This window comes from [Clostridium] polysaccharolyticum (genome assembly GCF_900111595.1).
Lineage (GTDB): Bacteria > Bacillota > Clostridia > Lachnospirales > Lachnospiraceae > Clostridium_AI > Clostridium_AI polysaccharolyticum.
Map to the genome: position 1 here is coordinate 1 of NZ_FOHN01000005.1, position 57671 is coordinate 57671.

The 57671-nt window shown below is 37.3% G+C and carries 49 protein-coding genes, 1 tRNA gene, 2 pseudogenes and 1 riboswitch (1 of these 53 running past the window's edge); of the genes and pseudogenes, 9 read left to right on the forward strand and 43 right to left on the reverse strand.

Translation table 11 applies throughout. From position 1 onward, the window contains the following. A pseudogene (locus tag BMY85_RS04310) lies at nucleotides 1-230 on the forward strand (ISNCY family transposase); the annotation flags it as partial. Between the two features lie 571 nt (nucleotides 231-801). Here the strand turns inward: BMY85_RS04310 and BMY85_RS15510 are convergent. Next, nucleotides 802-951, reverse strand: a complete 150-nt coding sequence (locus BMY85_RS15510) for a hypothetical protein (RefSeq protein WP_177180626.1) — start codon at nucleotides 949-951, stop codon at nucleotides 802-804. Nucleotides 952-1231: 280 nt separating this feature from the next. Between BMY85_RS15510 and BMY85_RS15515 the strand changes: the two genes are divergently transcribed. Both BMY85_RS15515 and BMY85_RS04315 read left to right on the forward strand, forming a co-directional pair. Beyond that, nucleotides 1232-1405 carry a hypothetical protein gene (locus BMY85_RS15515; protein ID WP_177180627.1) on the forward strand — a complete coding sequence of 58 codons (174 nt, stop codon included), beginning with the start codon at nucleotides 1232-1234 and terminating at the stop codon, nucleotides 1403-1405. Nucleotides 1406-1437: 32 nt separating this feature from the next. Next, nucleotides 1438-1710 (forward strand): annotated as a pseudogene (locus tag BMY85_RS04315) (ATP-binding protein); the annotation flags it as partial. 56 nt (nucleotides 1711-1766) lie between these two features. Here BMY85_RS04315 and mmsB read toward each other — a convergent pair. The 9 genes from mmsB to BMY85_RS04360 all read right to left on the reverse strand — a co-directional run bounded on the left by mmsB (nucleotide 1767) and on the right by BMY85_RS04360 (nucleotide 13696). Further along, the gene (gene mmsB / locus BMY85_RS04320) at nucleotides 1767-2942 is read right to left on the reverse strand and encodes a multiple monosaccharide ABC transporter permease (protein ID WP_092476843.1); all 1176 of its coding nucleotides are present in this window, start codon (nucleotides 2940-2942) and stop codon (nucleotides 1767-1769) included. Between the two features lie 21 nt (nucleotides 2943-2963). Further along, on the reverse strand, nucleotides 2964-4496 hold the full coding sequence (gene mmsA, locus BMY85_RS04325; RefSeq protein WP_092476845.1) for a multiple monosaccharide ABC transporter ATP-binding protein: 1533 nt from the start codon (nucleotides 4494-4496) through the stop codon (nucleotides 2964-2966). Between the two features lie 69 nt (nucleotides 4497-4565). Then, complete coding sequence (chvE, locus tag BMY85_RS04330) at nucleotides 4566-5675, reverse strand: multiple monosaccharide ABC transporter substrate-binding protein (RefSeq protein WP_092476847.1); 1110 nt, start codon at nucleotides 5673-5675, stop codon at nucleotides 4566-4568. Between the two features lie 223 nt (nucleotides 5676-5898). After that, nucleotides 5899-6915 (reverse strand): ABC transporter permease subunit, encoded by a 1017-nt coding sequence (locus BMY85_RS04335; RefSeq protein WP_177180629.1) that lies wholly within the window; start codon nucleotides 6913-6915, stop codon nucleotides 5899-5901. Then, a complete protein-coding gene (locus BMY85_RS04340; protein WP_092476849.1) occupies nucleotides 6912-7988 on the reverse strand; it encodes an ABC transporter permease in 1077 nt (358 codons plus the stop codon). Before BMY85_RS04340 ends, BMY85_RS04335 begins: the two co-directional genes overlap by 4 nt. Next, on the reverse strand, nucleotides 7981-9507 hold the full coding sequence (locus BMY85_RS04345) for a sugar ABC transporter ATP-binding protein (protein ID WP_092476851.1): 1527 nt from the start codon (nucleotides 9505-9507) through the stop codon (nucleotides 7981-7983). The genes BMY85_RS04340 and BMY85_RS04345 overlap by 8 nt, the downstream gene beginning before the upstream one ends. 39 nt (nucleotides 9508-9546) lie before the next feature. Next, nucleotides 9547-10545 (reverse strand): ABC transporter substrate-binding protein, encoded by a 999-nt coding sequence (locus BMY85_RS04350; RefSeq protein WP_092476853.1) that lies wholly within the window; start codon nucleotides 10543-10545, stop codon nucleotides 9547-9549. 129 nt (nucleotides 10546-10674) lie between these two features. Further along, nucleotides 10675-12093: a sensor histidine kinase gene (locus tag BMY85_RS04355; RefSeq protein WP_177180630.1), complete on the reverse strand. Its 1419-nt coding sequence runs from the start codon at nucleotides 12091-12093 to the stop codon at nucleotides 10675-10677. Further along, nucleotides 12080-13696, reverse strand: a complete 1617-nt coding sequence (locus BMY85_RS04360) for a response regulator (RefSeq protein ID WP_092476857.1) — start codon at nucleotides 13694-13696, stop codon at nucleotides 12080-12082. The genes BMY85_RS04355 and BMY85_RS04360 overlap by 14 nt, the downstream gene beginning before the upstream one ends. A 422-nt stretch (nucleotides 13697-14118) precedes the next feature. Between BMY85_RS04360 and BMY85_RS04365 the strand changes: the two genes are divergently transcribed. Next, nucleotides 14119-15105 carry an Ig-like domain-containing protein gene (locus tag BMY85_RS04365; protein WP_092476859.1) on the forward strand — a complete coding sequence of 329 codons (987 nt, stop codon included), beginning with the start codon at nucleotides 14119-14121 and terminating at the stop codon, nucleotides 15103-15105. Between the two features lie 86 nt (nucleotides 15106-15191). Here BMY85_RS04365 and BMY85_RS04370 read toward each other — a convergent pair whose 3' ends face one another. The 3 genes from BMY85_RS04370 to yneA form a co-directional block, all read right to left on the reverse strand. After that, complete coding sequence (locus BMY85_RS04370; RefSeq protein WP_092476861.1) at nucleotides 15192-16469, reverse strand: glycoside hydrolase family 10 protein; 1278 nt, start codon at nucleotides 16467-16469, stop codon at nucleotides 15192-15194. An 11-nt stretch (nucleotides 16470-16480) separates the two neighbouring features. After that, complete coding sequence (locus BMY85_RS04375) at nucleotides 16481-18658, reverse strand: N-acetylmuramoyl-L-alanine amidase (RefSeq protein WP_092476863.1); 2178 nt, start codon at nucleotides 18656-18658, stop codon at nucleotides 16481-16483. A 98-nt stretch (nucleotides 18659-18756) separates the two neighbouring features. After that, nucleotides 18757-19056 carry a cell division suppressor protein YneA gene (gene yneA, locus BMY85_RS04380; protein ID WP_177180631.1) on the reverse strand — a complete coding sequence of 100 codons (300 nt, stop codon included), beginning with the start codon at nucleotides 19054-19056 and terminating at the stop codon, nucleotides 18757-18759. 224 nt (nucleotides 19057-19280) lie between these two features. Between yneA and lexA the strand changes: the two genes are divergently transcribed. Continuing rightward, a complete protein-coding gene (gene lexA, locus BMY85_RS04385) occupies nucleotides 19281-19898 on the forward strand; it encodes a transcriptional repressor LexA (protein ID WP_092476867.1) in 618 nt (205 codons plus the stop codon). A 259-nt stretch (nucleotides 19899-20157) separates the two neighbouring features. Here the strand turns inward: lexA and BMY85_RS04390 are convergent, their stop codons facing one another. From BMY85_RS04390 to BMY85_RS04450, 13 genes are all read right to left on the reverse strand, one after another. After that, nucleotides 20158-21558: a family 43 glycosylhydrolase gene (locus tag BMY85_RS04390; protein WP_092476869.1), complete on the reverse strand. Its 1401-nt coding sequence runs from the start codon at nucleotides 21556-21558 to the stop codon at nucleotides 20158-20160. A 72-nt stretch (nucleotides 21559-21630) separates the two neighbouring features. Beyond that, entirely contained in the window at nucleotides 21631-23226 is a 1596-nt protein-coding gene (locus BMY85_RS04395; protein WP_092476871.1) for a class I adenylate-forming enzyme family protein, read from the reverse strand. A gap of 16 nt (nucleotides 23227-23242) precedes the next feature. Next, a complete protein-coding gene (locus tag BMY85_RS04400; RefSeq protein ID WP_092476873.1) occupies nucleotides 23243-23953 on the reverse strand; it encodes a thioesterase II family protein in 711 nt (236 codons plus the stop codon). Next, the gene (locus tag BMY85_RS04405; protein WP_092476875.1) at nucleotides 23940-24197 is read right to left on the reverse strand and encodes an acyl carrier protein; all 258 of its coding nucleotides are present in this window, start codon (nucleotides 24195-24197) and stop codon (nucleotides 23940-23942) included. Before BMY85_RS04405 ends, BMY85_RS04400 begins: the two co-directional genes overlap by 14 nt. 27 nt (nucleotides 24198-24224) lie before the next feature. Beyond that, nucleotides 24225-25763, reverse strand: a complete 1539-nt coding sequence (locus BMY85_RS04410; RefSeq protein WP_092476877.1) for a class I adenylate-forming enzyme family protein — start codon at nucleotides 25761-25763, stop codon at nucleotides 24225-24227. A gap of 15 nt (nucleotides 25764-25778) precedes the next feature. Continuing rightward, entirely contained in the window at nucleotides 25779-26909 is a 1131-nt protein-coding gene (locus BMY85_RS04415; RefSeq protein ID WP_092476879.1) for an alpha/beta hydrolase, read from the reverse strand. 202 nt (nucleotides 26910-27111) lie between these two features. Then, a complete protein-coding gene (locus BMY85_RS04420; protein WP_092476881.1) occupies nucleotides 27112-28035 on the reverse strand; it encodes an energy-coupling factor transporter transmembrane component T in 924 nt (307 codons plus the stop codon). Continuing rightward, nucleotides 28025-29713, reverse strand: coding sequence for an ABC transporter ATP-binding protein (locus tag BMY85_RS04425; RefSeq protein WP_092476883.1), 1689 nt, complete (start codon nucleotides 29711-29713; stop codon nucleotides 28025-28027). The genes BMY85_RS04420 and BMY85_RS04425 overlap by 11 nt, the downstream gene beginning before the upstream one ends. A gap of 15 nt (nucleotides 29714-29728) precedes the next feature. Continuing rightward, a complete protein-coding gene (locus tag BMY85_RS15850) occupies nucleotides 29729-31210 on the reverse strand; it encodes a DUF4430 domain-containing protein (protein WP_242939672.1) in 1482 nt (493 codons plus the stop codon). After that, nucleotides 31191-34490 (reverse strand): hypothetical protein, encoded by a 3300-nt coding sequence (locus BMY85_RS04435; RefSeq protein WP_092476885.1) that lies wholly within the window; start codon nucleotides 34488-34490, stop codon nucleotides 31191-31193. Before BMY85_RS04435 ends, BMY85_RS15850 begins: the two co-directional genes overlap by 20 nt. Before the next feature lie 324 nt (nucleotides 34491-34814). Beyond that, nucleotides 34815-35681, reverse strand: coding sequence for a hypothetical protein (locus BMY85_RS04440; protein ID WP_092476887.1), 867 nt, complete (start codon nucleotides 35679-35681; stop codon nucleotides 34815-34817). Nucleotides 35682-35793: 112 nt separating this feature from the next. Further along, nucleotides 35794-35968: riboswitch (cobalamin riboswitch) on the reverse strand. Between the two features lie 68 nt (nucleotides 35969-36036). Continuing rightward, the gene (locus BMY85_RS04445; protein ID WP_092476889.1) at nucleotides 36037-36456 is read right to left on the reverse strand and encodes a DUF3237 domain-containing protein; all 420 of its coding nucleotides are present in this window, start codon (nucleotides 36454-36456) and stop codon (nucleotides 36037-36039) included. A 101-nt stretch (nucleotides 36457-36557) separates the two neighbouring features. Beyond that, entirely contained in the window at nucleotides 36558-37205 is a 648-nt protein-coding gene (locus BMY85_RS04450; RefSeq protein ID WP_092476891.1) for an HAD family hydrolase, read from the reverse strand. A gap of 261 nt (nucleotides 37206-37466) precedes the next feature. On the opposite strand from BMY85_RS04450, the gene BMY85_RS04455 reads away from it, so the two are divergent. Next, entirely contained in the window at nucleotides 37467-38405 is a 939-nt protein-coding gene (locus tag BMY85_RS04455) for a GH25 family lysozyme (protein WP_177180632.1), read from the forward strand. Nucleotides 38406-38621: 216 nt separating this feature from the next. Here the strand turns inward: BMY85_RS04455 and BMY85_RS04460 are convergent, their stop codons facing one another. Then, nucleotides 38622-38861, reverse strand: a complete 240-nt coding sequence (locus tag BMY85_RS04460; RefSeq protein WP_092476895.1) for a BhlA/UviB family holin-like peptide — start codon at nucleotides 38859-38861, stop codon at nucleotides 38622-38624. A gap of 185 nt (nucleotides 38862-39046) precedes the next feature. Between BMY85_RS04460 and BMY85_RS04465 the strand changes: the two genes are divergently transcribed. Then, complete coding sequence (locus BMY85_RS04465) at nucleotides 39047-39568, forward strand: RNA polymerase sigma factor (RefSeq protein ID WP_092476897.1); 522 nt, start codon at nucleotides 39047-39049, stop codon at nucleotides 39566-39568. A gap of 112 nt (nucleotides 39569-39680) precedes the next feature. On the opposite strand, the gene BMY85_RS04470 is transcribed toward BMY85_RS04465, so the two are convergent. From BMY85_RS04470 to BMY85_RS04480, 3 genes are all read right to left on the reverse strand, one after another. Then, nucleotides 39681-40985, reverse strand: a complete 1305-nt coding sequence (locus tag BMY85_RS04470) for a D-alanyl-D-alanine carboxypeptidase family protein (protein ID WP_408643089.1) — start codon at nucleotides 40983-40985, stop codon at nucleotides 39681-39683. Nucleotides 40986-41074: 89 nt separating this feature from the next. Further along, the gene (locus tag BMY85_RS04475; RefSeq protein WP_092476900.1) at nucleotides 41075-42373 is read right to left on the reverse strand and encodes a uracil-xanthine permease family protein; all 1299 of its coding nucleotides are present in this window, start codon (nucleotides 42371-42373) and stop codon (nucleotides 41075-41077) included. Nucleotides 42374-42438: 65 nt separating this feature from the next. Next, nucleotides 42439-43017 carry a xanthine phosphoribosyltransferase gene (locus BMY85_RS04480; RefSeq protein WP_092476903.1) on the reverse strand — a complete coding sequence of 193 codons (579 nt, stop codon included), beginning with the start codon at nucleotides 43015-43017 and terminating at the stop codon, nucleotides 42439-42441. A 212-nt stretch (nucleotides 43018-43229) separates the two neighbouring features. Between BMY85_RS04480 and BMY85_RS04485 the strand changes: the two genes are divergently transcribed. Next, nucleotides 43230-45698: an alpha-amylase family glycosyl hydrolase gene (locus tag BMY85_RS04485; protein WP_092476905.1), complete on the forward strand. Its 2469-nt coding sequence runs from the start codon at nucleotides 43230-43232 to the stop codon at nucleotides 45696-45698. Between the two features lie 454 nt (nucleotides 45699-46152). Then, the gene (bglS, locus tag BMY85_RS04490) at nucleotides 46153-46905 is read left to right on the forward strand and encodes a beta-glucanase (protein WP_242939674.1); all 753 of its coding nucleotides are present in this window, start codon (nucleotides 46153-46155) and stop codon (nucleotides 46903-46905) included. A 93-nt stretch (nucleotides 46906-46998) separates the two neighbouring features. Here the strand turns inward: bglS and BMY85_RS04495 are convergent, their stop codons facing one another. The 13 genes from BMY85_RS04495 to BMY85_RS04555 all read right to left on the reverse strand — a co-directional run. Beyond that, nucleotides 46999-47418 carry a NifB/NifX family molybdenum-iron cluster-binding protein gene (locus tag BMY85_RS04495; protein WP_177180633.1) on the reverse strand — a complete coding sequence of 140 codons (420 nt, stop codon included), beginning with the start codon at nucleotides 47416-47418 and terminating at the stop codon, nucleotides 46999-47001. A 51-nt stretch (nucleotides 47419-47469) separates the two neighbouring features. Beyond that, the gene (locus BMY85_RS04500) at nucleotides 47470-48768 is read right to left on the reverse strand and encodes a nitrogenase component 1 (RefSeq protein ID WP_092476909.1); all 1299 of its coding nucleotides are present in this window, start codon (nucleotides 48766-48768) and stop codon (nucleotides 47470-47472) included. Then, nucleotides 48768-50234: a nitrogenase component 1 gene (locus BMY85_RS04505; RefSeq protein ID WP_092476911.1), complete on the reverse strand. Its 1467-nt coding sequence runs from the start codon at nucleotides 50232-50234 to the stop codon at nucleotides 48768-48770. The genes BMY85_RS04500 and BMY85_RS04505 overlap by 1 nt, the downstream gene beginning before the upstream one ends. 10 nt (nucleotides 50235-50244) lie before the next feature. After that, nucleotides 50245-51243 carry a PLP-dependent cysteine synthase family protein gene (locus tag BMY85_RS04510; RefSeq protein ID WP_092476913.1) on the reverse strand — a complete coding sequence of 333 codons (999 nt, stop codon included), beginning with the start codon at nucleotides 51241-51243 and terminating at the stop codon, nucleotides 50245-50247. A 17-nt stretch (nucleotides 51244-51260) separates the two neighbouring features. Beyond that, entirely contained in the window at nucleotides 51261-52100 is an 840-nt protein-coding gene (nifH, locus tag BMY85_RS04515; RefSeq protein ID WP_334292353.1) for a nitrogenase iron protein, read from the reverse strand. A 24-nt stretch (nucleotides 52101-52124) separates the two neighbouring features. After that, entirely contained in the window at nucleotides 52125-52490 is a 366-nt protein-coding gene (locus BMY85_RS04520) for a NifB/NifX family molybdenum-iron cluster-binding protein (protein ID WP_092476917.1), read from the reverse strand. Next, a complete protein-coding gene (locus BMY85_RS04525; RefSeq protein ID WP_092476919.1) occupies nucleotides 52483-53355 on the reverse strand; it encodes a radical SAM protein in 873 nt (290 codons plus the stop codon). The genes BMY85_RS04520 and BMY85_RS04525 overlap by 8 nt, the downstream gene beginning before the upstream one ends. A gap of 52 nt (nucleotides 53356-53407) precedes the next feature. Beyond that, a tRNA-Cys gene (locus BMY85_RS04530) sits at nucleotides 53408-53477 on the reverse strand. A 65-nt stretch (nucleotides 53478-53542) separates the two neighbouring features. Continuing rightward, complete coding sequence (gene cysK / locus BMY85_RS04535; RefSeq protein WP_092476921.1) at nucleotides 53543-54478, reverse strand: cysteine synthase A; 936 nt, start codon at nucleotides 54476-54478, stop codon at nucleotides 53543-53545. 370 nt (nucleotides 54479-54848) lie between these two features. Continuing rightward, nucleotides 54849-55505: an ABC transporter ATP-binding protein gene (locus BMY85_RS04540; RefSeq protein WP_092476924.1), complete on the reverse strand. Its 657-nt coding sequence runs from the start codon at nucleotides 55503-55505 to the stop codon at nucleotides 54849-54851. Beyond that, nucleotides 55505-56701 carry an ABC transporter permease gene (locus BMY85_RS04545; RefSeq protein WP_092476926.1) on the reverse strand — a complete coding sequence of 399 codons (1197 nt, stop codon included), beginning with the start codon at nucleotides 56699-56701 and terminating at the stop codon, nucleotides 55505-55507. Before BMY85_RS04545 ends, BMY85_RS04540 begins: the two co-directional genes overlap by 1 nt. After that, on the reverse strand, nucleotides 56685-57107 hold the full coding sequence (locus tag BMY85_RS04550) for a DUF4418 family protein (RefSeq protein ID WP_092476928.1): 423 nt from the start codon (nucleotides 57105-57107) through the stop codon (nucleotides 56685-56687). The genes BMY85_RS04545 and BMY85_RS04550 overlap by 17 nt, the downstream gene beginning before the upstream one ends. 43 nt (nucleotides 57108-57150) lie before the next feature. Beyond that, nucleotides 57151-57671, reverse strand: partial view of an ABC transporter substrate-binding protein gene (locus BMY85_RS04555; protein WP_092476930.1) — the final stretch only. 541 nt of this gene lie beyond the right edge of the window; only the last 521 of its 1062 coding nucleotides appear in the window; the start codon falls outside the window, past its right edge — the gene reads right to left on this strand; the stop codon is at nucleotides 57151-57153.

The following is a 57671-nucleotide window of genomic DNA, read 5'->3' on the forward strand; positions in this document are numbered from 1 at the left end:
CCAGAGGCACAGAAGAATGGGATACCACCTATAAAGTAAGAGTGAATGTTGAAAAGTCCATCAATCATTTCAAAGACAGCTTTTGTGTTGCTGGCCGCAAAACACAGAATGAAAAAACAGTACACGCTGACCTTCTTCTTGCTGGAATTACCCAGCTCGTTACTGTTTTAGTTGCAGATAAGCTTCACAAACACGAATACATACGGAGCCTAAAGCCTTTGATTGCATAAGGATTTCATTCATATTTTTTATGACGGGTAAAGCAGCCGTCTTTTTGTTGTATCAATTTATAACTGTAAATTGATATTTTTAGTTTTACTGATATTTAATCTTGCTACAGACAAGATTTTAAGGTAGTTTCGCAATTACCTAATTTTTTCAGTTAGTTAATTGCGAAATTCTTCACCCCCGCATTTTTACATTGCTTCCCCACCAGATAATCGAATGCTAAATGCACCCAAACTTCTTGCCTCGTCAATCAATTCAAACACCTATTCCAAAATACCTTTTATCTAGATAGCAATGTTTACAATTCCAATTGCATTGATTAATTAACTCTATCGTAATCGACTCAAGAGCTCTTTTTTCATCATAGATTTTTCAATATTCATATTTTCCACATCTTATCCCTACCATCCTCTCATAATATTTTTTTACACCACCTGTCCAGTGACAGGAAACCGTTTTATGTCCAACTTAATTCTGCGCCCAGGAGTATGCTTGAATAGTCTTCTTTTTTAAAACCTGCTTTGCACCACTGACACGGCAAGGGCATGACACGCAAAGCCATCCAAGCTTATGTCACCCAAGCAGAATTAAGACGATTTCTGGCATCCAGAATACCATTTTCCAAATTTTTGGAATCATGTTTTCTTTGGGCAAGAGCACTCCATTTTCGCACGATAGTTCTATCCTTTTATTAATTGTATGCATATTTGTTGCAATATTCATTCACATTCTCCCTTACACACGATCTATTCCAAACCTTATCCGTTTTCCTATGCTTTTCTTCCGTTCTCTGCTTATTCCACTCTATCCGTTCCTTCATAGACAGTTTACTGTAACTTTTGTCATTATCTTAAACAATATCCTGAATTCGATTCTTATTTTGGAAAAAGCAGACCATCTAACACGGACCAAGAAGCTATACGATATGAGACAAATATGGGGAAACAGGCTCAGTTAGACTGGAAAGAATCAATTCCTTTTATCTTATCTTCAGGAGAAAAAATTGATAGGACATACTTTTTTTTTATTTCTTGATGATACATTTGAAGCTTTTGCTGGTGTTCCAAATGAGATTGTTACAGATAACATGAAAACAGTCATGGATGAAGCCAGAACAGAGTATTTTGCAGATAAGATAAACATAAATTCAGACTATCCTTCACGGAAGGATTATTAAAACTAAGTAATTATGAAGTTGATTTTAAAGAACAGAATGCCTCACGGTCAATGATAAAGGCTACAGCATTTCCTTTTGCAAAAGAACTTAAGGATTATGGCTTTGCTTTTCAACCAATTGTAAATAAACAGGAAATGAGAGAACTTGCAAGTCTGGGTTTTCTTGAAAAGAACGAAAACATCGTATTTCTAGGACCAAGCAGAGTCGGAAAGCCCCATCTGGGAACTGCCATAGGTATTGCAGCTGCAAAAAAGAGGGTGAGCACGTATTTTATAATGTGCCTAGAAAAAAGAAGTGCCGTTTAGCAATTTTTCAAATTGCTAAAACGACACTCCCTTTTTTATGTATTGAAGATCAATTCCTAAGCTTTTTTTCTCTTTGATACAACATCAAAAATAACAGCTGCCAAAAGAACAAGTCCTTTTACTACTTTCTGATAGTTCGCATCAACACTCATAATAGTCATGCCAAGATTAATGACACCCATTAACAATGCTCCGATAATCACTCCTGGAATCGTTCCTGTTCCACCATAAGCGGATGCTCCACCAATGAAGCATGCACCGATAGCATCCATTTCGTAGTTTACACCATAGGTTGGCTGTGCTGATTTCATACGTGCAATCGTAAGCATGCCTGCTAAAGCAGAAATCAGTCCCATATTTGTATAAGCTAAGAAATACACCTTGTTGGTATTGATACCAGATAATTTAGATGCTTTTTCATTTCCTCCTATTGCATAAAAATAACGTCCAGTAGTTGTTTTAGAAGTTATGTACCCATAAATCATAATAATAATGGCAACCCAGATTAAGGATGTTGGAATCCCTTTATGTTTAGAAAGCTTATAGAAAAACCAGATTGCAACCGCACAGATAATAGCCAGTTTCGCAATTAAAGCAGGAAGTGCTTCTGTTGCATATCCTTTTCTTGCTTTATCCTGCCTGCTATGAATCTGTAAAATTACAAAGATAACACATGCAAGTATACCTGCCGCCATACAGGTAATGTTCATATCTTTTCCACCGAAAAAGTCACGAATATAACAGTCTGCTCCACCACCAAATACTTTTACATAGGTTTCGGATTTTAAAGAAACTGTCATGCCATCTAATACTACATTAGACAATCCACGGAAAACAAGCATGCCAGCTAACGTAACGATAAATGGCGGTATGCGGACATAGGCAATCCAGAAACCTTGCCATGCTCCAATCAAAAGACCGATAATCAGCATCATAATGGATGCTGCCCATATGTTCCAGCCCTTATTAGACATTAAAGTAGCACCTACTGCTCCTACGAAACATACAACAGAACCAACAGAAAGATCGATATTTCCTCCTGTTAAAATACACAACAACATGCCACATGCCAAAACAAATACATACGCATTCTGTGCAATTAAGTTGTTAATATTATGTGGCAGCAGAATCTTGCCACCTGTTTTAAATGAGAAAAATACAAGAACCAGCAGCAACGCAATGATCATTGTATATTTCTTTAAGATATCCAATGATTTCTCTTTACTCATAATCTATTCCCCTTTGCAAATTTATTATTTGTCTGCTTTCAAAATAATAGACATAACATCTTCCTGAGTGGCTCCCTTAGCAGATAATTCACCAGCTATTCTTCCTTCATTCATAACATAAATCCTGTCACTCATGCCTAATATTTCTGGCAGTTCCGATGAAATGATAATAACAGATTTCCCAAGTTTTACCAAATCATTTATGATACAATAGATTTCATACTTGGCACCAACATCAATTCCCCTCGTAGGTTCATCTAGAATCAGAATTTCTGGATCTGCAAACATCCATTTTGCAAGAAGGACTTTCTGCTGGTTTCCACCACTAAGATTTCCCACATTCTGTTCCACACTAGGACATTTTGTTCTTAACTTCTGACGATACTCGTCTGCAACAGAATATTCTTTATCTTTATCAATTACACCGTGCTTCGAAATACTAGCTAAATTTGCAAGTGTCGTATTGATTTTTATAGAATCGGACAAGATCAATCCATTGTCCTTTCTGTCTTCCGTTACATAGGCAAGTTTATGCTCAATCGCTTCACGTACTGTATGTAAATTTACCTGTCTTCCATAAAGAGAAAGGCTTCCTGAAATACTGGTACCATAACTCTTTCCGAAAATACTCATAGCAAGTTCTGTACGTCCAGCTCCCATTAATCCATAAAATCCAACTACTTCTCCTTTTTTCACATGGAATGAAACATCTTTTACTACTTGCTGTTCCGTATAAATTGGATGATGTACCACCCAGTTTTTTACTTCCATACATACATCACCAAGTTTGCTTTCAGGTCTCTTTGGAAACCTGTCTGCTAACTCACGTCCAACCATTCCTTTAATGATACGGTCTTCTGAAATCTGCTCATTTTTAGAAACTAAAGTTTCAATGGTTGCACCATCTCGAATAATGGTAATTTTATCTGCAACGTATGTTACCTCATTTAACTTATGGGAAATGATAATAATAGTCATTCCCTCTTTTTTAAACTGCAAAAGAAGATCCAGCAACGCTTTTGAATCCGATTCATTTAAGGATGAAGTCGGCTCATCTAGAATCAGCAGTTTTGCATGTTTTGCAAGTGCTTTTGCTATCTCAACAAGCTGCTGTTTTCCGACTCCAATATCTTTAATCAATGTTCTTGGAGACTCCGTAAGTCCTACTATTTTTAAATATTCTTCTGCCTTTCCATAAGTTTCCGTCCAGTCAATCGCAAACTTCCGTCCACGTTCATTTCCTAAAAATAAATTTTCACCAATTGTCATATAAGGAATCAGTGCCAGTTCCTGATGAATAATTACAATTCCTTCTTTTTCACTGTCCTTGATTTTCCCAAACTTACAAAGTTCCCCCTGGTAACGAATTTCCCCTTCGTAAGTTCCATACGGATACACTCCACTTAATACGTTCATTAACGTGGATTTTCCTGCTCCATTTTCTCCAACTAAAGCATGGATTTCTCCCTCTTCCACTTCCAGATTCACATCATCTAGTGCCTTTACTCCAGGAAATGTCTTGGTGATATGTTTCATTTCTAAAAGCATTTTAGCCAAAAAAATACCTCCATTTCCAATAGATAGCAGGTGGAAAAAACCACCTGCTATCTGTTTTACTATCTGTTTTTACTGTAAATCACTTTCTTTATAATAACCGGAATCAATTAATAACTTTTTATAATTATTTAAATCTGCATAAACTGGATCACATAAGTAAGTAGAAATTACGCCTGTTCCATTGTTGTATGTTTTTGTATCATTTACAGGTGCTTCTCCACCACTCATTACAGCCTTTACCATTTCTACTGTTTTCTTAGCTAATTCACGAGTATCTTTAAAGATAGACATGGACTGTTTTCCAGCAATCATGTTCTTTACATTGGCAATATCACAATCCTGGCCTGTAATAATTGGCCAGTCACCTGTATAGTTTGCTTCTAAGGCATTTGTTACGCCAAGAGCTGTTGAATCGTTGGAACAAAGAACAACATCTAATTTTTTCCCATCTGCATAGAAAGAAGAAAGAATGTTTTCCATTCTGGCTTGTGCCGTTTCAGTTGCCCAGTTAGGTGTTGCAACTTCTGCAAATTCTTTCTGGCCAGACTGAATCGTTAATTTTCCTTCTTCAATATATGGTTTTAATACATCCATTGCACCATTGTAGAAGAACTGTGCATTGTTATCGCCTGGATCTCCAGTAACAACTTCTAAGTTAAATGGACCTTCTGCATTTTTTAAATCTAGGGAATCTTCTATGTACTGGCCTTGTACAGTACCAACTTTATAGTTATCAAATGTTGCATAATAAGATACCGCATCTGAATTCATAATCAGACGGTCATATGCAATTACTGGAATATCAGCTTCTTTTGCCTGCTCTAAAACAGTTCCTAAAGAATCTCCATCAATTGATGCTATAACCAAAAGATTACAGCCATTTGAGATCATGGTCTCGATCTGTGATACCTGAGTTGCAATGTCGTTACTAGCATATTGTAAATCTACTTCATAACCCGCTGCTTCTAACTCTGATTTCATGTTCGCACCATCCTGGTTCCATCTTTGCAAGTCCTTAGTAGGCATTGCTACACCAACTAAATTGCCATCAGCTGCACTTTTTGCAGCTTCTTCTGTTGCTTTTGGTGAGGATGTATCATCTGAACTATCTGTACATCCAGTCAACATACTAAGTGCTAAAGATAAACCTAATACAACTCCTAAAAATTTTTTTCTCATAAAGAGACCTCCCTTATTATATTTTCTTTATGTAAGCATATTCATTATGCTCTTACAGTATCATACAAATTTAAATTTGTTTTGTCAACTATCTGGGAATTACCCAAAAAACAAAAAATTGTTATTTTTTATAAAGAATAAAAAAACCCTACGCTATCAGACTTTTCCCTTTTGGTCTCAAAAGCATAGGGCATGGGTATATTAAAAATAAGATTACCAGTAATTAAGCTTTTTTCTTCTTCTGTATCGCAATGATACTTTGCAGAACGATAAACAAGCACAATAAGGCACTTAAAGCAATTCGAACCCACCAGCTTGATAAGGTTCCCTGTGTCGTAATCAGACTGGAAATAGTTCCTTTAATCAATACACCGAACAGGGTACCAATAGGATTTCCTACACCGCCTGACAGTAAAGTTCCTCCAATAACGGCTGATGAAATGGCATCCATTTCAAGCCCCTTTGCCTGTTCTACGAAACCTGCACAGCTGTTTAAACAGAATAAGAAACCACCTAAACCAGCAAGAAAGCCATCAAGTACATAAGCCGCAAACTTTGTCCGTTTTACATTTAACCCCATCATTAAAGCACTTTGTTCACTGCCACCAATTGCATAAAGCTTCCTGCCGAATTTGGTAAACTTTAAAATAATAAATACAATCAGTACCACTAATAACGCAATAATAACGGTTGGATATATGTACGCTGGCTGATAGATTCCCCTACGGTTCCTCGTTCCGAAAGGCATATAAATCTTATAATTAGCCCAGGCTAAAAATGTTTTATTTTTAATTGAAATCATTTCCGTACTAATAACGGCTGTCATACCTCTTGCGAAGAACAGTCCTGCTAAAGATACGATAAATGGCTGAATATCTAAGTATGCTACCAGAAATCCCTGAACAACGCCAAACACAATTCCTAGTGCTAGAGCCAGAATAACTGTCACAGCAGCAGATACTCCTTTTTTCTCCATTTCATATGCGGAAAGCATACATACAAGAGCTGTTACAGAACCTACGGAAATATCAATTCCACCCGTAATCATAACAATAGTCATGCCACTGGCAATTACAATTAATCCTGCATTGGAAATGAATAAATTCAGAAACATCTGAGGCTTAGCAAATCCTTGTTCTTTAAATATAATCATTCCTGCAATATACATTGCAAAGAATAAAGTGATTGTAATAATAAGCAGGAAAGTTGTTCCCGAAAGCTTTTTTCTTCCTTTTATCATACTGGAGTTGCCTCCTTTCCGATAGTAGAATGTTTCTTTCGTCCAATTTTAGTAAGCAGTTTTTTCCCTGCTGGACTTTGCAATACAACAATAATAATAACTACGATTGCTTTGTATACTGGAAGCTGGTCTGCTGAAACATGCATAGCATATAATGTTGTTACTAGTGCCTGAATGGTGTAAGCACCAATGACGGAACCTGCTAAGCTGAATTTGCCTCCACCTAATGCATTTCCACCAATTGCAACTGCAAGAATGGCATCCATTTCCATATTCAAGCCTATATTATTGGCATCTGCTGAGTAAATACGGCTTGATGCAACAATACCTGCTACACCTGCTAATAACCCACAGATAACATATGTAATCCACTTAATGCGAGTCGCATTAAAACCAACTAATCTAGAAGCATTTCCGTTAATACCAACACTTTCGATATATAATCCTAAAGCTGTTTTCTTTAAAAGCAATGAAATAAACAGTACAATGGCAATTGCAAAAAATACTGGAGTAGGAACTGGACATCCTTTCATGTAACCTCCTGCAACTTTAAATGCACCCACACGTACATATGTAATCTGTCCCTTTGTAACAAGCTGTGCAATACCACGGCCTGCTGTAAACAGAATTAAAGTTGCAACCATTGGCTGAATGTTCATTTTTGCTACTAAGAACCCGTTAAAAGCACCACATAATGCGGAAGCTGCCAAACCAGCAATTACAGCTAGAATTAAGGAATTCTGAAACTCTGTAACCGAAACCTGGCCACCAGACAGGATCTGACAGCATACTGCTCCAGCCACCGCCATAACAGCACCAACGCTAATATCCTGACCACCAGACGCAGCCGTTACTAAAGTCATTCCAACCGCTAAGATAACCAGTTCGGAAGCACGATTGATTACATCTACAATGTAACCATAAAGCACTCCATTATTGATGGAAACTTTGAAAAAGTCTGGTGTACGGATTACATTTACTAAAAGAACCACTATCAGACAGACAATGGGCAAAAACAGATGATGACTCATGATTCGCTTTCTTAAAGATAACGTATTTTCCTTCTTATTCATGTTTCTCATCACCTCCTGCAATGGTATTCATAATTTTCTGCTGTGTTAAGTCGTCGCCTTCTAATTCGCCAACTTTTGCACCATCACGAAGTACAGCCATTCTAGAACAGGTACGAAGCATTTCCTCAATTTCTGAAGAAATAAATGCCACGCTCATTCCTTTGTCAGCCAGTTCTAAAACTAGTTTCTGAATTTCTGTTTTGGTACCAATGTCGATTCCTCTCGTTGGCTCATCTAGAATTAAGAATTTCGGATCGGTTAATAACCATCTTCCAATAATTACTTTCTGCTGGTTACCACCTGACAAGCTCTTTATTGGAGTCTCACGGCTTGCCGTCTTAATCTTGAGAAGGTCGATATATTTATCTGCATACTCCTCCATTTTTTTACGGCTAATTGGATGGAACATGCCTAATCTTGCCTGAAGTGCAAGAATAATGTTTTCTCTGACCGATAAGTCTGCCACAATACCATCACGTTTTCGGTTTTCTGGCAAATATGCCATTCCGAGTTTTATTGCATCAAGAGGTGAATTAATTTTAACCTCTTTTCCTTCTACTTTTAATTTACCTGAATCCGGTTTATCAGCACCATATATACTACGGACTAATTCACTACGGCCACTTCCAAGCAATCCTGTAAAACCAATTACTTCTCCTTTGTTTATAGTCAAATCATATGGTCTGATTGTTCCAGTATGACCAAGCTGTTCTGCTTCAATCATAGGCACTTTCTTTTCATTTGGATCTTTTTGATGTGCACTTTTAATATCTGCTAAATCATCAAAATCTTTTCCCATCATTTTCGCTACTAGCTGCACTCTTGGCAAATCGCTTGTTTTATATTCCCCAACCAGTTCTCCATTCCGAAGAACAGTAATTCTGTCACACACTTCATAAACTTGCTCTAAAAAATGCGTAACAAATATAATTCCAACGCCATCTGCTTTTAAGCGGCGCATTAATCCAAACAGTTTTGAAACTTCTTCATCATCTAACGAAGAAGTCGGTTCATCTAAAATTAATACTCTGCAGTTGGTATCAACGGCTCTCGCAATGGCAATCATCTGCTGTACGGCAATGGAACAGTCATCCAACTGTACGGCTGGATCTACTTGAATATCCAAATGGTCTAATAATTCTTTTGACTTCTTATTCATAGTTTTCCAGTCAATCAATCCAAATCGGCGTGGTTCTCTTCCGATAAAAAGATTTTCAGCGACTGAAAGATTCGGACATAAGGTAATTTCCTGATAAACCGTACTAATTCCATTTTTCTGTGCCTCCTGTGGGCTACGGTTTACAACTGGTGTCTGGGATTCCCCTATCAAAATTTTACCGGAATCTAATTCATAGACTCCGGTAAGAACTTTAATCAATGTAGATTTTCCTGCTCCATTTTCACCCATAAGAGCATGAATCTCTCCACTGCGCAATGTAAAATTCACATTCTGCAATGCTTTCACACCTAGAAATTCCTTGCCGATTCCTTGCATAGACAGTACTACCTGTTCTTTCATTTCGTTACACCTGCTTTCAAGAATTCGGTTTTTCAGATTTTAGTATGCTCTCTTGTCTAACTCCTCTTGTGTAAATGTAGCTGCATCAAATGCTTCTTCCTCTACATAAGCCAATTTGTCTGGAGTTTCGCCTTTTTCAAGCGTTTCAATGATGTTTTGTACACGTGGTCCATGTAATGGATTACATTCTACATCATAGCTGATTTTGCCTGACAAAGTTTCTGTTAAACCAGCTTTCGTTGCATCGAAGGAAATAACTGTGATTCCATCTTCACCACATTTTTTGCCTGCTGCTTCAATTGCATCAATTGCACCGAAGGCTTCATTGTCGTTTTCACAATATACAACATCAATGTCACTGTTTTGTTTCAGCACACTTTCCATAACTTCCTGGCCTTTTGCCTGTGTAAACTCACCTGTCTGCTGAGCAACAATGTTCCAGTTTGCGTGAGCATCTACGCCAGCTTCTAAGCCTTCTGTACGGCCAATCTGTGCGGAAGAACCAATAGTACCTTGGATATGTACGATATTTAAATCTTTATCAGCGAATTTTGTATTCATCCATTCAACAGCTTTGTCACCTTCTGCACGGAAGTCAGAACCTACCCAGGCTGTATATAAACTGTCATCTGACACATCAATCATACGGTCTACGATAATTACTGGAATGCCTGCATCTTTTGCTTCTTTTAATACAGTATCCCAGCCAGTTTCCGTGACAGGTGCTAATACGATATAATCAACTTCCTGCTGAATAAAATTACGAATTGCTGTAATCTGGTTTTCCTGTTTCTGCTGAGCATCATCAAAAATCAGTTTGTATCCATTTGCTTCAGTAAATGTAGATTTCATACTTTCTGTATTAGCAGTACGCCAGTCGCTTTCTGCACCTACCTGTGAAAATCCTACTACGATTTCGCTTGCACTTCCTCCATCTTTTTTAGAATCATCTGTACTTGCTGTCTTACTTGAGCCGCATGCTACAAGTGCCATACTAAGTGTTGCAGCTGATAAAAGAGCAATCATCTTTTTTCTCATCATAAAACCTCCTAAGTTTTTTTTCCTATAAACATTATAAACTGTTACTATATGAAAACCCATTCACATTATTGTGACATAGTTTCAAATATTTTATATAACCAAACATTAGTATAATTTCTTATGATTTTAGTTATTTATCTTTGGAATTTTTACACAAACCGTGGTCCCTTCTCCTGGAGAACTTTCAAACGTCAGACCATAATCTGCACCATAATACAAATTCAGACGTTTATGGACATTTACAAGTCCTAGCCCTGTATGCCTGTCTTCATAAACTCCAGCACGAAGCTCCTCAAGCTGTTCCTTTGTCATTCCTGCACCATCATCTATTACTTTTAAAACAATTCCATCTTCTTCCATCCCCTGTACCCAAATATGTCCAACACCTCTTTTGTTTTTCACACCATGATACAATGCATTCTCAACCAATGGCTGTAAAGTCAACTTTGGAATATCATATTGTAAAATAGAATCTTCAATCTGTATAGAGTAAGCTAAAATATCTGAATACCTGATTTTCTGTATCTGCAAATAACTTTCCACCTGCTGTTTTTCCACTGCTAATGTAATAATATCTTTCCCCTTGCTAAGGGATGTCCTAAAAAATGTAGACAGGCAGGAAGTCATCTCAATAACTTCTTTATCCTGGTGAGATTCTGCTAACCAGATAATAGAATCCAGTGCATTATATAGAAAATGCGGATTTATCTGGGCTTGCAGAAGTTCCAGTTCTGCTTTATGCAGCGCTGCCTGATTTTCCTTTTCCCTCTCCATTAACCGGTTAATATGATATGCCATATCATTAAATCCAACTTCCAGTGTATTTAATTCTATGTTGTTTGTTTCAATGGGAACAACATGAAAATCTCCCTGTCCTAAATGCTCAACCTTTTTACATAATTGAGAAACAGGTTCGGTAATCTGCTTGGAAACCAGTCTGGAATACCACAACATAAAAGCAAAAATAAGTCCGCTCAAAATCCCCATATAACCGATAGTCATGGTTACCCTATGGGTTACTTCTTTCTGCATCAGACTCAGTTCCTTCACCTCATAATAGATGTAATCTCTCATATAGGTCTGAATCAGACCCGTAAGTACATAAATATCATGGTCTAACATCTCCATCTTGTCATCATAGTTCTTATTTTTTTCGATATTAATCATACACTCAGACAAGCGGTTACAAAGCCTGAGAAGACTTTTTACACGCCAGATATTTTCCTTGCTTGTAGTCGTAAGCTTTAAGCGGTTTATAACCTGCCTTGCATTTTCCACCTCTTCTAACGGAAGATGGTCACTGCTTTTACTTCCTACCACATAATAATACATATCCAAATCCAGATTATCCTTAAAATCAAAGTTAAATTCACTTGCTGCCGTTGCATTCTGCAGAGTTGTTGCATATTGCTGGTTAAATGAAATAACCATGTAAAACGTATTAGATATCATTAATACGAAAGGAACAATAATGGCAACCGTCAAATTACGCATCTGGGACTTTAAGGATTTCTTTTTTCCGTTTTTTATTTTAGATTTTATCATGCTTACCTCCTGCACGATAATCTCTTGGAGAACAGCCATTTACTTTTTTAAACAAAAAACTGAAATAGTGGGAGTCTTTATAACCCACTTCATAAGCAATTTCTCCTGAACTTTTATCCGTACAGCGCAGCAATTCCCTAGCATGCTGCATGCGAAGTTCTGTGAGATACTCCACGAATGTTTTTCCCATCTGCTGGCTAAATACTCCACTAAAATATGTTGCACTAATATTAGCCACCTCTGCAACCGTTCTCAAATCAATATCATGATCTGAAAAATGAACTTTCATATAGCCTATGGCTTTATCCATCATACTGCTATAACGGCATCTGGATACTTGATCACGAATCTGAATTGCTTCCTCTAACAGTTTACTTACATATGTTTTTGCACCATCTAAAGAAGAAATAGCTTCCATTAAGGATAAATCCATCTGCAGATCCGAATGTACAATTTCTTTAATCACATTTATTTTTTCTACAAAAGCCTTGGTTGTGAACTGAACATGCATTAAAACGTACTGCCGGAATATTGTGCTTTCCATAGCACTTTCCCCCATAGAATTAAAATAATCATTCACAAATCCGTCTATTTCATTTTCTAATCCATTAGACAAAAATTTTTCAACAATACGCTGATCCATTTTAGATGCATCCAATTTGTTAAAATTAAACTCTTTTCCAGAATTCTCTTGAATTCCATTATCTGCATCTTCTAATGCAAATTGTTCCAAATGAAATATCTTCTGCCTAGCTTCTTGGTAGCATTGTGCTACCGCACTTAACCTGGACACAGGATTTCCTTCTTTTGCTGTCCATTTCATCACATTATTTAAAGACTCAAAAATTTCTGCAATACGATTAATGCAGCTTTGCGTAACACTAGTTATTTTGCCCGAATCTGCCTTAATCAGAAACGCAATTACATCAACTCCCATAGAGAACATTTCAATCTGGTTATTTTTTGGAAATTTTTGGAAGAGTTCATCCTGATAATCGGCATTCTGCATCTCATAAGAAATATCATCAAAATTCTCCTCTACTAAAAGCAAAACTATATTATAACTTTCAGCAGTTAAATTGATTTTTAATTTTTCAGCCCGTTCAATAAGCTCTGGAACACTATGCTTTCCACTAATCAAGGCTTCGAAAAATGCACGGTGGGAACTAGATAAATATTCTTGTACTTCCTTTTGGAATTGTTCCATATAACGCTGTTTTTCTCTTACCTGATCTTTCTTTTTTTTCACCTCTAAAAGTACTTTAATTAACTGGTCCCTTGACAGGGGTTTTAATAAATACTGGTCAACCCCTATGCCGATTGCTTCTTTTGCATATGTAAAATCATCATATCCACTTAGAATAATAATTGTAGTTTCAGGCATATTCTTCTTTATCAACCTGCTAAGAGACAGTCCATCCATAAACGGCATGCGGATATCTGTTATAACAATGTCCGGCTTTTGTTTTTGTATTAATGGCCATGCCAGTTCTCCATCCTGGGCTTCTCCTACAAAAGCAAATCCATATTCATTCCAAGCTATCAGATTTTTGATTCCCTTGCGAATTAGACTTTCATCTTCTGCTAAAAAAACACGATACATTTTTCTTCCTCTCACTTTCTTATGCCTTCCACATATCTCTTACTAATAATGTAACTTAAAAAAAGCTTTGTGTAAAGAGTATTATCATGTTGAATATACTTCCTTATTTACTTACATTGCATCCTACAATAAAAGCACTTTGAAGAAACCATATACTTACTTCTGGCTCGCAGAGTTTGTGTATGCTCCCCTTTATAAAATATAATCCAGATCGCAGTCTACTCCAATTACTTTGCCTATGATTCCTTTCTCTTTGGCTTCGGCAGCAAATAAATAGGTTTCTCTATCCTTAATAGAATCGAGATATTCCAAGTTTTTAGCTACAGCTTATCACTTCCATTTTACAAAAAAACATTTATATGCTAAAATATTCCTACGTTTACTATTAGGGGTTCCATTCTTTTATCGAATGGAGGAATTCTATGTCACATTTCAAAAAATTATTTTTACCATTTCTTATGATTATAGTTTGTCTTAATCAGACACTTTCACCGATTCAAGCTGGATTTTCCTATGTTGCATTGTCTAAGTACCATGTTACTGCCCAAATCGGAGATGAATTATACATTACTGCTTTAACCTCAACAGGAAAAAAACCTGCTTGGAAATCCAGTAATACCAAAGTAGCAACTGTCAATACATATGGAAAAGTAACGGCAAAACATTCAGGTACCGCGTCTATAACAGCCAGAATAAAAGATGCGGAAGCTACTTGCAAAGTAACTGTAGCCAAAACAGAACTAACTCTGAATCAGACAAATCTTTCTCTTGAAAATGGAGAATCCTTTTCCCTTACTGGGACAACATCTAACCGTTCACCAATAACCTGGAAGTCAAATAAAACGAGCGTAGCTACAGTTTCTCAGGATGGTGTCATAACTGCCCATAAGCCAGGAGATGCTATCATTTCTGCAAAAGCAGATGATACGATTAAAACATGCACCGTAAAAATAAAGAAGCCACAAATCAAGCTCTCCATGACTTCCCTAACTCTTTACCGTAAAGAACAGCGTAAACTGACTGCGGCTGTATCGTCAAATCTTTCACCTGCTTGGAAATCCAGCAAGCGAAGTGTTGTCAGTGTAAATGAAAGAGGTTTAATCACAGCCATAAAACATGGTTCTTGTATCATAACTGCAGCCATTGATGGTGTCACGGCAAAATGTTATGTTACTGTTAAACAGCCAACAGTGACTTTAAACCATTCCAGACTAGAGATACCTGTAGGCTCCTGTAAAGTCCTAAAACCACAGGTTTCTTCTGGAAACAGCCCACAATGGTCTAGCAGTAATACTGCAGTAGCCACTGTATCCAATGGCACTGTTACTGGCCACTCCAAAGGGAAAGCGACTATTTATGCCCAAGAAGATGGCATAAAAGCAAAATGCTCAGTAACCGTTACGCAATAACAGAATATCTATTTTTCAAATCTAGTCTGCCTATCTTAATTTCATAAAAACTACTTTCTAATATGGAATCCCATAGTAAACGTCCACTAAAGAACAGACAGCAGATTCTTCTTTTCAGAACACGCCTTAGAAGAAACCAGATTATCATAACGATAAAACATAAACCCCTCTGCCTTACCAATCTTTCTTCCATTTACTACTTGTTCTTTTAAATTCGTGTCTGCTTTACACCATCTCATATCTGCCGGAGATAGCCTGCTGGCTTCCTGTTTTGATAAACCTGCTTTATATACAGCAAGTGCAACATAAAACTTTACTTTGTTTGTCTTAAAAGAAGCCCACTCTTCAACGGCCTTGTTATATGGTCTGGAAGGATTTGATGTACTCCAGTAAATCTGCGGGCAAATAAAATCTATAAAGCCTGAGGATTTCATCCAGCGTTTCACGTCACAGTAATTAGCATTTGATAAATACAGATTATCAATATTTCCTTGGGGACTTACGCCAAACTGTACACTTTTTCGTATCGCTTTGGAAGCGGATTTTACACGTTTTAATAATCCACTTACATTACTTCTTCTCCATTCCGTAATACTTTTATATGTTTTTCCTTTTTGTTTACACGCCGCACAATAATTTTTATATTCGACTGCATCAAAATTACTTTTATAACTTTGTCCCAGATCTGGATAAAAATAATCATCAAATACAATTCCATCCACAGCATAGTTCCTGACAATTTCCTTAACTCCATTGACAATTAAAGTACGTACTTCATTTTTCGCTGGATTATAGTATAGCTGGTTGTGATATGTCAGGACATTCCGCTTCAGCCCTTTATCCTTAGATGTTCTCCATTTTCTTGCCTGATTGTCCACTGCAAGCTTCGTAATGTCTGTGCTTACTGCTGATACACGGTAAGGATTTACCCATGCATAAAACCTGAGCCCTCTTCTATGTGCTGATGCGACCATATAGGAAAGGGGATCATAGGCCAGAGCCTTTCCCTGCTCGCCAGATATGTAACTGGACCAGGGATAGTATTTTGATGGGTACATTGCATCTCCACTTGGCCTCACCTGCACTACAACTGTATTCATTTTCAATTCTTTGCACTTATCAAACATAGTATCTATATAGGAACAAAAAGTGCTTTTTGACATTTTAGAAACTTGTGCATTGGCAAACTCAAGGTACGAAATCCATACTCCCCTTAATTCATTTTTGTTTACGGCCTGGCTGTTCTCTGTACTGTTACTGATTTTTTTTGCCCCAATTCCCATCACTGGTTCCATAACCATACACAGAAAAACAAGTACCAAAACCATAACTCTTATTCTGCCATATTGACGATACGATTTCATATATACACTCCCTACCTTCCTGTTGGATACTGTTCAAAAAAGCTGCAGACTGTTTCATAAAATGTTTTTGCTGCCTTTTTCTGATTTGCACCATTTCCAAGAATGTCAATATCATGTTTGTTACTCATAAAACCAAGTTCAATAAGAATAGCTGGTACTGTATTTTTCTTAGTCACAACATAATTTGCTGTCTTAACGCCACGACTAGTCCCCATTCCAACTTTAGAAGGCCAATGATTTTGAAAATAAGAAGCCAGCATTTTACTAGTCACACCAAAAGAATTGGCTTTGTTATTGGTTGCCGTATAAAAAGTTTCTGCCCCACTAGCATAAACAGAGCCTGCTGAATTCATATGCAAACTGATAAATACATCTGCCTGTACCTTTTTGGCAAAAGCGGCACGATCATCCAGCGCTATTAGCGTATCAGTTGTCCTGGTCCAATATGCCTTCACAGGGGAATCCGGTTTATTAAAATATGTTTTTGCATACTGGTAAAGAATATTATAATTAATATCCTTCTCCCGAAAACCATTATGTATGGTTCCTGGATCACTCCCACCATGTCCAGCATCCAAAACTACAATATTCTTGTAAATGTCTTTTGGATTTCCTACCTTGACAACAAATGTATCTTTTTGCTCTGATATTTTATAACCTAATACTTTTGCTGTATAGAAAGTCAAAATAGTTTTATTTGCCGAATCCTGAGTACATTTTATGCTTTTCACTCCATCTGGCAGGGATTTTGGAATATTCTCAAAAGAAGCCCCATGTTTGCCTGGCATAATTACTTTAAACTGCTTATTATAATAACAGTCTTCTGTGGTAAGCTGTTCAAAAGAAACTCCTTTTGGAATAGGCAAAGTTACCGCACTTTCCGTACTATCTGCTGTACTGCTTTCTTCGTCACTTGAATAAAAACAGATACTGTAACATTTACCAGTGTCTTCTTCGTAATACTCTGTTCCATCTGCTATCTGTATTGTCACTGTTACATTTCCAGTTTCACATTCTGACATGGTAATGCTCTTAACATTTTTGTTAGAAGAAAACTTTTTCACTGCTTTTGTAGTAATATTATTCAGATTAGCAAAAGATATTTTAAGTGTGTTATTTTTCTCTATAAAATCGGTTTCCATTGTCAAAGAAGTATTTCCTGTAAATCTTACGAATTCTTCCCCTCTCACATTTTCCACTACGACAGATTCCAGTGTATCGGTACATGCAGAAGAAGATTTAATCCCTTTTGAATACCATGACCAGTCTCTTTTTTTTACTACAGTAATTTCACTGGTCTTTGTAGAAGTATTCCACTTATACTCATAGCCTAATGATTCTGCCGTAAATTTTGCAGGAATCATAATAAAGCTTTTATTGGAAACATTGTCTTTTACCATTTTAGGAGCAATTTTTAAAGAATATTTCTGCTGATTCACGTAAGCAGTTTTACTCCCTATGGTATACTTTACATAGGCATAATCATTCTCTATCTTAACAGTCTGGTCTTTCTGATTATAGTGATAAGCAGCATTCAAAGCTTTGTTTTCAAACACTTTCTTTGCCTGTACAAATGCAAAACCTTCAAAAACCACTGTAGGCATATCTGATACATTCACTGCTGAACCGTTAACCGTAACATGCCCTTTTGTTCCACTGTACTTGTGCCACTTTTTGTCGTAGTAAAGAGCGTATGGACTCGTTATCTGTACCGCATTCTCCTTTTTATTCCAATAGTATGTATAACCTAAGGCTTCTGTCACAAAACGGGACGGTATCATAATCTTTGTAATTTTAGACTGACAAAAATATACTGTTCTAGGACAGACAGAAACCGTCTTTCTCTTTCCATTTACGTAAGCAACGGTACTGCCAACCGTCATTTTTACAGTTGCATCATCTTTCCTGATCGTAACCGTCTTTGCAGATTCATTATACTGGCAGGTGGCTCCCAGTCCTTTTTGAAATACCACGTCATATGGCACCAGTGCAATATGATTTATAATAATTCCCGGATTATCCTTTACCTGAACTTGCTTTCCATCAATTGTTACCTTAACCTGTATCCCAGAATAATCCAAAAGACTTCCATTCATCTTAAGTTTTAAACCAGATGCCGCTTTAGATACCTGACACGGCCACAAAAGCACTATCAAAAGCAGCACTATAATTCGCTTTCTCTTTTTCATAATAACCACCTTTTCACATTATCCCTGTTTTTTCACATTATGGTATCGTGCAAAAGTGTTAAAACTGTGTCATAAAAAGGCAGTCACACAAAATTATTCTAATGAATCCGCTCATAATAAGGAACTATCAGATTCTGTCCCTCTTTTATCTGACTGCTTGACAGGTGGTTGCACTCTTTTATTTCTTCAATGTATGATTTCATTGACTCATTTTCTTCGGTATAGTAATTCTGTGCAATTGTCCATAAAGTATCTCCACGTTCTATAAAAACAGTTGTTATATTCTTTTTCACTTCGTAGGGTTCCTTTGAAGCAAGTACGCTTATAACTAGCATACCTGATAAAGCCATGGCACTTAACAATACGAATATCACAAATTTTAATTTTAAGTCTTTCATATTAATCCTCCAATCGAACATTTGTTTACTTGTATTATATCGAACACACATTTGCCTGTCAATACTTATCCGACCATATGTTCGTCTTTTCTCTTATATAATTCCCCTATTCCCTTGTACTTCTATTAAAATCAGTGTTTTACAAACATTTGTACGGAACATTTGTTTGACATTTTTTCTCGGATCAGTTATAATAAAGAAAATTTTACTTTGGAGGTTCCCTAATGGGTTACGGAAAAATAAGCACTAAGCAAAGAGAAATTTTAGATTACATAAAATCTGAAATTTTACAAAGAGGATATCCGCCAGCTGTCCGTGAAATTTGTGAAGCAGTGAATTTAAAATCCACGTCTTCTGTGCATTCACATCTTGAAACCTTGGAAAAAAACGGCTACATCCGCCGCGATCCAACGAAACCTAGAGCAATTGAGATTGTAGATGACTCTTTCAATTTAGCAAGACATGAGATTGTGAATGTTCCCATTGTTGGAACAGTTACTGCTGGACAGCCAATTCTGGCAATTGAAAACATAGAAGGGTATTTTCCATTATTATCAGAGGATATTCCTAAGTCCGATACCTTTATGCTAAAGGTAAAAGGTGAAAGCATGATTAATGCTGGTATTTTTGATGGAGATCTGATTTTAGTTGAAAAGCAGGTTACAGCTGAGAATGGTGAAATCGTAGTAGCTTTAATAGAGGATTCCGCTACTGTGAAAACATTCTACAAGGAAGAAGATCATTTCAGGTTACAGCCTGAAAATGATTCAATGGATCCAATTATCGTGGACCATGTTGAAATACTTGGTAAAGTCCGTGGGCTTTACAGAAGATTTCATTAATCGAAAGAGGACTTTTGCAATTCTGTTGCAAAGGTCCCTTTTTTACTTTTTTTACTTTATTAAGAAAGTCCTCTACGAGTCCTTCCCTGTCAAATAAAAAGTGCCCTAAAAAAAGGGCACAGGATGCGCACGGATGGGTGTCGCTGTCTTTTAGCGACACCCATCTGGCATGGCAAAATCTGAGTTCCTTCGAGTACATTCCAGTCACGAGAGTCTGAGGAACTCAGATTTTGTTCTGAAATTACTTTTATGCAGTTCACTATTCCAGTGTAAAAGATAAAAATTGTCCTTTCCCTTCCCCACGAAATGTAAAATACAGTGCATGCACACCGTCCTCAATAGGGAAACTGGCTGTATTCATTTCCCAGACATTTGAAAAATCAACAGAAACTTTCGCTATGACTGGTCCATTTATCTGATTGCGTACTTCAAAATATCCTTTGAAATATCCTCTTGTCTTTAAAGAAATACTATTTACATGGGAACATGAAAAGTATTTAAAGCCGATAGTAGCATTATTGATAACACTTGCTATGTAACCTGGTGTTTCGTCCCCATCTCTTCCATCCTGCACAATTCTTGGATATACACCATCATAGACAATATAGTTTTCATCGCCCTCTACAAAAAGATTGCAGGCAAGATATCCATAATATTCCCCTTTCCCTACTAGAGGTCCTCCATTTAACCCACAGGAAGTCAGCTCGGCCTGCTCTATGGTTCCATCTTCTGCAATAACAAGTTCTTCTGCACATCCCTGTCTGCTAAACCAGGAACCATTGGTGTGCCTATGGTAGAAAATATACCATTTTCCTTCTATTTCAACCATGCTCCCATGATTGTTGGAACCATAAGCACTTGCCTGATCTGCATCCTTATAAGAATTTATATGGAGATCGCAATTGCTTACTAAAACCCCGCCGTATTTAAAACCTTTCGCAGGATCTTTACTAGTTGCATAGCACAGTTCATGCATTACTACAGAGGAATAGATAAAGTAATAAAGGTCTCCTTTTTTCCGAATGGATGCAGCTTCAAAATACTCATGCCCTTCAAACCCCGAACCTTTGCTGTAACATTTGCTTGGAACAACAAAAACCGGTGCTTCCACTATGGTCAGCATGTCCTTGTCTAAAACAGTACACATAGCACCATTTCTGCTTGCATCTTCCCCTGCACAAAATCCCGTATACAGGTATGTCCTATTTCCTTCCGTAAGTACTCCAGGGTCAAACTGCGGCTGGTCGCTTTGCTTTTCCCCTAATCTGGTTCCATCTTCGTAATGCACATATCCATAAAACTGATACTCTCCTGCTGGGGTATCACAAACTGCTACTGATACAACTGAAACTTTATCCAGCACATAATATAAATAGTATCTTCCATCTGGTCCAACGGTTACATCAGGTGCATACAAACACATCTTTCCTTCTTTGTTCAGCGGATCTGCTGTCTTTTTATAAATAACGCCTTCATACCTCCAGTTGCCAAGATCCTCAACAGGTGCCGACCAGCATACATAATCTCCTAGACAAAAAACATGTCCATTAAAGAAATCATGAGAACCATAAATATATACTCGGCCATCAAACACATATGGTTCTCCATCTGGTATATATTCCCAAGATGGCAAATACGGATTTACTGCTTGCTTCTTCATGGAATTCCTCCTAAATATTTTTTCAAACATTATACCAAAAAGGAATTGAGAACGAAAGGTGTCTGATTACTGCTATTTACCCGATAAAATTTTGTTAAGCTGCTCTGCACCCATTTTACGGATTGTCTCAAAATCAACTTTTCCTACACCTGATTTTTTGGGAATCTCATCAATAAATGTAATCTGATCTGGCAGCATATAATACGGAAGTTCTTTTTTGCAGGTCTGCTTAATCTCCTTTATCGAAACATCTGCATTGTCTTTTTTCACCACAAATGCCCATATCATTTCACCAAATAACGGATGTGGAACCCCAACAACTGCTGCATCTTTTACCCCAGGAGTTTTATTAATCTCAGCCTGCACCATAATTGGAGAAATGCTTTTGCCTCCCCTTTTTATGAAAAACTTCTCCCTTCCCAGTAAATTTACCGTTTTATCATTGATTTTCATTGCGATGTCACCAGTCTTTAGCCAGCCATCGGGAAATCTTTCTTTTACTTTTACAGGAGTTTCCATATATCCAGCAACTACATTTGGACCTTTAACATATATTTCTCCAATTTCACCGTCTGCTACCGGATTTCCTTCTTCATCTAAAACCTTGATAACATTGTCTGCCAAATCCACCAATTCATATTTTGCCGTATCTTCCACATCTTCCTTATTTACGTCCAAAATTTTTATCATGTATACGTTACAAGTTTCCACCAGACCATATCCGCCACCGTAAGTCTTTAAGTTTGGCAGAAATTCTTTCATACGGCGGATTAAAGAAGCCGAAATGAAATCCATTCCCCCTTCAATTCCTTGTATCTTGCTTAAATCATAAGAACCTGTATCCTTTAACAGCAATAAGGATTCAAAATATGCTGGTGGGCAAGTGATACAGCTACTTTCGGTTTTCTCTGCCATTTTCAGGAAATTATCTGGTGACATATCGTCAGTAAAACAGATAATCTGCTTTGAAAATAACATTCCCAGTATTACCAGCATTACACTGGTTGAGAAAGGAAATGCCACCATTTTGCCCAAGTTCTCATTCTTTACTCCCATTTTATCAGATGTAATATCTTGCATGCCCATCATAACAATAACTTCTGAACCAATATTCTTCTGGGACATTGCTACCATTTTAGGAATCCCTGTCGTACCTGAACTTAACCCAATCAAAAGCGGAATATCTTCTTTTAAAGGATCTGCCATATACCAAGCAACATCAATCTCTTCCTCTGCTTTGCCAAAAATGCTTGGAAATTCCGTATCTTCTTCAATTACTGCGATTTTAGGTTTGTATCCTAATTCTTCTCCCGCTTCTTCTAGCTCCTTTGCCTGAACCTGATTGGTGATAACAACAGATACTTGAGCCATCTGATAAGATGTCATTTTATATTTTGCTGGAAAACCTGTAAACAGCGGAAATGTATAGCCTCCCAAGCGGCTTACTGCAATAAACAACGGCAAAATATCTATGTGGTTTACCAAAGAATATCCTACACCTGTACCTTCTCTAACCCCCAGCTTTATAAGGTGTTTCATAATTTCTTCTACACGTGCTGCAAACTCTTTAATTGTCACTTTCTGTTCATTAAACCGTAATACAACTCTTTCACAATCTTTTTCATTTTGTAAAAATCCAATATACATCTGATTAAATGTTTTTACCATAAGCCCTTCCTCCTTATTAACAATACCTTCTCATAATTTCATCCAGCCGTTTTGCAAAGGTTTCCACACATTCTTTATAATAAAAATGTCCCCCTGGGAAACTTGTAATTTCACAATGGTTCAAAGTTTCTTTCTTCCATTTATCGATATGTTCTTCTTCAATCAGCACATCTTCTTTTCCATAAAGCACATAAATATCGGCTAAAAGAGGTGTATTCTCATAATATTGATATTCTTCCGATAATGCAACATCTGCTCTTAAAACCGGTATTATGAACTCAAGTATTTTCTCATTATTTAGCATCTCCGCTGGTAAAGATTCCAGTTTTGTAAACTGTTCCAAAAATTCCTTGTCTCCTAAACTGCTTATAACAGGTCCAGGAAAGGAAACACTTGGTGCTACTCTACCTGAAAATATCCCACATAATAAATTAGAATCTCCTTTTTTTTCAATATAACGAAGTAATTCAAATCCAATCATAGCCCCTAGACTATGGCCAAAAACAGCATAGCTACAGTTTGCTGTCTGAACTTTCACTTTTTCGTATAAATCACTAAGGCACTCTTCTATGCTACTATAACAAGGCTCATTTGCACGACTTCCTCTTCCCGCTAATTCAAGTGGAACTGGTTCGTATAAATCCGTATCCATATATCTTTTCATGGTCATATATCCCATGGCTGAACCACCTGCATAAGGAAGAAAGAATAATTTAGTTTTCTCCATTTACAGGCACACCTTCTTTTACGAGCACATCAAACAGTTCTCCAACCTTACTTACAATCGCAACACTAGATAAAGGCACTTCCAAATGATAAATACCTGTTAAATAGATTCCCATACTGAACAAACCAAGAGAATCAATTAGCAAGTCACTATATAAATCGGTTTCTTCCCTGATTTGAGACTCTTCCATTCCAACATAATCTGCTATATTTTTAGCGAACTCCTTAAAATTTAATTGATTCATCGTTTTCTTCCTTTCCCCTTCAAAAACTTATTTTCCAATATATTTAAACTGTATTTTCCCAATATCATGAGGCAGTTCTTCTGTTACAATCACTTCATCTGGTATTTTATAAGCACTGAATTTTCCCTGAAAATATCGTGCCACATCATTTCTTGTCAATTCCTGTCTGTTTACTGTTTTAACATAAGCAACAATCTTTTCCCCATAGACTGGATGTGCTTTTGCTATAACAGCCACAGATTCTATCAGAGGATGGATAAGAAGATATCCTTCTACCTCTTCTGCATGAACTAAATTAGCACCTCGCTTAATAATTCTTTTACATCTTCCCAAAAAATGATATCTTCCATCTGGAAGGCGTTCCACCATATCCCCCGTCATAAAGCAGCGCTTTCCATCAACTGTTATAACAGTTTGTGAAGTAGCCTGAGGGTTTTTATAATAATTGAATATAACTCCCGTTGTATAAATACATAACTCTCCAATATCAGATTCCTTTTTTTCCTGATCCAAAATATGTACTTTCGTAAAAGGCAGTTCTGAGAAATCACTAGGATCTGCCTCATAGTCTTTTTCAGAATCCCAGACTACCATTGTTGCAGTTTCAGAAGAACCGATTACATTAATGACACGTATTCCTAATTTCTCTACAAAAATCTGTGCTATTTCCTTTGGTAATACTTCTCCAGCAAAATAACAGATCCGAATACTGGATAAATTATATTCGTAAAACTTAGGATTGGAAATCAGGATCTTTGCCAAAGTTGCAGTCAGCTGAATTGCTGTAACATGATTTTTCTCAACGGTCTCTAAAAAACGAATTGGATCAAACTGTGGCTGGTAAATAACACTTCCACCTTTTACTACAACTTGAAGTCCCATTCCAAATCCACCCTGATGGTACAGTGGCATACCTACCATCATCGTATCCTTCTCTGTAAATCCAAGATAATTGCCCATATCTACAATGGCATCAAAAAATCCTTCATAAGGAACAGATAGAATTTTGGGATTTCCCGTACTGCCAGACGTACATGCCAGACTCATTACATGATTCTCATCTGCCTCAAAGCACATCACTTCCTCCTGTCCTTTGGAAATGCTTATGAATTCATCATAAGTAATAAAAGGTTCCGATATATCTTCTTTTTCTTTTCCTACATAGATAAATTTCACAATCTGTGGAGTCTTTTTCCTGACTTTTTGTACGACATCATATATATTGTTATTCCGATATTGTTTTTCTATAAAGCAGATTGTAATATCCGCACCATTTAAAAGACGTTCTAGTTCCAGTTCCCCACTTTGGGGATCGATTGGAACTGGCTGTGCACCAATCTTTATTGTTCCCCAGAACAATTCATACCAAGCAATACTGTTTGACAGGATAAGTCCAACTTTACTGTCTTTTTTTACTCCAAGTACAGATAAGCTCGCTGCTATTTTACTTGTTTGTTTAATAAACTCTCTATAAGAAAGAACTTCTTCTTCAATAATAAGTAATGGCTTATCTGGGCTTTTTATAGAAAAATTACTGATTAGCTGGTAAAAATTCTTTTCGCTCATAATCTCCTCCGTAATTTATTTTCGTAAAGCCTGTGCACAAAAATCTGCCGCTTTTCTTTTTATCCAATGCATCTGTTCCCCAACAGGCATTGCATGCATAACACTTTCTTTCGTCGCATAAACAGGCTGTTCTTCTATTTCAATTTCCTGTTTTGCTCCTTGGCTTTTCTCATAAATCAGTTTTGTTTTCTCTAATTCCATCCAATTATCATAAACACTATGAACCAACAGAAAATCACAATTGATGCAACCTTCTCCTATGATTTCCATCTCATCTAAAAACTGTTCCACCGGCTTATCCATTTGAAAAGCTGCCCACTGTCCCTGCTTCATCCATCTAGGTATGTTATCTGGTTCAACCATAGATAAAAATAAAGGAAATAAACTTACACAGCATTGAATTTGAGTGTGCTTAGCTGCAGCACGATAAGCAAATCCCCCGCCCATGCAAAGACCATAAGTTCCTAACTTTCCATTGTCAATCAGCGGATTCTCTTTGCAAAATGACAGAATCTGGTCAATTGCTTTTTCTGTATTTTCTGCACTTAATTTAATATCATATTGAAACAGAGCATTTCCTGTTCCTGGCATATCCATCGCCAAAACAGCAATTCCACGGTCTATCAATGGCTTTGCCTCAATCTCCATCTCTTCTTTGCAGCTTCCCATTCCTGTAAACATAATCACGCATGGATATGGACCCTCATATTTGTTTTTATCTGGAAAATGCAAATATGCTGGCAGATATTTCTTTTCCCCAAAAGTAATTTTAACTGCTTCCACTTGCCTTTCTGATGCTGTCAGAAACTGTTCATATGTACTAGCTAATTTTTCGTAAATCCCTTTCTTTTTCTCGATGGCATCCGAATTAAGTAAATAACAAGCATAATAACAACTGGCAGCAAGAGAGTAATATTCGCTTACTGAAACCATATTATCTTTTCTGCTTTCCTCATCTGCCAATGAAATAAAATGCTGTGCTTTCTTCTCCCATTCAGACATCCAGGTATCATCAAGCATTCTTGCATTTAAGAGTGGCTTTTCTTCCATTTTCCGAAGAACATATTCCATATCAAATGGATTCGCTCCATATATAAGACATCTTGTAATAACTGGATTTAGCAAATTACGAATTGACCACTGCATTATATCCCTCCTTTAATGAGACAATATGTTTTGCTACACACTAATTATAACATGTATGCATGTTTTGTAAAGTTATGTAATGCACTTGATAATCCTAAAAAATAAACCACAAATTTTACAATTGGTGGTTTATTCCTATTCTTGTTCATGTAAAATTATATTGCTTCCCTTTCAGATTTTACATCAATTCTAAAGTATATTATCAGCAAATAGTCTTTTTAACTTTACATATGCAACTATGCACATTCAATAAAAATGGCAGCCCCAAAAACATCATATAGGCTCCATAAAAGAAAAAGCTCATAGGCGTAACTGGATAAATGAATAGTTTCGGATTATATTCTGCCGTATTCTGATAAAATGCTGCTCCACAAAGAAGTACCGTCTGAAGAAAACTTATCCATATGACGAAAACTCTGTCAAAGTTAGAGAAACGGTATATGGAAAATGCTGTTCTTCCCTTTAAAGTATAGCCTCGGCTTTTCATAGAATCGGAATAGTTTTTAAATTGTTCCAAAGACCAGGTACTTAAGATAGACAGCATTCGCAGACCGTTCCGGAACCGCATGATTACATTTCCCTGTGACATGCCTTTGCCTATGGAACTCTGTGCATCATTTATTTTCCTTGCCTGTTCCTTGATTCTTGGAACTGTGCGTAATGAAATGGCAATATATAACGATAATCTAGGACTGATTCTTCCAAACAGATAAACTATTTTATCTGCTGTCATAACCTGATGTACACAGCCCATCCACATAAGAATAATGGCAATTCGCATCCCTATGACGATACCATAGATCAATGCTTCTAAAGTAATATAATTTCCAATTCTGTTCTTCATCAGATATGTGGTTCCAAAATGATTGCCATATCCATAATAGCCAGCAAATAACACAATGCATGCTACTAGGAAAAAGAAACGCCAGAATATGCCAGTGCCAGTCTGAAGACAGCTGGCATTCTTCGTATTGGCAGTTTTTTTTATCCGCCAGTAACTCCAGTACGAAAAGCTAGAAAGAAAGGATAGAAGCAGAAAAACAGGATGATTATAATACATCCCGCACAAAATCACCATTACAAAATACGCAAGCAAGATCATTGGATGATGTTCTTCAAATCTCATAGTTTTCTTCCTCTCTCCTAACCCCTTCTTTGGCTTCCATACAGAAACGGACAACATCATCCATTGTCACCGCAAAGGGACATTTGCCCCTTGCAATCCGATTTGCCGCTGTCGTATAGAAATAATTCGATGCAAAAAATTCATGTGCCTCCTCTTTTGCAATGATTTTTCCATCAAAAAACAGGCCTGCAAAATCTGCATAGTCCGCACAAAACTCAATGTCATGGCTAATTAAGAGGATAGTAATCTTTTGTTCTGATAAAGTCTTAAGGAACTTGCCCAGTTCCTGCTTAAAAACAATATCCATTCCCTTAGTAGGTTCATCTAACAAAAGGATTCTAGGATGTGCCAGTAATAGTTTTGCCAGTGCAACCCTTTGCTGTTCCCCTCCTGACAAGTCATACGGATGATTATCTAAACGACTGGATATATCCATAAACTTTATCATATGTTCTAATTCTTCCTGTTCAGATGTCATTTCCACAAGTTCTTCTCTCACTGTCCGTTTTACAAATAAGCTTAAGGGATCTTGTGGCAGCAGTGCAATTTCATCTGCCCACTTAGTTTTTTTCTTTCTCAAGTCTTTGCCATAATACAAAACCTTTCCCGCCTGTGGCTCTAATAAACCAGCCATTATTTTTAATGCTGTGGATTTACCACTTCCATTCCCCCCTACTATCGCCACAATATCTCCTTCTGCAATCTCAAAACTTACGCCTTTTAGGACATCAGGTGTTCGATTGCCATACCGAAACCAGACATCCTTAAGCTGTATTGCTGTTCTCTCTTTTTTCTTCCCTTTATCCTTTTTTCCCACGTTCTCCATGATATTTCTGGCATGTTTTATAGCATATCGTTGATGAAACCAGTTTCTTCCTTCTCGTACTGTTAAAGGACAGGTTCCAGTTCCCCCTGCTTTATAAAAAATCTGTGCAGCACTTGGAAATGCCCTAAACATAGTGTGATTGTCTTTCCATAGCATCTGTGCAGCAATGGAAGGACTGTCATACACGATTAAACTGCCCTTATCTAGTACTGCTGCTTTATCGGCATAAGGAAGCACTTCTTCTAACCGATGCTCCGAAAGCAAAATGGTAGTACCAAAATCCAGGTTTATTTTATGTACCGTCTGCAGAAAATCAGCTGCCGCAATGGGATCTAACTGAGATGTAGGCTCATCCAGAATCAGAATATCTGGCTGCATAACCATAACGGATGCCAGATTAAGAAGCTGTTTCTCTCCTCCTGATAAATCTTTCACATCTTTATGGAACCAGTTCTGAATTCCAAAATAGCTTGCCATTTCCCCCACCCGGCGGCGAATAATCTGATTCTCAACCCCTAAACTTTCTAAACCAAATGCCAGCTCGTGCCAGACTTTATCTGTTACAATCTGATAATCCGGATTCTGCATTACATACCCAATTCCTTCTGTCTGCTCACGAAGGTTTAAACTGGCAAGAGGCTTGTTTTTTATATAAATCTCTCCAGATTTATTTCCTGCTGGCGTAAGTACTGATTTACAATGCCTAAGCAAAGTAGATTTACCACTTCCACTTCTTCCACAAAAGGCAATGTATTCCCCTTGCTGGATTTCAAATGAAATATGGTTCAGTATTTTATGTTCTGGATTCTGAGGATAAGAAAAACATAAATCCTCAATTTTTATCTGTGCCATAGTAATCTCCTTTTCTTAGGATACATCCTTGCCCAGTCCTTCACAAGTATAGTTCCAGGTAATTGCATCCCCATCTTTTAACTTATAAGATGAGCAGCCGTAGTTTGGATACCAGCCATTGACCTTATACATCCATCCGCTTTGCCTGCCACAATCGAATTCATACAGGTTATGAATTCCTTCTACATAATAAGTTTTATACAGTGGTGTGTATGCGGCCTCCATTTGTATATCTAAGGTATCGCACGTACGTTTTAAAACATCATACACCGTTTCCCCATCTGTAAATTCTACCTTAGTGGTGGTTAAAATACATCCATCAGAAGGTACATAGCCCGTTTTACTTTCCTTTAAATCTTCCATATGAGAAAGGATGGATGTACAGTGAATGCTAATGGTGCATTCATAGATTTTTTGTGGCTTATCCTCTGGTTTTCCGCTTGCCTGGGTATCATTCTTTTCTTGCTTTTGATTATGGTTTTCCGTTTTTTCACTAGGACTGGAGGACGGCTTTTTGCCTGCTTCTGGTTTCTTTCCTGATTTTGCATGAGCTTTTTCTTTCCTTGCTGGTTTTTGAGATTCCCTTGGTACACCAGAATCCTGAGCATCTGGAGATAACGAACTAAGCTGCTGGTTTTTCTCTGACTCAGTTTCTTTTAAGGCCGATTTCTTATCCTCTTTAGGCTCTTTGGTCTGGTTTTTCTCTTTATCCACATCAGCTTTTTTTACGACTTTCTTCCTATCCTTTTTAGATAAAACAAGCAGCTCTTCATTTGCCTTAGCTTTCTCTTGTTCCCTTTGCTGGATAACAGAATTTAGTTTTTCTATGGATACAAAAAGTTCCTGATCTCCAGCTAAAGTAATTGCCTGTTTGAGAATAAAACTGTCTAAACTTTCTGGCTCAAGAGTCTGGATATCATTTTCTAATGTTCCATCTTCCTTATTAAAAGCAAGACTAGTTTGCCCTTCTTGGATATCCAGATTACTTTCTTTTAACTTTCCTCCAACTGTACCACTTAAAACAGAAATTGTCTGTACACCATTTTGAACATCTGCACTAAAGACAGTATTCTTCCCCTTGCTGGTGTAACTGTTTTCTGCACTTTTTACAGTTATGGCAAAATTTTCTGACTGATTGACAAGGAAAAGCACTCCTTGATGCAGTTCCACACCAAATGCATTCTCATTACATTTGGTAATTGCAAAACGAGTGTCAGCATCCACTCCAATGGCAATACCATTCATTTTCAGAAGAATTCCTGAACCAGACATGGTTTCTAGCACATCTTGTTCTCTTAAAATAGTTCCTTTGCTTAAGGAGTACGCAATACCACTACGGGTAATGCTTGCCTCACCTGTTTTTTCTTCTACGAGACAATTTTCTTTTATATCCGCTTTCTGAAACCATCCTTTGACATTTCCAACTGCCATAACACCTGAAAGCACAATAAGCAGGATGGAAAGAACCATAATAAGATTAGCAATTCTTCTCTTCATTTTCCTTACCACTCTTTCCCTTTCCATTTTTCATTTCACTTGCCGCCTTTACGATTCTGGCCTTGCCTCCAAATGAAAATCCTATGGCTAGTAATAATACACCTGTTCCAAATATTCCTGTATAAATCCACATGTAAGGAAATGCGTTCTCTTTCCCCAGTGCATCATAGGTTCCATTTAAAACCAGTGAAGACTCACCAAGTACTTTTCTTCTAGTTTTCTTCCTGCTATCTTTGGTGTTCTTTTTTCGTTTATCTTCTTCTTTGGTGACTTTATGAGCTTTATGGGAATTTTGCACCTCTTCTGTCACATGCTTCTTAGAATAGTTTTGCTTAATTTGCACACTTGCTAGTTTCTGCCCATTCTGCAGCATTTCTTCCTTCTTTTCCTGAGCTTCCTTGTTTTCTGGTTTCTGGTTATTCTCTTCATCTGCTTCTTTCTGGCCTTTAGATTGAGGGACATGATTTCCTTTATCCTTGTCTGAAGTTTCCTCTCCCTTATCCTTTCTAGTATCCTTATTATCCTTTGGTTTCTTTTTATTCGTTTCTTTGTCTATATCATTTTGTAATTTCTTTAATTCCGTTTCGGCATCAAGAAGTACCTGATAGTTTTTCACCTTTGCTTTTTGTTCTACTGTCAATGCATTATAAGCATTACGGATTTCGCGTATGAAAGAAGCTTTTTCCAGTGTTACTGTTCCAATAGCATCAATCATCTGTTCCATTTCCTTGACAGCTGCCTTACCCGCCTCAATCTGCTCTAATTTTGCCAAGGCTTCTTCTAATGTCTTATAATTGCTTACTTGTGCTTGCTGCCCTTTGGTTAAAGACTGATAAAATGCGTTTACTTTCTGTACAAGTTCCTTATCTTCTTCTTTGATTTCCTTTGGAAGATCGTGTATTCTTGCTTTAACTTCCCGCACTCCGCTTACGTCAGTACAATCAAATAAATTGGCCTGTTTCTTATAGCAACGGATCAGAGAAACAAGGGATCTTGCACATTGACTTTCATCCCCCTTGTAATCCAGGGATATATCTGGATGTTGTGAAATATAATCCAAAATGGTATTTCCATTCTTTACAAATCCTTCTGATAAGAAATCTTCATCTAATAGTGCCAGAAGCATCTGTGCCTGAGCATCCGTCCAGACGTTGACATCACATTTGGTATATTGGGAGTTGAATGTTCCAAAACCTGTTATACTTCTTTGCAGCCACGGAATTACTTCTGTTTCTACATAATGTTTCACTTCATAGGCTTCCTTATCGCTAGAAGATGCCTGTTTCTTGTACATAAGAAAAATTGGCTGCATATACATAATAGACATATCATCTGCATTGTAATTGTTCATTTTTGAACTTCCTATCTGAGTCTTTACTAACGGTTTGATGTAAGACATGTACTCTCCGTATCTGCCACTGTACAAAGCATAGGCAAGATAATGCTGGGCATAATATTTTCCGTTGTAATCACTTGCTAGGAGTTCCTTCACCAGATCATATCCTGCTACATCTTCCACATCAAATCCTAATGCAGTTATTGCCAATACAAATCTTGCAGTTTCTGTTGTTTCCGGTTTCTTTCCCACTGACTGCTGATAAGTCTTATACTCTTTCCAGACTTTTGAAAGCCTCTGAAACATTTCGTCCTTACTAGTCCCAGGAGGATAATATCCTGCCCTTGCACAGGTAAAATCAAACCATGTATTATCCATTGCCTCTGCACCGTATTTTGCGTAATTTTCTCTTAATATGATTTTGACTGCTTCTTCTGCCTTTTGTATGCGTGCTTCTTTTTCCTGACTAGACAAAAAGGAGCTCCATTGCGGGTTATCATAATAAGTACCAGACGTAGAACCAAAAGCCCAGCTAGTCACTTGAAATTCGTAGGTATCATTTTTCAGATATGTAAATGTAAAATAGTCTGAAGGATCTTTTTTGGAAAAATCTTTGGATACTCCATTGACTGGCGTATCAACTAAAAAATCTTTCTTCCATTTTTCTTCATTGAGAGTAATTACAAGCTGATAGTCCGTTACCAGAGAAGAGAACTGTTCTTTTTCCTTTGGGTCCTTTCCTCCATATAGGATAGCTGCACTGATTGGAAAATAACATTCCTTCATAGCAGAACTTTCATTAAATATGTAATTTTCTACATTCACTTGTATTTCTACTGGTATTTTCTTAATCGACAAAACCTCTTGTACCTCTGTTCTTAAAGATGGAAATCCTTCATTTTCTTCTTCCTTTATCGTCCATATATCGTTAAAATCAAATCCCAGATAGGTTGACTGAAGTTTCATATCCTCTATGGAACAAGCTTTATCTCCTGCTTTATAGCTGGCTTGCCCTAGATAATAACAATTTTCCGTATTTTTATCAGCAATTCCGTATAAACTGATTTTACTGGTCTGGGTAGTGGATAACGTTCCAATATACACACAGTTTCGCACAGTTCCTGTATTTTTGTATGTTATTCCAGCGAGCTGGGATTTTTTCTTTGTTGTATGAATATCAGCACTGCTCAGACAGTCTGTTATGGTACCAGAATTAGAATAACAGAAACTGCTGTAATTATTATTTTCACCTTCTATGGTTCCATTAACCGTACACTGGGCGATTACTCCTAAATTACTATAAGCAAACACACATCCTAACTGTGCCTGGGTTATCTTAGTCTCTTTCATGGTAAGATTGCACACTTTGCCTTCTTTTCCAATCTTATAAAACAAACCTTCCTTTTCATGATTCCATCCTATAATAGAATGTCCTCTTCCGTCCAAAGTCCCTTGAAAGCTATTTTCCTTTTCTCCAACTTCTCCTACTGTTCCCACGTCGCTTGTCTTTTCTATGAAAATATCATTTTCCAAATAAACATTCTTTCCTTGATAGTCTATATCCTGATACAAAGAATCCCGGAACAGCTTAAGCTCTTCTACTGTGGAAATACAGTATGCTTCTTTTTTATCATTCCACAAAGATTCATATGTTTTTTCTGGAACTTCTGAAACGGCTGGGATTTCACTTTCTTCTGGTGAACCTGTTATCTCTGGAAGATTCGTTGTCTCTGTTGTTCCATTTGTCTCTGGTAAACGGGTTGTTTCTGGCAGCTGGGTTGTTTCTGCTGATGGAGCTGTCTCTAGAGTTGCACCTGCTTCTGGCATTTCTGACAGGGTTTTTTGCATTGCCTCTCCTATTTCCTCTGCAAGGGCAGGTATATCTGGCAAAATCAATGACATTACCAGCAACAGAAGCAAAACAATTCTTTTTCTTTTTCTCATACTATTTTTCCTTTTCTCATACTATTTTTCCTTTTCCTTCTGTCCCTTTTTGATTTAGAACAAAGTCTGAGTTCCTCAGACTCTCGCGACTGGAATGTACTCGAAGGAACTCAGACTTTGCCGCGCCAGATGGGTGTCGCTGTCTTTTAGCTGTCGCTGTTTTTTAGCGATTATCTTCCTTACCCATCTGTGCGCATCCTGTGCCCTTCTTTTTTAGGGCACTTTTTATTTGATAGGGAAGGACTCGCAGAGGACTTTCCTATCAAACAAGAAATGCAATTACCCCTTCTATAATGAAGGGGTAATTATCAAATAAATTAAAACTTAGTGACTTACTCTATAAATAGCCGTATCTATGCTTTCTTCACTTGCTTGAATGTTTTTTAACACTGCTAAAGAACTGTTGTAATCCGAATCGTATCTGTTGTCAGCTAACGCCATTACAAGCTCTGTTCTGTCTGCTTTTTCATATGCTGTTACATATGTGTAATCACCAGCCCAGTTATAATAATATGTATTGGCATCTTCGTTATGAATAACCTGATTTGCTAAAAATCCATCACAAAGACCTACATCAGCTCCCATATTTAATGTATAGAACATTTCCACTACTGGAGATTCTTCCTCACTTAAAAGTCCCATATCCATTAATTCCTGAACAGTAGTTCCCATGGTATAGTAATACTGGCTGCCATTCACATTTGTACTCATTTCATTGTTGATTGTGAACATCCATCCCGAAAATCCAGTAAAATTATACTCACTTAACAGTCTTGTCACATATCCTAAAGGTTTTACAATCCCAGTGTGGAATGCAGCTTCTGGCATTTGGGAATACATAGAATAGTTCCTTACATCAAAATTATACGCTTCGGAACAGCGAATTCCGCTTATATATCCATAAGAACCTGTGCAGCTCACTAAAATCAATCTGCTTAATAATGTATTGCAGATGATTTCGCCTAGTTTTCTGGATGTATCCGTTCCGGCAGGAATCGTGATACAGGTCGGTTCTAATATAAATCCGTTTGCAGTTTCCCCTGGATCTACCATTAGATACAGTTCATAATCTTCTGTTGTTGTAGAGGTTTCTGCTGCCAACGCAGTTACATTGGCATTAGAAGCAGCAATAAGAACAAACATTACCAGTGCCATTACTTTTGCTAACTGTTTTTTTGCTAATTGTTTCATATTTCATCTCTCCTTTGGTAAAATGCGAGAGCAATTAGAGAAATATTCCTATTCTTATGTCATAATTTATTGCACAAAAAAATACCGTATTCTCCAATCACCCAAGAATCGTATTCTAATCCAGCACATGGCAAGTATCCTGACTTTTGCATCATCCTAAGAAACGCCTTCCCGTAAAAACAGTGGCCAATGTCTCTTCGTCCGCAATTACAGTTGTGGTTGCAGTTCTGGTTTTTCACCAGATTCCAGTTTAACACTAAAAAGTGACCATGTACTATATTCAGTTGTTATTATGTACATGTAACAATAACATAATTATTGTAACATACTATCACAGAAAATGCCACCTAGAATTTCACTTCATTTCAGATACTCTGTAAATGTCAATTACAACTTCTCCAGCTGCCTTGCCAAATCCCAGTTTGCCAATAAACTTACTTTCATTTAACCATCCATAGGGACTGTTTTTGTCAACTTGAAATACAGGCTTTGTTAGGAATGGTGCAGCTTTCCTGTCATCAATCTCCCCTTCGTTTTCTACGGATATATAGAATCCATCTTCTGTCTGAATCACATATTTTGCAAAGGCATAAGATACAGATTCGTCTCTCTGGGTATTCCAGTCAGCCCCGCCAGGAATAATTTTCCCATTGATTTTTCCTGTAAACTCTCCTCCTGTAATAGGGATTACTCTTAACTGGCCTTCGTCTGTCTGTCCTATTACCATCCAAGGTCCGCATTCAACACGTAATGAAAATATTAGTTCCTCTTTCATGAAATACCTCCTGTTTTACTTCTTTCATCTACCTATTAGTATAACAAAAAAATTCCACGAAACAAACTATTCCTTTGTATATTTCGTGGAATAAACCTTAGCTAAACTATTTTTCCTATTTCTTTTACGTCCTTTACAATAACCCTAGCCCCCTGTTCCATAAGAAATTCCTCATCACGGTATCCCCAGGCCACTGCGATTTCATCAATTCCAGCATTCTTAGCCACCTGAATATCTACTTCTGAATCTCCTATATACACGGCATGCTCTTTCTCCACATGGAACACCTTTAGAACTTCTAAAATGCTGTCAGGGTATGGTTTTCTTCGGACACCCTCTCTTTCCCCTGCCGTATAATCAAACAGATCTCCAAAATACTCTTTACACAAAGACTGTACTGCAAAATCTGCTTTATTGGATACCACTGCAAGTAAATGCCCGTTTTTCTTTAACTCTGTAAGCAATTCTGCCATACCGTCGTAAGGTTTCGTCTTATCTGCACAATGGAGCCTGTAATACTCTTTAAATGTTTTATAAACTTTTTCCAAAATCTCTGGTTCTGTTCCTTTCGGTACTGCCCGTTCTAGCAGTTTATAGATGCCATTGCCTATATAACTTCTTACTTGTTCCATCGTTTTTTCTGGAAAGCCTTGTGACTTTAATGCTACATTGGTGCTATCCGTTAAATCCTCTAAGGTCTCCAGAATCGTTCCGTCTAAATCAAATATTAGTAATTTATAATTTTTCATAGATCTCCTTTTTCCCACTTCATACCCGCTATGCATTCAGGTTCACTTTTTTAATCTTCTTTGTCTTATAGTCATAAAATTTGCGATTTACATCGGCATCATAAATTATATTCCGTCTGAGATAGTATAACACATTTTTAAATTTTTCAAAATATAGTTTACAACTCCCTAGAATTCTCCTTATTAATAGGTGTAACGCAAAACACAACAAAGCATTACATAACCAAAAATCTATTCTATTAGAAAAGGAGAATGATATTTATGAGTACAAAAGGAATTGATGTATCAACCTATCAAGGACAGCCTGACTGGGCCAGAGTAAAAGCAGACGGTGTACAGTTTGCCTTTATCCGTGCTGGATACGGCAAGAACAACATTGACCAGCGCTGTGATTACAATGGAAGAAATTCTAAAGCCAACGGTGTCACACCACATTTTTACTGGTTCTCTTATGCACTAAACAAAGACATGGTAATCAATGAAGCACAGTATTTAATTGCACAGGCAAAAAAATACACAAACAGCTGTATGCTGGCATGGGATTTTGAATATGATTCTATGGATTATGCAAGAAACAAAGGTGTCAGTATTTCAAAATCCACTTTAACGGACTGGGCAGCTGCATTCTGCCAGGAAGTTACGAAAGCAGGCTTTACTCCTGTAATCTATGCCAACGAAGACTATGTGAAAAACTACATAAACGTAGATACGATTATCAGCCAGACAGGAGCAAAACTATGGTTTGCAAGATATTCAAACACCATTGGAAGTTACGGCTCCAATGCTTACATCTGGCAGTATTCCTCTTCAGGAACAGTTGCTGGAATCAGCGGAAATGTAGATATGAATATTGGCTATTTTGATGGTGTCCCTGAAACTGCTGCCTATACTTTAAATACATTTGTCCGTGAGGTACAGGCTGCATGTGGTGCTTCCATAGATGGTGTTGCAGGTACAGAAACATTATCGAAAACTGTTACCGTTTCCGCTACGGTGAATAACAGACATGCTGTTGTTGCACCACTCCAAAGACGTTTAAATGCATTAGGTTATAATTGCGGTACTGCTGATGGTGTTGCTGGAAGCCTGTTTACTGCTGCAGTAAACAGCTACCAGAGAAATGTGCTTGGCTATGGCACTCAAGATGGCGAAATTACTGCCCGCGGAAAGATGTGGAAATCTTTGTTGGGCATGCTTTAATCCTCCAGACTAGAAGCTTGCCTATAAACCATCAAGTGTAAAATTCGTTATCTCTTTCTCATATATAATAATGACAGAGTCTTGCGTTTTGAACCCTTTGCAAGACTCTGTCTGTTATTCCAAATGAAGTTTCTTCCATATATCAACGTATAATACCTGCAGTAAAAAGCCAGCTTATATGAACATCCTCATAAAAGCTGGCTTTCATTTAATGGTTTATCTTTTCTTATCATTTTCTTTAAAAAGCTTGAACAGATTATTTATCTGTTTATCCATGCTGGTAAGCAAAGAGTACTTGTCTGTCAGATCTGACAGCAGCATCTGGTATTTTTGTTCTCTCTCCTCTTGCCGTTCATCTAGTTTATCGTTCTTCTTAATGGTATACAATAGCAAAAATACAAAGAGAACTGTCCAGATTCCTTGTGACTGGGTTACGGATAATAAAACTTCTTCCATTCCACCACCTCCTCTTCCATTTACTATGTAATAATCCCTGCTTTCTTATTTTAGCAACTAGTTTATCAAAAAATTCATTATTCTTATAATATAGATAATTTTATGTACGAAATTACATTTTTCTTATTTTTTAGTTTCTAAATTACATTTTCTCTCCCTATTAATAAGGGAGGGGAGGATATTATATGGAGCAAGTATTACTAAAGCATGTAAAACACTATTTAACCTATGGGGATCAGCAGGATTTTAACGCTATCTTAAAATATTTCCAGCCGTTGATCCGAAAATATGCAAAGAAACTTTATTATCTGGAATTTGAGGACAGTACTCAGGAACTTAGTATGGCAATCTATGAAGCACTTCAAAAAATGACCTATCTTACCACTGAATTTGCATGTATTTCTTATTTTCAAAAAGCAGTTTACCATCGCTTTTGCAAACTTTACGCACATAGTGCACAAGAACAGAAAAAACTGGAAAATCAAGTGCCTTATGAAGAACTTATAACTGCTTCTTTTGACTCGTCCATCAGCGACAGACTATTTATTTTAGAATTAAAAGAGGAACTTCATTCCATGTGCGAAATCAAGCGAACCATTCTTATTTTACTGTTAAGCGGATATACGGATAAGGATATTGGGAGAAAATTAAACTGCTCCAGGCAATATATAAACCGTATCAAAAAAAGTCTCTTGCCTGAAAAATAAGAACTACAAAACAGCCAATCCCTATACTTTTCCCAGTCATTCGAATTATACTCTCTGGGATCATATAGAGATTGGCTGCTTTTCCATTCTATACTATATTAAAATATGCCAGTTACACACCACATAAAAACTGATTGAAAATTTTATGTAAACACCATTTATAATCCAGTTTTTTCACTTCTTTTGCTGCATATACCAAATATTCTCTAAGAATTTCATCTCCCAGCTTATACTTCACCTTTCCTGCCACATCTCCTGCTTTCACAGGTGCTTTCAAAGATTGTGCTATTTGATATACTGGTTCTGCCATTTCTCCTTTTTTTAAAAGAACCATCAAAGATTCGTCCTGCTCAAAATCCACTTCCAGAGGCACACTTGCCTCTTCTGATAAAATTCCCGATTCTGGAATCCCATTTTCTACCGGAATTGGATTAAAGGTGACAGATTTATCCAATACATCTGTAAAATGATAATTCTGAATTCCATATTCCATAAGTTTTCTGGTATCTTTCCATTTATAAGCCTTGTGATTGGGCCAGCCACAGCCTAACAATGCCACAATAAAGGTTCTCTCATTGCGTACAACCGCACCTACATAACAGTATCCCGCCTTTGAAGTAAAACCTGTTTTTCCAGATAAAGCACCTTCCATCATAGATAGAAATGCATTATGGTTGACTGCAGAAAAACTTCTAGAACCTGCCTCATTGGAAAAGGCTGCTGCTGGCGTCCTGGTTATCTCAAGAAATTCTTTGCTTTTTGGAGACTGTTTAATACAGTAGCGCATAATTTTTGCCAGTTCTACGGCCGTTGTTCCATGCTGTCCCTGATGATCCGAAGCATCTAGGCCATTTGGTGTCACAAAATGACTTTGAGTACATCCAATATCCATAGCCTTCTGATTCATCATTGCAGCAAAGCCTTCCACAGAACCACCCACATGTTCCGCAATCGCAACTGCACTGTCATTGTGAGACTCTAACATTAGGGAAAGAAGAAGGTTTTTCAACTTAAACTGCTCACCAGACTGGGCACCTAGCTGAACATCTGGCTGTTTTGCAGCATTTTGAGAGATCGTAACTACATCTTCTAAATCGGCATTCTCTAACGTTACAATGCAAGTTAAAATCTTAGTGGTACTTGCATTTGCCTTTTTATCATATCCATTTTTTTCAAAAAGTACACGTCCACTGTCTCCATCTAGCAAACAGGCTGACTGGGCATAGAGCTGGCTTAACTCCTTAGGGATATCTAAGGAATCCTTATCACTTTCCTTTTTATTGGCAACCTCAGTCTGCCCTTTAGCCATTACCTGCCAGGAAGGAACTGGAAAAATCAAAGCACCCATCAATGCCAGTATTTCTATTATGGAAACCAGTTTAAAACCATCTCGAAGTCTTGACCACAAAAAAACCACATCCATTCTATACTTATTCCATTTAATATATGAAATAAGCATAGTGATTATGAATGTGATTTCATAGGGTTTATAGGGTAAGGGGTTCCTTATTTCCGTTCCATGTCTTTTGGCAGCACTAAATTAGAGATTAAAGCAATTAAAAATACAACTGCTACGCAATTGCTTGCAAATACATTTTGTACAACGGCTGGAAATATAGAAAAAATCTCTGGTACTTGCGTAAATCCAATTCCCACACTTAAAGACAATGCTGCAATTGTAATATTTCTCTGAGAAAATCCGCATCTGCTGATCATCTGAATGCCACTTGCTACAATTGTGCCAAACATCATAATAGTACATCCGCCTAAAACTGCCTCTGGCAATGTTCCAAGCAAAGCTCCAACTGCCGGAAATAAACCTGCCAATACCATAATAACAGCTCCAGCCCCTATTGCATAACGATTTACAACTTTCGTCATAGCTATCAGACCTACATTCTGGCTAAAAGAAGTAATTGGCAGACACCCAAAGATGGAAGATAAAGAACTGACAAATCCATCGCATGCAATAGAACCTGCAATTTCTTTCTCCGTTACTTCCCTTCCTAATCCTGACATTGCAAGAGCAGACGTATCTCCTATCGTCTCCGTTGCGGACACTAGGAAAATCAGCGTAACAGATATAATTGCACTTATATTAAATTTCGGTGCAAAAGGCATAATCTGTGGCAGTGAAATAATGCCGCTATGGGTTACACTTGAGAAATCAACCATTCCCATAAAGCATGCCGCAATGTATCCTATAATAAGCCCAAATAGAACATTTAACTGTTTCCAATAAGATTTTGCAAATATGTGAAACAAAAAACAGCATAATAAGGTTATCGTACCTGCTATCAGGTTCTTGGCAGAACCAAAATCTTTTGCGCCATTTCCACCACCAAATGAATTTGCACCTACATTTAATAAACTGAAACCAATAGAAATTACGACACAAGCAGCAACAATAGGAGTAATAAACTTTCTCCAGTACTTTGCAAACAGTCCAAGAATACCTTCTATAATGCCGCCCACTAACACAGCACCCATAGCGGTTCCATAATCATATGTACTGGCAACAAAACATAAAACCGTAACAAACGTAAAACTGATTCCCATTACAACTGGAAGTCCAGAACCAATTTTCCATAGTGGAAAAAGCTGAATCAAGGTTCCAATTCCCGCAACTAACATTGCACTTTGAATCAGTTTCGCCATTTGTCCAGAGCCAATCCCTGCTGCACCTGCAACAATAAAAATCGGAGTAATATTGGCAACAAACATTGCTAAAATATGCTGCAAGCCAAATGGTACAGCCTGTCCAAGGGAAATCTTCCCGTCTAGTTTATATATATTCTCTTTCATCTTAATCTTCCTCGTTTATTCTCTTTCTGTTTTTTTATACTGATAACATAAATTCTGTATACAAATCAGGAACGAAATACAATTTCCCCTGTTTTTGCATCCATAGATTCTATAATAGCAAGTGACTCTAAGCGAACACCCTTCTGACGAATCAGCCTGCCTCCTTTTTGAAATCCTTTTTCAACTGCAATACCGATTCCTTCCAGAACTGCACCAGAATCCATAACCATATTCATAAGCCCCTCTAATGCACATCCATTTGCAAGGAAATCATCAATGATTAACACATGATCCTCTTTTCCTAGAAACTTCTTAGACACTATTACATCGTAATCTTTGCTATGGGTGAAAGAATGTATCTTTGATGTATACACCTCACCATCAATGTTAAGTGTCTGCGTTTTTTTGGCAAATACAACTGGCACGCCAAATTGCTGTGCAGCAATACATGCGATTCCAATACCAGATGCCTCAATTGTTAAAATCTTATTAATTGGTTTGTCTTCAAATAACCGTTTCCACTCTTTCCCCAGTTCTGCAAACAAGGCTGTATCCATCTGGTGGTTTAAAAAACTGTCTACCTTCAGAATATTTCCTTCTTTCACTACACCGTCTCTTCTGATTCTTTCTTCCAGTAACTTCATCTGTTATTCCCTTGCCTTTCTCTTTTTTATGTTGAACATAGCCTGTTTTATTATATCACATAATACCAAGGTTACAATAGCTTGCCTTTTTTCATAAAACAGATATTTCATATAAATATTAGATTATTTATATTCCCTCTCCAGCCTAGCCACGATATCATATATATATACGATATCCTGTATATAATAAAAAATCAAAGGAGGTTATAACAATGTATCTAAAAAAACAGAAACTTATTAAACGAACCTTTGCTGGCCTGTTAGCAATGGCTACCATGTTGGCTTCACAGCCATGTGGGTATTTTGACTTACAAAGTAACCATTCTAACCAGACAGTTAAGGCAGCTTCTTCCATTACTGAAAAAGCAGACAGTCCATTTTCCTGGGACAATGCCAATGTGTATTTCCTATTAACAGACCGGTTTAAAAATGGAAACACATCAAACGACCACTCTTACAACAGAGGATTATATCAGAATGGAAGCAAGATTAACTATGCAAACAATGCGGCAACCTTCCACGGTGGTGACTTCAAAGGAATCACAGACAAGATTAACGATGGCTATTTTGATAATTTAGGTGTCAATGCCATCTGGTTAAGTGCTCCTTATGAACAGATCCATGGTTATGTAATTGGCAGTGACGCTTCTGAAAGTTACGCCCACTACTCTTACCATGGTTATTATGTTCTGGATTACACCACAACAGACAAAAACTTCGGTACCAGAGAGGAATTTAAAACACTTGTAGATACTGCCCATGAGCACGGAATCCGTATTGTACTGGATGTAGTTATGAACCACGCTGGCTACAACACTTCTTACGACATGAATGAATACGGATTTGGTACATTAAAAAATGGCTGGCAGAATGCTTATTACCGTGCTTCCGGCATCAACAACTCTACTTACCACAATGTAATTGACTATAATTCTTCCAGCTATGACTGGGGAAAATGGTGGGGCAATGACTGGATTCGTTCTGGATTACCTGGTTATCAGGCTGGAGACAATTCAGACCAGAGACAGAACCTAAGTGGATTACCTGATTTCCGTACAGAATCCCAGAACCGTGTATCCATCCCTACATTCCTAAAAACCAAATGGGAACGTGAAGGCAGATACAGCCAGGAATACAACGGACTTACTTCTTATCTTTCCTCCCACAATAAAAATATGACGGTTACCAACTGCATTACCTACTGGCTTCAGTCCTGGGTACGTGAATTCGGAATTGATGGTTTCCGCTGTGACACTGCAAAACACGTAGATTTAGCTTCCTGGAGTACTTTGAAATCAGCTTGTACAGAAGCCTTGGCAGACTGGAAAGCAAAAAATCCTAGCAAAGCAATGGACGATACTCCATTCTGGATGACTGGCGAAGTATGGGGACATGGGGTTTACAAAGACTCCTATTATTACAATGGTGGTTTTGATTCTATCATTAACTTCAGTACTCAAGGTGGTAATGGCTTAGACAAATATAACGTTGCCAATACATACAATGAATACGCAAGCAAAATTAATTCCGATCCATATTTCAATGTATTATCCTACATTTCCTCTCACGACACCATATTAGCAAGGGGAGATTCTATCTATAATGGTTCTTCCTTCCTGTTATGTCCAGGCGGTGTCCAGATCTATTATGGTGACGAAACAAACCGTCCTTATGACTATAATGCTGATAAAGGTGGAAATCATGATGTTCGTAGTGATATGAACTGGAACAGCATTGACCAGAATGTACTTTCCCACTGGCAAAAAGTTGGTACATTCCGTAAAAACCACATTTCAGTAGGTGCAGGCCAGAATGCTTCCCTTTCTACAACCAGCGGAATTGCATTTTCCAGAACCTATTCAAATTCAGCCAAAAATATCTATGATAAAATTGCTGCCTGCATTGGATGTTCCAATAATGCCAACGTTACGATTACTGTTTCCTCTTTATGGGCAAACGGAACAACTCTTCGAAATGCTTACGACAATACTACCGTAACTGTACAGAATGGAAAAGTAACTTGTAACAGCGGAAAGAACGGAACCATTTTATTAGAACAGGCGAATGGGGTTATCCCAACACCTACGCCTTCTGCTGCTCCGACAAACACACCACAGCCATCTAACCAGCCATCTGAATGCGTGAATACTGTTTATATCAAATCCGACTTTGTTCCTTATGTGTATGCTTGGAAAGGCACTAATACAGAATTAGCTGGTACTTGGCCTGGTACTAGAATGACTCAGACAGAAAATGGCTATTACAAATTCGTACTAGGTGGAACAGCCAAATACAACATAGTCATCAACAATGGTTCTGGCTGGCAGACAGCCGATATCACAGGTTTGTCTGGGAAGAACTGGATTACGGTTAAGAACAACATGTCTTATACCATTGACAAAACAGAAAGACCTACAAAAGACATCGTATACATTGACTCTGATTTTGTTCCTTATGTATATGCATGGAAAGGATCTGGTACTATTTTATCAGGTTCATGGCCTGGTACAAAACTGACTCAGAAAAATGCTGATGGATATTATGTACTGGACTTAAATAGTACAGATAGTTATAACTTAGTGTTAAATAACGGTTCTGGCAGACAGACTGCTGATATTAAAGGCTTAAAGGGCAGCACTTATATTCGACTGAATAACGATATGTCCTATACCATCCAATAAATAACCATTACCAAGCTGTGTCTTCATCTTAACAGGTGAAGACACAGCTTTTTACATTACTGGAAAAGTTCTTATTTCCAATAATGCCGTTTATGAACATATAACATAAAAAATACGCCCTAAAGGACAGGTGCTAAACATACACACCAAAACAAAGCCAACCGCAGTTTGCTCAATTTAGAAATCCCAAAAAAAACTCACAAACATATGATAGAAAACGAAAGAATGTGATATAAGAAGCAGTCCATAAATGCTAAGATATAACCATCAGCAGAAGTTCTACATACTCTCCTGATTCTTTGGATTATGTGGAACTTTAACACAAATTAACGGGGTAACTGATAAAATGTTCGGTAAAAGAAAACTAAAAAGCCATCTAAGTATCTGGACTTACAGGCATCACTATTGGGGTAGCTGCTGCTTGGGTTTTCTTTCCACATGAGGAGGTATTTTTATGAGAAAATTTGCAAAAAAATTAGTAGCAGGTATCGCATGCAGTGCAATGATGACATTAAGCGTATTAGGTGGTGCAGTTGGAGTTGATGCAGCAAGTGCATACAGTGGTGCAGGTAATTTAGGCTGGGGCTTCGATTATCATGAAGGCGGACTATTTAACATAGCCGATGGCTACTCAAACGGCGATATGTTCAACTGTACCTGGAGAAGAAGCAATGTACAGTTTAATGGTGGAAAAATGAACCTTAGCCTTAACAGAGATTATAGTGGCTATACTGGTGGAGAATACCGTACCAATGGCAACTATGGTTATGGCATGTATGACGTCAGCATGAAACCAGCAAGCAATCCTGGAATCGTTAGTTCCTTCTTCACTTACACTGGTCCTTCTGATGGTACAAAATGGGATGAAATTGATATTGAATTCCTTGGCAAAAATACAAGACAGGTACAATTTAACTACTATTCAAACGGCAGGGGCAATCATGAATATGTTTATAACTTAGGTTTCGATGCTTCTCAAGGTTTCCATACATACAGTTTCTTATGGCTTCCTGGCAGAATTTCATGGTTTGTTGACAACAGAGAAGTGCACACAGTTTATAGCAGCGATGTTCCTGATACTGCTGGACATATTATGATGAATATCTGGAATGGTATTGGTGTAGATTCCTGGTTAGGACAATATAATGGAAGAACAGGCCTTACTGCTCAGTATGACTGGTTCTCTTATACCAGAAAATTCAGTTAATTTCCAGAAATGTAATTGATAGAATATGTAACAAAAGCCATCTCATTCTATATGGAGTGAGCTGGCTTTTGGCTCCAAAAAATCATTTATCTTCTATCTGGGTAATGAAACAGGCTGATGTTTATCTACCTTATTGTAATAAGATGTGATTTTATCCAAAGCTTCAGACACTGGGCATTCCACATCAAATACAGAAACTGCCTTTTTCTCAAACTGTTTTTGTGCCTGAAACCCTATCTTTTTACACACCACACACCTGCAGTCTTCTATCAATGCAACTTTTTTCAGTACGTCAGACGGTCCACTACATCTTTTCCCATTTCCCGAACAGCCATTGGTTCCACATCCACTGTTACAAAATTCATTCTGTGATAATGCTTCCTCTCTAACCAGTCTTCTTTCGAGAAGTCTATATTGTTCCCCCTCAGCTTCATATATTATGAATTCAGAAACTTCTCCAAATTTTAAATCCACTATTTCACCATTGGAAGAACCTATCGCTATTCTATACACGGTATACTCACTCCTTCCTGTATTCCTGGCCAATAAAGACAGAAGATAAATCTAGTTAAATCGCTGTACAGCTACTGTATAAATATCTTCTATTAACCGGATACCTCCTGTATACCCAACATAAAAATCATCAAGAACCACCTTATCCTGTACTGGCCATGCAACATTAAGGAAATTCCCCTTAAGTTCTTCTGTCACTTCTTTTTCATAATATCCTCCAAGAACCAAAGGATAACCATGATAATCATGACTGCGTATTTCCTCATGTATCTTATATCCATCTGTTTCAAATGAAACATCTGCCTCTATGCCATAATTAAGATTTTTAAACTCCTGTACAATCTGTTCCCTATAACTCTTTGGAGTATCGTCTACGATAAATTGTTTTGCTGGAATAAGACCTAAATCATTTACAAGGAACTTGGTAATTCCTAGTGTATACTGTGCATCTGCCACAACGGTAAACTGCTTATTGATAACTCGGTTTTCAAGAAAAAGATCCGCATATCTCTCAATTAAATAATAATAATAATCTTCCTGTTCCTTAATGACAGCTTCCACCTTTTCCTTCTCTACCCCAGCAAACTTACCAACTTCTCGCAGGAATTTACTAGTCTCCGTAGCTCCAATTGGGAGAGTCGGATAGTGAAGATATGGAATTCCAAATTTTTTCTCCATTTTTTTCATATTTCCAGCTCCCACCCAAGATGAAACAAGGAGATTAAACTCAGCTTCTGGTATTTTATTGATATTGTCTATCCCACGCTGATACCCAAAAATAGTATTAGGTATCAGACCAAGTTCTTTCATTAATTTCTCTAGTTCTCTGATATTGCCAAGCCAAAAAAGATCCTGATAAGGAACATCTGCCCAGATATTAACCAGTCCCTTTTGTTTTGTTTCTGATTTTTTCAGATACTGATCAATAATTGCATCCACTACCTGCTCATGTCCTTTATAATTATTGCCTTTAAATCCAGCAGTTGGGGCATAGATTACTGGTTTCTGGGTATCTGAAAATTGAGATACCACCTCTCCCGAATCATCACCAACTATTTCAGGAATACATCCAGTAAGAACAACATATAAATCAGCATCTACCACTTTCAATGCATTTTCTATGGTTGAATGAAGTTTTTTTACACCTCCAAATACTACATCCTTCTCATTGATACTGGTACAAGGAAAAATATTCGGAGAAAAATATCCAGAACTGCCTATCGTATCTGAAAGTTTCTGAGCACAGCCTGGTCCTGAGTGTAATATAGGCAGTGCTCTTTCAATTGCCTGAACCGTCTGCATTGCACCTAGTGCACATTTATATCTTTGTTTATCTAATAACTTTGCCATTACTTCGCCTCCTCAAGAAATGCATCTACATTTTGCTGATACCACCAGTCCGTATATGGAAGCTTTGTCCTCTTCGCAAGATTTTTCTCGAAACTTCTATTCCTTACTGCATCTAAAATGGTTTTTGCAAACTCTAACGTATGCTTATAACCAAAAATCATATACTCATCAGCAACATATATAGCTGGTGTTCCATTTTTAATAGCCCACACTGTTGAACCTGGATGACGTGAAAGATACATATCTGGCTGATATTTATGAAGAATATTCATTACCTCATAATTCTGCTGGTCTGCAACACTTGCTTCAAAATCAATGTCATTGTCCAACAGGTACTTCATAGAAGGAGGTACATCGCCATTTTCATATTTTTTATCATAATGCCAAGCTAACGCCCATACCACTTTAATTCCAAGTTCATCTAACACCCTTGAAACTTCAAATGTATACCCAGGACCCATACCTAGCACAGCTGTTAAGCCTTTTAGTTCTTTTTTGACTTCTTCAATCTGTGGAATATAGATTGCTCTCTGCTCCTCTATGTATTTTTCTACTTTTTCGCTACGTCCTGTCACCTTTCCAATTTCTCTAAGCCAAGTTTCAAAACCTGTGATACCACATTGATTGATACTTCTTATGTATGGAACACCATACTTTTCCTCCAGTGCATTACCCAGATAATTGCCTAACGTTCCGCAAATACAAGTTGTCGCTAAGCTTTCTGATAAATGGGACAGCTCCTCTATTGTGGAATTACAGTATAAAAATACAGGCTCTAAATCAAAATTTTTAAATATCTCAATAATTTCAGGCCTTGCACTTTCAAAGAAATTTTTAAAATTTATTTTATTTGTCTTAATTCCTTCTCTTGGCGGCTGTACAATTTCCTGAAGGACTGCATGATCGGAAATATCAAATCCTGTTGCCCAGATTCTGGATTTGAAACCTTCACAGTGTACTGCAACAATAGGAACTTTAACTTCCTCTCTGACTTCATCTACAATGCTGTCAATGTCCTCACCAATAATACCTGTTGCACAGGAACTTGATACAAAAATAGCCTTAGGTGAATACCTTTTATTTACCTCTAAAATAACTTTTCTTAAACTTTCTGTAGAACCAAAAATGGTATCATTTTCATTCATATCGGTCCCAACATAAACCGTACTGCTCGTAACACCCCTTTTTTTCGCCATAACTCTAGACATATAGTATGCAGACGAAGCTGCAACAGAACATCCTGCTGGTCCATGATGAATCACTGCTACATCACGGATTCCTGACAATTGTCCCAAAGCACAAGAAGAAAGACAAGTACTAGACTGGGAAAAACATCTGGAACAGCCTTTTAACGTTCCACATTCACTTTGGCTGGCAAGATCTTTTAAGGAACCAATATACCCTGTTATGGAACCGATTCTATTTTCTCTTGTCGCAATATTGGAATTGCTTAAATTAATCGACATGTGAACACTCCTATCCTGCATAATCCTCATTAAATAAATTGGTTGAAAGGTATCTAAGTCCTGTATCTGGCAACACTGCCACAATTGTTTTTCCTTTATTTTCAGGTCTCTTTGCCAGCTGTGTTGCGGCATATATTGCAGCTCCTGAAGATGTACCAATTAAAATACCATCTGTTTTTGCAGCCTCTCTGGCTGCCTGATACGCTTGAATGGTTTCAACTTCATATTTTTCATCATAAATACTTAAATCCATCGTAGAAGGTACTCTTTCTACTGGTACGCCTTCAAATGGATGTACACCAGTAATTTCTTCAGGATCAGGATTCTCTTCACTTGGCAAGGAATTCTTTCCCGGCTGTATTGCTACCACTTTTACTTTTGGATTCTTTTTCTTTAAAAACTTTCCTGTTCCTGATACAGTTCCACCAGTGCCAACATTTGCAACTAGTATATCTACATTTCCTTCTGTATCCTCCCATATTTCAGGACCTGTTGTAATTTCATGAATGCCCGGATTAGCTGGATTGGCAGTCTGATCAACAAAATATATATGTTCTTCTTTCGATAGCACTTTCTCACGAAGTGCTGCAATAGCAGCCACAAAATCACCATTGGTAGCTTTCAGCACTTCATCAATTTCAGGTACTTCTGATAATTTTATGGTTTCGCCTCCAAATGCTTTTATTACCTGAAATCTTTCCTGACTAACATTATCTTGTATATAAACCCTGAATTTATAGCCTTTGGCTGCTGCAATTGCCGCAAGGCCAATTCCAGTATTGCCACTGGTTGTTTCGACAATCGTATATCCCGGCTTTAAAAGTCCTTTCTTTTCGGCGTCTTCAATCATAGCCAAAGCAATTCTGTCCTTTACACTCTGATTCGGATTAAAATACTCTAATTTCACTAAAATTTTCGCCTGAAGATTATTTTTCTTTTCATAATTGACAAGTTCTAAAAGAGGTGTTCTTCCCACTAATTCTGTTATTGACTGTCTGATTTTTCCCATTGCATATCCCGCCTTTCTTAAATTTTATAGTCATCTGCAAGTTCCATCATTCCATACTCCATAAGGATTTCTTCCAATCTTTCCTGTGTCATAGGTGTTGGAATTACAAAATCTGTATTTTCAATAACAGCCTGAGCAAGATTTCTATATTCTTGTGCCTGATTAGAATCTGGCCTGTATTCAATAACCGTTTTCTTATTAATCTCTGCATGTTGAACGATATTATCTCTTGGTACAAAATAAAGAAGCTTTGTTCCAAGTTCCTTTGCAAATGCACGAAGAAGATCCAGTTCCCTATCTACATTTCTAGAATTACATATAATTCCACCTAACCGAACTCCTCCTGTTCTTGCATATCTTTGGATTCCTTTTGAAATATTATTTGCAGCATATAATGCCATCATTTCTCCACTAGCTACAATATAAATTTCTTTTGCCTTTCCTTCTCTAATAGGCATTGCAAATCCACCACACACTACATCCCCTAATACATCATAAAATACATAATCCAAATCTTCCGTATATGCTCCAAGATTTTCAAGCATGTTGATGGATGTAATAATTCCTCGTCCAGCACAGCCTACACCTGGTTCAGGACCACCTGACTCTACACATTTTGTTCCACCATAACCTTCTTTTAAAATTCTCTCAAGTGCAATGTCCTCCCCCTCTTCTCGAATTGTATCTAAAACTGTTTTCTGTGCTAATCCACCTAATAAAAGTCTTGTAGAATCTGCTTTTGGATCACATCCAACTACCATGACTTTTTTTCCATGTTCAACTAATCCTGCTGTTAAGTTCTGTGTCGTTGTTGATTTTCCAATTCCACCTTTTCCATAAATTGCAATTTGTCTAATTTCACTCATATATTTCTTCCTTTCTTATGAAAATAAATTTTGTATTTGAATATACTTAATTAATTGGTTAAGTGATACTTGTATCTCTCCTGGCAGTTCCATTGGAGTAATTCCCATACTAGATGCAGCAAATGATGCACCATCTCCAATCCTGCTAACCACCAAATATTTACAATCTGCAAGTTTCATCAAATTCTTTCTTAGTTTTTCATCATCATGATTGCCACCTTCGCATACAGGCTCTACCGTTCTTTTTTCCACCAGACGAATCTCTGTCGCATTTCCTATTTCTATTTCATATATGTAGAAATTTCTTGCTCTTCCAAAATGATTATTCACTACAATCCCATCACTAGAAGCAACCGCTACAAAAAATTTATTATTATCCATGTGAAAATGTCTCCTTCACACGCATTCTTCTTTGATAGATCTGATCCCCAAATTCGGACTTGCCTGGTACGCCTATAGCATCTGCTCTGCAATGCTGGCAATGCCGGAAAACATCTATATACTTCGCTGCCTTAGTTCTTGCGGAATCAATCTCCGCACATACAGGAGCTCTTAAGTTCTTTAATTCATGCTGTGGAATCAGAGGAATTATATTATAAATACTTGCTCCTGCCTCTTTAACGGTTTTGGCAATTTCCTCAATATGCCCATCATTTATTCCTGGAACCAGTACCGTATTTACCTTAATGGTAATTCCTGCAGAAGAAATTTTCCTAATTCCTTCTAATTGATTCTTTATCAGAATTTTCGCTCCCTCAGCTCCTTCTATCTTTTCTCCATGATACAGAATATATGAATTTAACTTACTTTCTATTTCAGGATCCACTGCATTTACAGTTACCGTCAAAGAATCAATTCCCACTGCGATTACTTCATCTGCCCTTTCACTAAGCAGCAAACCATTGGTACTCATGCATTTAATCAGTTCTGGATAATGCTCTTTTATGATACGAAACGTTCTTAATGCATAATCAGATGCTAACGTATCCCCTGGACCGGCAATTCCTGCCACTTTGATATCTGGGCATATATCCAATGCTTTCCCAAGAATATCTATACATTCTTCTGGTTTTAAAATTTTAGATGTAACACCTGGCCTTTCTTCAACATCATTCCTTGTTCTGTCGCAAAACCTGCAGGCAATATTGCATCCTGGACAGACTGGCAAATGTATCCTTCCGGCATTATTTTTGTGCCCTCCAAAACATGGATGGGAATTCTGCAAATCCTTATATGTATTCTTCAATATGACACCTTCTTTCCATCTGCTTTCTATCCTGTTAATTTAACAGAACAAATGATACTGGGTGGATTCGAACCACCAACTTCAGTTTTGCAAACCTATGCCATACCAGCGGCTACAGCATCAAACTTACAGGGAGATTTTTTGCTTATATACAGTTACTTCATCTCCCCACTAGGAACTTTTTTGCTTAATTACTAAATAATGGTGTTGATAAATATCGATCTCCTGAATCTGGAAGCAGTACAACAATTGTCTTTCCTTTGTTTTCAGGTCTTGATGCCAAAATTTCTGCAGCTTTTAATGCCGCTCCTGACGAGATTCCAACCAGAATACCCTCAGATAATGCAAATGTCCTTCCTTCTTTAAAAGCATCTTCATTTTCAATTGTAATAACCTCATCATACACAGAAGTATTTAAAACTGTTGGGACAAATCCAGCCCCAATTCCCTGAATTTTATGAGGTCCTGCTGTACCTTTTGATAAAACCGGGCTGCTAGCAGGCTCAACTGCTACAATTTTTACATCAGGGTTTTGTTCTTTCAAATACTCTCCAACACCTGTAATTGTTCCACCAGTACCAACGCCTGCTATAAAAATATCAACTTTGCCATCCGTTTGTTTCCAGATTTCTGGACCCGTTGTTTCTTTGTGGATTTTTGGATTTGAAGGATTTACAAACTGTCCAAGGATAACAGAATCCTTTATTTGTTTATTAAGCTCATCTGCTTTTTCAATTGCTCCTTTCATTCCTCTGGCCCCTTCCGTAAGTACCAGTTCTGCACCATAAGCTTTTAACAGATTCCTTCTCTCTATACTCATTGTATCTGGCAATGTAAGAATTGCTTTATATCCTTTTGCTGCTGCTACTGCCGCCAGGCCAATTCCTGTATTCCCACTAGTTGGCTCAATAATTGTTGCACCTTCTTTTAGAATTCCTTGTTTTTCGGCATCTTCTATCATTGCAAGTGCAATTCTGTCCTTCACAGAACCTGCCGGATTCAAATATTCCACTTTAGCAAGCAATGTCACATCCTTAATTTCCTTCTTCTTTGCATAACCATTCAGCTTAAGTATTGGAGTATCCCCAATTAATTCTAATGCACTTTCTTTAATTTCACTCATAATATTTCCTCCTTGCTTTTCAATTAACTTCTTATTTTGATAAATTTGATAAAAAAAACAGCCACCACACTTTATGGTAACTGTCAAACATTTTCATTTTTTTGAATCAGCTATCCTAATAAAGTGTATAAAGAATAAACCGTATCAACATATACAGCCATAAAACAGCACATACATTCATTTGTTGCATTCGTATTTATTCTCATCTTAATTTACCCTTCCTTTTTTTATTTTTTTCTCCTTCATTTGGATTGACTATATCCTACCATATATATTCGTATTTGAAAATTTGATAGAAATTATCGTTTGTGATAACTATTAATTATAACCACGCAGGCTTTCATTCCTTACGGATCGTCCATTTCTATCATTATAACTGCACAACCGTATCTGAATATTTGCGTGCCTCACTTTCATGCGTTGCAATAATCACCGTCCTTCCCTTATCTGCCATTCTGCGAAGCAGCTTTAACACTTTTTCAACATTGTCTCGATCAAGGTTTGCAGTTGGCTCGTCCATAATAAGAAGTTCAGGCTCTCTTACCAGTGCTCTTGCTATAGCTGCTCTCTTTATTTCGCCACCCGACAGATTCTCGGTAAATTCATTTTTTAATTCTGACAGTCCAACTTCATCTAATAAGTTTTCAATAACTAAAGAATTATCCGACTTGCTCTTTTTATTTTTTAATGAATCGATATAATTGGGCAAATCCACATTTTCATAAACCGTTAAATATGGAACTAAGGTATTATCTTGCATTACAATTCCAGTTTTTAAATTCCGAATCACTGACTTTCCATTATCATCAAGTCCTGTAATCTGTTCCTTATCATAAGAAACGGTTCCCGAAGTGGGTGGTATCAGACCAGCTATGATACCTAGCAAGGTACTTTTTCCACTTCCACTTGGTCCTTCTATTACAAAAAAATTGCCTGATGGGATATTCATAGTAACATCATCTAATACCTTTAATTTCCGATTCCCATGAGCATATATTTTCTTGATATGTTCCAGTCTGATCTCCATTACATCCTCCCCTTTTCACCACCGTTTATAATATAATCCGAACATACTTTTCTTATTGTGCTCATAATACTAACTGGTCCAGCAATTGTGGTAATTGCAGCACTCATAACGAATATAGATAGTCTCTCCCAAATATTAGGTATCGCAAAAGGAAACCCCACTTTATATGTAATTAACTGACTAAATAACGTAAAAGATAAAATACCCAAAAAAGAACCTGCCAATGCTCCCACACCTGATATAATCATGGCCTCTTCTAACAGAAACTTATTTACCATTTTTCTGCTCATCCCTATAATTCTAAAAGTTTCTATCTCTTTCCTTCTCTCATTTATAGCAATAAAATAACTGATATACAAAATAAAAAATCCCATAAGAAACATCGCTGCCTCTAATCCCACATAGGTAACATATGTCCTCTTTAGCTCATTGGATAATTTTCTAGAAACCGAATCCGCTGTTATAATTTCAACCCCGTCTATTCTGGTTAGTCTGGCAGCCACTGCAGAAATGTTTTCCTCTTTCTTTACTCTAACCATTACAGCGGAAATATTATTTTCATTTACTTCTTCTAGTAATCCTTGACTTGCTTTTTTTGCAGCCTGTAATAAATCTGGTATTTCACTTATGCTGACATAAACAGTTGAATCCATGGAGGAACCGCTTTCATCAAGTTCTGCAGCAACTGGTAATCTTTTCCCAAACATCTGAAATGTCTTATCCTTTCTTATTCCAATTCTGCTTCCTGTTACTATGGCTCCATTTTTTAAAGATTTCAAATACCTGTTTTGTACCCAAGGCCTAACTGTAAAATCACTTTTAAGATCAATCCCAACCACCTGCACAGGCTGGTCACAACAAGAACTATCCAATGTCATAAGAAACGTCTGTGGTGATAAACATTCTATTCCCTTTGTACGTTTTATCTGTTCCATTACAGAGGAATCCATATAAAAAGTTCCCTTCTTTGCCGTCAGAAGAATCCCTTCAAAATCTTTTTCCGTTCCTTCTGGTACTACAATCAGATCTGCTCCCATTCGTTCTACAACACTTTGGCTTCCTTTTTTCATGCCTAACGTTATCAAAGTTCCAAGTTCAATAACTGCTGATAATATTAGAGCTATCAGAATCAATCCCATACTTCGATATATTTTTGCTTTTATGCTTTTGAGAACCAGTTCAAGATAACGCCCCATGCTTTCCTCCTTTTACCAGATATTTTGCCATTAGAAAATGGACTAATTCAAAACTAATTAATAAAACGCCGATTAAAATTAAAAATGGTCTGGTATACAGGTAACAATGCATCGTCTTCATTTTACAAACTGGTGCAATGATATCAGGAAGCAATACAATTGCTAAGCTAAATATAAAACGAATCCCCAAAAGCACATTTCGTATAATAGAATTCTTAATAAAAATCAAAATAATGGAAATAACAGCCAGACTAATCCCTAGAATGACGGACCAAGTCCTCGTAACATGGCAAGGTGGCTTCATTCCTTCCATAGATGTACATACATGTGCAAACTGGTACACTCCAGCCACAATAAGCACAGAAAGCAAACCTAACAATCCATTTATCCATTTCAATAATTTCATTTACAATCCCTTCCTTTTTCTTTTCAAACTCTGTCACATGGCACTAACGAATCTCTTCAAATTTATCATGTTCTTTATCGTACAGAACGGAATCCGGAATTCCCTCCAGATCTGGATACACCTTTTTTACAAATGCATCTAAGCTTAGATCTGGATTAATATCTCCTGTCTTCTGCAAATCTTTAAATGAAGCAACAAAGGTTTCTTTTCCCAATGATACAGATGGCTGATAATTCAGGCCAGACAGGATTTCACCATATTTTACTACGTCATCCGCATTTTCTGACGGCATATATCCATTTTCCACCTGTAGCCTTGCCGCTTCTTCTGGACATGCCTGAACAAATGCAGCAGCCTTCTGAATTGCTTTTGCATATGCAACAGCTCCAGCAGTATTTTTTTGAATCAGTTCTTGTGATACATAAGCCTGGCAGCAATATTCTTTTGAAAAAACTTCGTCTTCTCCGATATCTAATATTTTGATAAAATCATAGTTTTTCTCTGCCCGATATGCCACTGGGTCATGTATGCCTATTGCATCCACTGCTCCATTATCAAGAGCTG

Bases quoted from the DNA above. Each gene is read 5' to 3' on its own strand.
- BMY85_RS04445 (WP_092476889.1), bottom strand. From the start codon at position 36,456: ATGAAAGAGGAACTAATATTTTCATTACGTGTTGAATGCGGACCTTGG.
- chvE (WP_092476847.1), bottom strand. From the start codon at position 5,675: ATGAGAAAAAAATTTTTAGGAGTTGTATTAGGTTTATCTTTAGCACTT.
- BMY85_RS04410 (WP_092476877.1), bottom strand. From the start codon at position 25,763: ATGAGCGAAAAGAATTTTTACCAGCTAATCAGTAATTTTTCTATAAAA.
- BMY85_RS04345 (WP_092476851.1), bottom strand. From the start codon at position 9,507: ATGAAAGAACAGGTAGTACTGTCTATGCAAGGAATCGGCAAGGAATTT.
- BMY85_RS04425 (WP_092476883.1), bottom strand. From the start codon at position 29,713: ATGGCACAGATAAAAATTGAGGATTTATGTTTTTCTTATCCTCAGAAT.
- BMY85_RS04440 (WP_092476887.1), bottom strand. From the start codon at position 35,681: ATGAAACAATTAGCAAAAAAACAGTTAGCAAAAGTAATGGCACTGGTA.
- BMY85_RS04340 (WP_092476849.1), bottom strand. From the start codon at position 7,988: ATGAATAAGAAGGAAAATACGTTATCTTTAAGAAAGCGAATCATGAGT.
- BMY85_RS15510 (WP_177180626.1), bottom strand. From the start codon at position 951: ATGAATATTGCAACAAATATGCATACAATTAATAAAAGGATAGAACTA.
- BMY85_RS04420 (WP_092476881.1), bottom strand. From the start codon at position 28,035: ATGAGATTTGAAGAACATCATCCAATGATCTTGCTTGCGTATTTTGTA.
- BMY85_RS04455 (WP_177180632.1), top strand. From the start codon at position 37,467: ATGAGTACAAAAGGAATTGATGTATCAACCTATCAAGGACAGCCTGAC.
- BMY85_RS04390 (WP_092476869.1), bottom strand. From the start codon at position 21,558: ATGAAGAAGCAAGCAGTAAATCCGTATTTGCCATCTTGGGAATATATA.
- BMY85_RS04540 (WP_092476924.1), bottom strand. From the start codon at position 55,505: ATGGAGATCAGACTGGAACATATCAAGAAAATATATGCTCATGGGAAT.
- BMY85_RS04510 (WP_092476913.1), bottom strand. From the start codon at position 51,243: ATGGGAAAAATCAGACAGTCAATAACAGAATTAGTGGGAAGAACACCT.
- cysK (WP_092476921.1), bottom strand. From the start codon at position 54,478: ATGAGTGAAATTAAAGAAAGTGCATTAGAATTAATTGGGGATACTCCA.
- BMY85_RS04465 (WP_092476897.1), top strand. From the start codon at position 39,047: ATGGAGCAAGTATTACTAAAGCATGTAAAACACTATTTAACCTATGGG.
- BMY85_RS04355 (WP_177180630.1), bottom strand. From the start codon at position 12,093: ATGATAAAATCTAAAATAAAAAACGGAAAAAAGAAATCCTTAAAGTCC.
- BMY85_RS04350 (WP_092476853.1), bottom strand. From the start codon at position 10,545: ATGAGAAAAAAGATGATTGCTCTTTTATCAGCTGCAACACTTAGTATG.
- BMY85_RS04545 (WP_092476926.1), bottom strand. From the start codon at position 56,701: ATGGGGCGTTATCTTGAACTGGTTCTCAAAAGCATAAAAGCAAAAATA.
- BMY85_RS04370 (WP_092476861.1), bottom strand. From the start codon at position 16,469: ATGAAATCGTATCGTCAATATGGCAGAATAAGAGTTATGGTTTTGGTA.
- yneA (WP_177180631.1), bottom strand. From the start codon at position 19,056: ATGAAAGACTTAAAATTAAAATTTGTGATATTCGTATTGTTAAGTGCC.
- BMY85_RS04505 (WP_092476911.1), bottom strand. From the start codon at position 50,234: ATGTCGATTAATTTAAGCAATTCCAATATTGCGACAAGAGAAAATAGA.
- BMY85_RS04395 (WP_092476871.1), bottom strand. From the start codon at position 23,226: ATGGTAAAAACATTTAATCAGATGTATATTGGATTTTTACAAAATGAA.
- lexA (WP_092476867.1), top strand. From the start codon at position 19,281: ATGGGTTACGGAAAAATAAGCACTAAGCAAAGAGAAATTTTAGATTAC.
- BMY85_RS04335 (WP_177180629.1), bottom strand. From the start codon at position 6,915: ATGATAAAAGGAAGAAAAAAGCTTTCGGGAACAACTTTCCTGCTTATT.
- BMY85_RS04405 (WP_092476875.1), bottom strand. From the start codon at position 24,197: ATGAATCAATTAAATTTTAAGGAGTTCGCTAAAAATATAGCAGATTAT.
- BMY85_RS04450 (WP_092476891.1), bottom strand. From the start codon at position 37,205: ATGAAAAATTATAAATTACTAATATTTGATTTAGACGGAACGATTCTG.
- BMY85_RS04360 (WP_092476857.1), bottom strand. From the start codon at position 13,696: ATGTATCGTGTTTTTTTAGCAGAAGATGAAAGTCTAATTCGCAAGGGA.
- BMY85_RS04415 (WP_092476879.1), bottom strand. From the start codon at position 26,909: ATGCAGTGGTCAATTCGTAATTTGCTAAATCCAGTTATTACAAGATGT.
- BMY85_RS04435 (WP_092476885.1), bottom strand. From the start codon at position 34,490: ATGAGAAAAAGAAAAAGAATTGTTTTGCTTCTGTTGCTGGTAATGTCA.
- BMY85_RS04485 (WP_092476905.1), top strand. From the start codon at position 43,230: ATGTATCTAAAAAAACAGAAACTTATTAAACGAACCTTTGCTGGCCTG.
- BMY85_RS04480 (WP_092476903.1), bottom strand. From the start codon at position 43,017: ATGAAGTTACTGGAAGAAAGAATCAGAAGAGACGGTGTAGTGAAAGAA.
- bglS (WP_242939674.1), top strand. From the start codon at position 46,153: ATGAGAAAATTTGCAAAAAAATTAGTAGCAGGTATCGCATGCAGTGCA.
- BMY85_RS04550 (WP_092476928.1), bottom strand. From the start codon at position 57,107: ATGAAATTATTGAAATGGATAAATGGATTGTTAGGTTTGCTTTCTGTG.
- BMY85_RS04520 (WP_092476917.1), bottom strand. From the start codon at position 52,490: ATGGATAATAATAAATTTTTTGTAGCGGTTGCTTCTAGTGATGGGATT.
- BMY85_RS04365 (WP_092476859.1), top strand. From the start codon at position 14,119: ATGTCACATTTCAAAAAATTATTTTTACCATTTCTTATGATTATAGTT.
- BMY85_RS04375 (WP_092476863.1), bottom strand. From the start codon at position 18,658: ATGAAAAAGAGAAAGCGAATTATAGTGCTGCTTTTGATAGTGCTTTTG.
- BMY85_RS15850 (WP_242939672.1), bottom strand. From the start codon at position 31,210: ATGAAGAGAAGAATTGCTAATCTTATTATGGTTCTTTCCATCCTGCTT.
- BMY85_RS04475 (WP_092476900.1), bottom strand. From the start codon at position 42,373: ATGAAAGAGAATATATATAAACTAGACGGGAAGATTTCCCTTGGACAG.
- BMY85_RS04400 (WP_092476873.1), bottom strand. From the start codon at position 23,953: ATGGAGAAAACTAAATTATTCTTTCTTCCTTATGCAGGTGGTTCAGCC.
- BMY85_RS04500 (WP_092476909.1), bottom strand. From the start codon at position 48,768: ATGGCAAAGTTATTAGATAAACAAAGATATAAATGTGCACTAGGTGCA.
- BMY85_RS04460 (WP_092476895.1), bottom strand. From the start codon at position 38,861: ATGGAAGAAGTTTTATTATCCGTAACCCAGTCACAAGGAATCTGGACA.